Below are 57,671 nucleotides of genomic sequence, written 5' to 3'. Positions count from 1 at the left end.
CTAGCCGAATAAATAGCCTTGACAGATAATTTTTCTAGTTCTTCCAGTTTATTTGCTTGCAACAAAGAGGTCATTGCCATTATGTTATTAACTGGCTCTTTCATTTCTAAGCCAAGGTTAACAAGTAGTCCTGCTTCACTTTTTTGACACTCTTTTACTGATTGGCACATTGAGTTAAGTTGGGACTTGGACCTTTGTAATTTTTTATTCGACTGCCAAAGATGTATATTTTCTTTATTTTTATCTGCAAGCATTTTTTTAAAAATTTGCATTTTAAATATCACTTCCAAGAAAGCACCTATTAATGGGATTACAAATGCCGTTGCAGTCAAAATTTTTGCTATCACATGGTGTTGGTGGTAAGAAACCACACTCCCAAAAGCAATATGTAACTGTGCAGAAAAAATAGGAAAAAGAAATAAAAGTACACTTTGTACAAAAAAGCTTCGCTTACGCTCTCTGACAAAGTTTATTAAAAGAACACCACCTATAACACACATAATAACGGGTGCTAATTCTATAACGATATTGAGTACAGCCGTCCCTGCTTCAGCATCTGCTATCACTCTTGTCGATGTCAAATACCTCTGTTGCAAAATAAAACCAATATAAGTAGCAAATAGAGCATAGAGCAATACAATCAACCATTGTCTTCGAGCATACAACTGCCACTTAATTATAATCGAAGCAACAATGATGATAGATAGCGCATGTATTTTCCCAATAGTCCAAGCAATGTTAAAGAGTTTATCTGTTAGCTGACCATGGAGTAATGATACCTGATAATCAAAAAAAACATCAACAATCGCTACACAAACAACGGCTAAAGCAAGAATAAATATTGTCGTAACATTCTCCAGTGAAGCAAGAAGGCACACAAATGAACACATCAATAGAGCACACAATAAAGCGACCCACGATAATGCAAAATGACCTGAATGTTCCCCAAAGCTGCTCAGCCACTCAAAAAAAGTTAAACTTACTAAATCCGTCGTAAATCCATTCCCTACTGTAAATAATAATAAAAGTGGTAAAAATGAATAACCGATGACACTTATTGAAAACCATAAGCTTATATAACGACTTATTGGCCACTTGGAGGTTAAAATAGAGCGATATTTAACATCATTCATCCACACTGCTTGATCCCTTTTGGTTGAGCTGTCCCAATTTTCAATATTATTATGATTATATTTCATATTATAAAAGCATATGCTCTTTACAGCTTGTCAATATCCAAACAAGCATATTCACTATACAGTAACACAGCTTAAATCCCAAAATGAGGGTTTAACTGTTTGATACTCAGTTTTAAAAATAACTTATGGACACATCTAAAATGCACTTTTTCGTGATAGCTGGGTCAGCACTGCACTCTGATCATCATGTCTTCCTTATACACTGTGACCCTATGTGCAATGCTTCCTTGCTCTTGCAAGAAAGTCACTATTTTTTGAGATACTCTCATATTTAAACCTGAATTCAGCTTAAAGCGTTAGTCTACTTTTACAGTAAATGGCATACCTCAGGTAGAGTATATTATGTATTAAATGGGTGGGAGCTAACTTATGAAAGCTGTGTGGAATGGTGCTACACTGGCAGAAAGTAATGAAACAATCATTGTTGAAGGCAACCATTATTTCCCACCTTCATCCATTAAAACTGGTTTTTTTACTGTAAGTCACACACAAACAGACTGTCCATGGAAAGGAGTAGCCCACTATTTTCACATAAAAGTTGAAGATAAAATAAACGAAGATGCTGCCTGGTCATATCCTGACCCTAAGCCTGCAGCAAAAAAAATTAAACATTATATTGCCTTTTGGCACGGGGTAGTAATCACACGTTAACCACTGAACCTACATAATGCTAATGTAAGTGTCACGTTATTGCGGCAAACTAATAAACCTTATCTATACTGGTCAAGAACCCAGATAGCTGAAACCATGATAATAATGGAGAAAAAAATGAAACCATCCGTAAAAAGCAGGACGCTAGGACTCTTTGTTTTTTTACCTATATTTCTAACTGGCTGTGCAACAAATGGCCCATGGCACGAAGATTGGCGTAATTGTGCATTAGTAGGTGGTGGCCTGGGAGCTGTTGCTGGATCATCTGCAGATGATGGCGAGGCCGCTGCCGTTGGAGCACTAGGTGGTGCATTATTAGGGGGATTTTTCTGCTCAATGATTGAGCATGATACAGACGATGATGGTGTCGTTGACAGTAAAGATAAATGCCCAGCAACACCACGTGGCGTTAAAGTAGACTACAACGGTTGTCCAGTAGATTCAGATAATGATGGTGTTCCAGATTATCGTGACCAGTGTCCAAATACACCTTTAAATACTCAAGTTGACAACAGAGGTTGTACATTAGACTCAGACAATGATGGCGTAGCTAATATGAAAGATCATTGTCCAAATACACCTCCTGGAGTACAAGTTAATGCTATTGGTTGCTCCGAGGCACTAGCACTTAAAGGTGTTCAGTTTGAGTTTAATTCTGCCCGGTTAACTGGCACCTCTCATGAGTATCTATCAAAAGTTGCCGAAAAACTCCGCCTACACAAAAATACTAAACTAGAAGTATCTGGACATACGGATAATGTAGGCAGTAATCGCTACAATATGCGTCTTTCACAGCGCCGCGCTGAAGCTGTTCGTAACTTCCTTGTTTCCCGTGGAGTTAATGGTAACAACCTCAGAGCGGTAGGCTATGGAGAAGAAAAACCAATTACCAGTAATAGTACCGAAGCTGGCCGAGCTATGAATCGCCGTGTAGAACTTAATGTAATAGATCAATAGTCAAGCAAGACAAAAAAAGAACACCCATCATATGATGGGTGTTCTTTTAAAACTTAACCATGTTGTCCAACAATTAATATTTATAGCCATACCGAAAGTTATAAATATCAGCTTTTTGGTGGAGAAGCAGGCAACCGACTCGCTTGTAAACTCTCTTTGATTCGTTTTAAGTGCTTCTGAAAGTCAACACCCCGCTTTAACGTCACGCCTGTTGCTAACACATCCAATACCGTTAAATGAATAATACGAGAAGACATCGGCATATATATATCGGTATCTTCTTGAACAATGACATCAATTGTTAACGAGCATTCCTTAGCCAAATAAGAGTTTGGTGCCGTAATACCAATTACAGTTGCACCACTTTCACGTGCAATTTTAGCAATCTCAACCAGTTCTCGCGTTCTACCTGTATAAGAAATGATAACAATGACATCACCTGTGTTGGCTACTGATGCCATCATTCGCATCATCAATACATCATCATAAGCCATGACGGGAATATTGAAGCGGAAAAACTTATGCTGAGCATCCATCGCAACTGGACCTGACGCACCAAGTCCTAAAAAGCTAATTTGCTTGGCTTGAATCAAAAAATCCACAGCTCGATTTATTACCGACGCATCCATAGACTGACGTGCAGCATCTAGACAAGCCATATTCGTTGTAAAAATTTTCTGGGTATATTCTTCAGCCGTGTCATCAATTTCAACGCTACGGCTAACATAAGGTGTACCGCTAGCCAAACTTTGCGCTAACTGCAATTTGAAATCCGGATAACCTTTAGCATCAAAGCTGCGACAAAAGCGATTAACTGTTGGCTCACTAACGCTTGCCGCTTGTGCGAGTGCAGCAATACTATAACGCGTAGCAGACTGCGGATCTTTCAAAATGACATCAGCCACTTTGCGCTCAGAACGATTCAATTGTTCAAGGTTATCGCGTATCCGCTCTAATAGGTTGGATGACTGACTGGGTAGGGTCATAAGTAAATACAGATTATGTTTAATTTACTAAATACTAGATGCTCCACCACGCAAACGACAGCAAACATAATCACTTATCTATACATATGAGACGCTCAGCAAAATAAGCACGCATTGCTGAACTGCAGCATAATTAAGGATATAACACTATCTACTTTTGCCAGGCAGTGGATATGAATGCAGCTATGATAGCTTGAAGCCTATGCTTAAGCTACTTAACAATCAACACAATAGGGTAATTACACCACAACATGCCAATATGTAGTAAACTTTACAAAAAAAATTGCAAAAACACCACCAAAAAACTAAAATTCAATCAATTCTGTAATTTTATAACAACATATAAATTACAAGTTACCGCAAAGTAGGTTAGGTACATGCCCACAGTAGCCAAAACAAAATGTGATATAGCACTTTTTGGCGCCCAAGGAGACTTGGCCCTGCGGAAACTTTTCCCTGCACTTTATCAACTCGATAAAGCAAATCTCTTAGCCCCACAATTAAGAGTGCTTGGTTTAGCAAGATCCCCAATTGATCAAGAAAATTTTCTGGAAACAGTCCGTATCCATCTCTGCAAATTTATCGCGCCGAATGAAATTGACGAAATTGCTCTCGCTCGCTTTCTTGCAAGGCTTTTTTACATTGAAATCGACTTTACTGATGGCAGTGCTTACCACACATTACATGACAAACTATGCGAAACGAATAACCCTTTAGTTTGCTACTTTGCGACACCTGCTGCTATCTATGGAGAAATTTGCCAAAACCTTTCTAACGCAGGTTGTATCGATAACCAAACACGCATCGTACTGGAAAAACCCATCGGATATGACCTTGCTTCATCTAAAAAAATTAATGATGCAGTAGCGCAGCACTTTGCTGAAGAACAGATTTACCGAATAGACCATTACCTAGGTAAAGAAACGGTTCAAAACCTGATTGCATTACGCTTTGCTAATAGCTTATTTGGCTCTCAATGGGATCATAATCATATTGATCATATTGAAATCACTGTGGCAGAAACCATTGGCATTGAGCACCGATGGGGATACTTTGATCGAGCTGGTCAGTTGCGTGACATGGTACAAAACCACCTACTGCAATTGCTGTGTTTAATTGCAATGGACCCGCCCAATGATTTAAGTGCTGACAGTATTCGTGATGAGAAAGTTAAAGTCCTCAAGGCATTGAAGCCCATTGATACTCACTCCCTCAATCATGATGTCATTAGAGGGCAGTATTGTGCTGGCAGTTTCCAAGGCCAGCTTGCTCCTGGTTATCTAGAAGAGCCTGAAGGTAAAGACTCTCAAAGTTGCACCGAAACATTTGTAGCTATCAAAGCACAAATTTGTAACTGGCGATGGGCAAATGTGCCTTTTTATTTGAGAACAGGAAAGCGAATGACTGAAAAGCTTTCCCAAATCATCATTCACTTTAAAAGGCCGCCTCATTATATTTTTGCCCCTGAACAGCGTGATATAGCAGAAAACAAACTTATTATCAGACTGCAGCCTGATGAAGGTATTTCTCTTCAAGTACTGACCAAAGATCAAGGGCTTGAAAAAGGAATGCGCTTAAAACCAGGCCCACTCAAACTTAACTTTTCAGATACATTCCATACTCAGCGTATTCCAGATGCTTACGAAAGACTCTTCTTGGAAGTAATCCAAGGCAGCCAGTACTTATTTGTGCGTCGCGATGAAATTGAATATGCCTGGGTCTGGTGTGATCAAATAATTAATGGATGGCAGAGCCAAAATACACGCCCGCAAAAATACCCAGCTGGCTCTTGGGGCCCCGTATCTTCAATAGCAATGATTACCCGTGATGGAAAGTCCTGGCATGAAGACTCTGCTTGAACAACTGCTCACTGATGTGAGAGCCAAACTAAAGCACCCCCTGCTTAGCTTTAATGATAGTCAAAAGCTGGTGGCTGCTTTGACCGATACCGTCACAGATACCTTGCAATCAGGTTTAACGCGCCATAGTCAGGCAACACTTGTGGTATCTGGTGGTAGCACCCCCATTCCGCTGTTTAATGCACTTGCTGAGTGCAACCTGAATTGGGCCAACGTGAGTGTTACCTTAGCAGACGAGCGCTGGGTTGATGAGCACCATGCTGATAGTAATGCTCAGCTAGTTAAAAAACACTTATTACAAAAAAAGGCTTTTACTGCCAAATTTTACGGCTTAAAAACACCTCCAGTTGATGCAGATAGCGGTCTAGATTCTTGCTCAAAAATACTGAAGCAACTGCCACAGCCTTTTGATGTGGTTATTTTAGGGATGGGGAATGATGGACATACAGCTTCACTCTTTCCTAATACGCCTACCTTGCAGGAAGGACTCAACTCAACAACGCCAAAACTATGTCTGTCATGCCAACCGATCACAGCACCTCACCAGCGTATTACATTGACATACCCCGTGCTGGCATATGCCAAGCTTGTGATCTTACACATTGTAGGGGAAGACAAGTTACTTACGTTACAGCAAGCGTTAACCACTGAAAATCAAGCGGATATGCCCATTCGTGCCTTTCTGCAGGATCCGTCCATTAATTTTGTTGTTTATTGGAGCCCTTAAGCTCATGCGCTCAGGATCAAACATGTCAAACTTAACACTGGCAACGCAGGCGACACAGCAGATTGATTTAATCTGCCGACAGTCCCCGATTATGCCTGTGATAACCATTAATGATATTTCTGAAGCGCTACCACTAGCGAATGCTCTGCTTGATGGTGGAATTTCAACGCTGGAAGTTACCTTAAGAACACAAACTGGTCTGGATGCAATCAGCATCATTCGCAAAGCGCTGCCTGAAGCGTTTGTTGGTGCAGGCACTGTCACTTCAGTGGCAATGTTAAATGCAGTAGTTGACGCGGGAGCTCAGTTTGCAATAAGTCCAGGTTTAACCCACGAACTACTCCTTGCTGGCATTGATTCAACCATTCCATTACTGCCTGGTATAGCAACGCCATCTGAGCTTATGCAGGGACTACAACTTGGCTATCAGCGCTTTAAGTTTTTCCCAGCAGCCGCTGTAGGCGGAGTGCCTGCTTTAAAAGCTCTGGCAGGCCCTTTTAGTAATGTATGTTTTTGCCCCACAGGTGGGATTAATGCCAACAACGCCAGAGAGTATCTCGCCTTACCGAATGTAATGTGTGTTGGTGGGTCATGGGTCGTACCAAGTGATGCTGTTCGCAATAAAGACTGGCAGCGAATTACTGAGCTTAGCAAGCTAAGTATCCAGGCATTGCTGCAAAGCTAATGAATACCCTTTTTATCATTATTCAGCTGTCCTCTGAATAATGTGTCTCCTTCCCAGCAATGGGAAACTGCTCTAGGACAAGTGTTTTATAACACTACTCTTGGCATTTTAACTCCGCTTTATGCGGAGTTTTTTTTATCTGATAAATTTAAAGTTTTGCTTTTGTATACCCTTCGCAAAAGGAGTAGCTTTTTAACAAAGCCATATCGATACTACTAACCTAATTTTTCAGAAGAAACTAGTCCCTGAGCAGCGCCTAATAAACCAGGATATTCAGCAAGCACTAAATATGAGGGAATAGCATTTAGGTAATCCCGAAATCGGCCTTTATCAATAAACGCATTTCTAAAACCACTCTTCATAAAGTGCGCTTTAAAACGTGGAATGATCCCTCCAGCAATATAAACACCACCTAACGCACCAATGGTAAGCGCAGCATTGCCTGCCACAGCGCCTAAAACCTCCGAAAACATCTCCAGTGTCTGGCAAGCCAATTTATCTGTGCCTTCACAACCTTCAGTTGTAATATATGAGGGGTCTACCACTGAAATTTCTTGACCCGATACTGCCGCAAGCGCTTGATATAAATTAACTAAGCCACTACCCGACAGTATTCGCTCAACAGAAACATGCTCAAAACATCTGTGCAAATAGCGCCAAACCTCAACCTCTAATTCATTACGAGGCGCAAAGTCTACATGCCCTCCTTCCGTGGGGATTGGCAACCAGCCTTGCTGAGTTCTCACCAAACCTGCCATCCCCATGCCTGTTCCAGGCCCCATGACCAGCTTAGGCTTATCTTTGACAGAGTCACCCTCTCCAACCTGGCAAAGATCTTTTTCCGACAGCACCGGCAATGCTAAGGCAAGCGCGGTAAAATCATTAATTATTCGAAGCTGCTTTAACCCTAGGTCAGTCTTCAATGTCTGCTTATCAAAATACCAGTGGTTATTGGTCATACGCACTTGGGCATTATGAACCGGGCAGGCAAAAGCAAGGCAGGCTTGTTCCGGTGAAACACTCTGTTGGTTTAAGTAGTGAGTAATTGCCCGGTCAATATTGGCATAGTCTTTACAAGCTAAAACCTGAATCTGCTGTAACGATTGCGTTGATAAATCAAACAATGCGAAACGGGCATTGGTTCCACCAATATCCCCCACTAATGCAATTTGAGATGACACTACTACCTCCTCACTTCCATTCATTCATCAGTCATGTGCTTAATAATGTAAAGCCAGACCTTTTTATTTTATACCCTTCGCTGTGAGTATCTACTCAAAGTGAAGGCTACAAATTATTTGCCTACATTATCGAAATCAAAGACTGTCGCTCCAAGTTCTGCACCACCAACCACTTGCCGCATTTGAGCAAATAACTCTCGCCCCATGCCTTGATGAAAATCAGATAAATCGGCAACAACTGGTGTACGTTGTTGCCACTCTTCTGCAGGAACTTTAACAGTTAATATTCCCTGTAATGCATCTACACAGACAATATCACCATTTCTCAATTTGGCTAATGGCCCGCCTTGTGCCGCTTCAGGGTACACATGAATTGCCGCGGGCACTTTTCCTGAAGCACCAGACATACGACCATCTGTGACAAGTGCCACTTTAAAACCTTTGTCTTGCAAAACACCAAGAAATGGCGTCAGTTTATGTAATTCAGGCATCCCAGTCGCCTGAGGCCCTTGAAAACGAACAACTACTATACAATCCTTATTTAACTCACCTCGCTGAAAAGCTTCAGCCATTGCTTCCTGACTATGAAAAATAATAGCTGGTGCTTCAATCACTTGATGCGCCTGTGCAACTGCAGACACTTTAATCACACCACGCCCAAGATTACCCTTCAGCAGTCGTAGACCTCCTTCAGCACTAAAAGGCTTACTTACTGGTCTTAACACCTCAAGGTCATGTGATATCTCAGGCCCTGCGCGCCAAATTAGAGCATTATCTTTTAAAACGGGTTCTTGAGTGTAAGCTTCCAACCCTTCACCGACCACAGTGACCACATCATTATGAAGCAGGCCTGCGTGTAACAGCGTACGAATTAAAAATGCCATACCACCTGCCGCTTGGAAATGGTTGATATCAGCCTGTCCATTTGGATAGATTCGCGTCAGTAGTGGTACAGCCGATGATAGTTCAGCAAAGTCATCCCAGGTAATGTGTATACCTGCAGCTCGAGCTATTGCCACTATATGCATAGTGTGGTTTGTTGAACCACCTGTTGCTAACAAGGCAACAACTGCATTAATAACTGATTTTTCTGAAACAACCTTCCATATAGGCGTGTAATTTTCTGTGAGCGCAGTTATTCGTGTGACCTGACGAGCCGCTTCTCGGGTTAGTTCATCACGCAATGACGTCTCAGGGTTTACAAATGATGCACCTGGTAAATGCAAACCCATGATCTCGATCAATAACTGGTTACTATTAGCTGTGCCATAAAATGTGCAAGTACCAGGAGCATGGTAAGATTCAGATTCCGCTTCAAGCAACGCTTCACGACCAACCTTACCTTCTGCGTAAAGTTGTCGCACTCGGGCTTTCTCCTTGTTTGGTAATCCTGATGGCATTGGTCCTGCTGGCACAAAAATGCATGGCAGATGACCAAAGCTTAATGCGCCAATCAAAAGCCCCGGCACAATTTTATCGCAAACACCAAGACAAAGGGTGGCGTCAAACATGTTGTGAGAGAGTGAGATAGCGGTTGCCATGGCAATCACATCTCGACTGAAGAGGCTAAGCTCCATGCCTGGTTGCCCTTGAGTGACACCGTCACACATCGCAGGTACACCACCAGCGAACTGTGCAACGGAACCCAGCTCTCGCATGGTCTCTTTAATAAGAGCCGGGTATTTTTCCAGCGGCTGATGCGCAGATAGCATATCATTATATGCTGAGACTATAGCTACATCAGCTTGAGTGGCGAGCTTAAGAATTTGTTTGTCTTGCGGCTGGCAAGCCGCATAACCATGAGCTAAGTTTCCGCATGAGAGTGTGGATCGGTGAGGTCGCGGCTTTGCGACTTGCTGCATTCGCTCAATGTAGGCTTTACGGCTTGCAGAACTTCGGGCAATGACCCGTTGAGTAACGCTGGCGATTGTAGGGTGCATTACGCTTCCTCATCAGTCGATAGTGAGATAACGTTTTCAAATGGTAATATTACATAATTTAACACGGACTTCTCAGTAGTTTTTATTGTCGAAAGTCCATTTTATTTGTAATATTACCAATAAAATATAGCAGTCTTTGTAGGAGGATTCTTCCATGACCATTCGTGTTGCTATTAACGGTTACGGTCGTATTGGTCGCAACGTACTTCGTGCTCTTTATGAGAACGGCTACCGCGATCGTATTCAGGTTGTTGCTATCAACGATTTGGGTGATGCTGAAATCAACGCTCACTTAACTCGTTATGACACCGTACATGGCCGCTTCCAAGGCGAAGTTCGCACTGAAGGCAGCACAATGGTTGTCAATGGTGACGAAATCCGTATTACTTCAGAGCGTGACCCATCTAAGCTTGACTGGGGTTCTCTAAATGTAGACGTTGTTTACGAATGTACAGGCATCTTCACTAGCCGTGAAAAAGCCAGTGCTCACCTTGCAGCAGGCGCTAAAAAAGTCATCATCTCTGCACCAGGCACTAACGTTGACGCTACTGTTGTATATGGTGTTAACGATGACGTACTACGCCAGTCGCATGAAATCATTTCTAACGCTTCATGTACCACTAACTGTTTAGCACCAGTCGCTAAAGCTCTGAACGATACTGTTGGTATTGACAGCGGCTTGATGACAACGATCCACGCTTACACTAACGATCAGAACCTATCTGACGTATACCACAGCGATATGTATCGTGCTCGTGCAGCAACCATGTCTATGATCCCTACTAAGACTGGTGCAGCTGCTGCAGTAGGCTTAGTACTGCCAGAACTTAATGGCAAGCTGGACGGTATGGCTGTTCGTGTCCCCACTATCAACGTATCTGTTGTAGACCTTAACTTTGTTGCTAAGCGTGAAACTAGCGTTGCAGAAATCAACGAAATTATGAAGAAAGCATCTGATGCTTCTCCAGTTTTAGCCTACAACGTTGAAAAACTGGTTTCTATTGACTTCAACCACAGCATTGTTTCTTCTACATTCGATGCGACTCAAACACGCGTTAACGGTAACCTGGTTAAAGTTATGGCCTGGTACGATAACGAGTGGGGCTTCTCAAATCGTATGCTAGACAACACCATTGCTTTAATTAATGCACCTGCATAAGCGTAGGAGCATAAGCCATGGGAAGCATTCGTAGAACTAAAATCGTAGCCACCTTAGGTCCTGCCTCTAATGACTTAGCAACATTAGAGAAAATGATCAAAGCGGGCGTTAATGTGGTTCGCCTGAATTTCTCACATGGCGAGCCAGAAGACCATCAAAAGCGAGCTGAGCTAGTCCGCGAAGCCGCTAAGCGTCAAAATGCTTTCGTGGCGATTCTTGGGGACCTTCAAGGTCCCAAGATTCGTATTGCACGATTCAAAGAAAGCAAAGTTGAACTGGAAGTTGGCCAGACGTTCATTCTTGATAAGTCTCTAGATAAAAATGCTGGAGATAATGAGCGTGTTGGTATTGACTATGAAGCACTTATTGCTGACTCACGTCCAGGTGATATCTTATTACTTGATGATGGCCGCGTTGAGCTTCGTGTTACGGGTGTTACTGAGCACGAAGTTATTACAGAAGTACTGATTGGTGGTCCTCTCTCCAACAACAAAGGTATCAACCGTCAAGGTGGTGGCTTGTCTGCCAAAGCCCTTACAGAGAAAGATAAAGTCGATATCAAAGTCGCTGCTCAAATTGGCGTGGACTATGTAGCCGTATCTTTCCCTCGTTCAGCTGAAGATATGGATGAAGCCCGTCAACTGTTGCATGAGGCTGGCTCTAAAGCTGGTTTGATTGCAAAAATTGAACGCGCTGAAGCTGTTGCTGATGATGAAGTACTCGACTCTATTATTCGTGCTTCTGAAGGGGTAATGGTCGCTCGTGGTGACTTAGGTGTTGAAATTGGCAATGCAACACTAGTTGCTGTGCAAAAGCACATTATTGATCGTGCCAGAAGTTTGGATCGCGTGGTTATCACTGCGACTCAAATGATGGAGTCAATGATCACTAGCCCAATGCCAACCCGTGCTGAAGTTTCTGACGTCGCTAATGCCGTTTTGGATGGAACAGATGCAGTTATGCTGTCTGCTGAAACAGCTGCTGGTAAATACCCAGTGCAAACTGTTGAAGCAATGGCTAGTGTTTGTGTAGGTGCTGAGTTACACCCTGCAGCACACCGTTCAAAACACCGCCTGGATGAACCCTTCCAGAATATTGATGAGTCCATTGCACTCGCAGCAATGTACACAGCTAACCATCTGCAAGGTGTAAAAGCGATTATTTGTATGACTGAGTCAGGGGCAACGCCACTGTTGATGTCTCGAATTCGCTCATCTATTCCAGTGTTTGCCTTTTCTCGGCATAAAGATACGCAAAACCGTGTTGCCCTTTACCGTGGCGTAATGCCAATTCCATTTGAAACTGACACTATCCCAGGTAAAGAAGTTAACCGTCATGCCATTCAGGCACTCAAAAATGCAGGTCATGTAAGCACTGGTGATTTAATTATCATCACTAAAGGTGACCGCGCCCACTCTCAAGGTGGAACCAATACACTTAAAGTATTGTGTGTTGACTAATGTTATTCACAACCTTGTGAATGACGGCATGACACTTATATCCGTGAGGATATAAAACGTAATTGTTTTTTGAAGTATATGCTTGCCATATTACTTCTGGGATGCTGAGCATCCCATTTCTCCCAAGTGCAAGGCTGTTATTCAGTCCTGTGGACTTTACAGGGACCATTGAGTCCCTGTCCTTTTTAAAAAGCTTCAGACTCGAAAAAGCCTGGACACTTTTAATTCACCATAGCGGCTTTTACTACCGCTACCAACCGATGTGCCGCTGTTTCTGGTGTCATACTGGGGTCTTTGAAAAAAGCTGTTATCACTTCGTATATAGCTCCCCCTGTGTCTGATGTTGTTGCCATATACTGGGTATAACTTGGTAGTAAATTTCCATTTTTAGCCGCAACAGTCAGTGACTGATGTGAAAGTTGCGCACACTCATCAAACTGATCGAGTGGAACATCATTACGAACAGGAATAGAGCCTTTACGCAAATTAAACGCTTTCTGAAAGTCAGGCGTCATAATGATTTTTGCTAACTCTATTTGCGCCTTTTGCTTTTCTGCATTTTGAACATCAAACATCACAAAGCTATCGATATTATAGATAAAGCTATCTTGTGTACCTGGTGCTGGAATACACGCAAAATCCACCCCTGCTACTTTTCCTGCAGCCAAAAATTCACCTTTTGTCCAATCCCCCATTATTTGCATTGCTGCACGGCCTTCAATCACCATCTCAGTGGCAGCATCCCAATCCCTGCCTTGCGCCTCATCATCATAATAAACACTCAAGCGCTTGAACTGTTTTAAAACTTGAATCATTTTCTGGCTTTCAAGTGTATCAATATCATTTTCTACAAATGCTTTACGGTAAAACTCATTACCCCCAATACCCAGCGCAACTATTTCAAAAATAATAGCCTGCTGCCACGCCTGATTACTCAACGCAATGGGTGTAATGCCTTTAGCCTGCAGCTTGGTAGCAACCTCATTCAGCATGGTCCAAGAGGTAGGCACAGGAAGATTATATTTTCGGAACACATCCTTATTTAGCCAAATCCAATTGACTTTGTGAATATTAAAAGGGACTGCTACAAACTTGCCATTATGCTGCATTATTTCAGTGACAAACGCAGGCAGACGCGATGACCAATTTTGTTCCTGGCTTACAGAGGATAAATTAGATAAAAAACCTAGTCTGGCCCATTCTTGAATTTCTTTCCCTTTTATTTGTGCTGCAAGTGGTGGGTTAGCCGCTAACACCCGAGACTTTAAAACGGTCATTGCTGTCTCCCCACCACCTCCTCTCACGCTTGAATCTATCCACTGATAGCCAACACTAGCCATAGCAGCCTTAAGTTCGTTGACAGCACGTACCTCTCCTGCTGAAGTCCACCAGTGCAAAATTTCAACTTCTGTTGTTGCCCAAATCTTTTGAGCAAATAACATTAATAATGAAACTGTGGTGGACTTTAGCCAATAAGTCATAGCTTACATCTCAGTTAATTTTCTTTTATATATTTCTAGGCTATAAAACGTTAATTAAGAGGGGAAGTGAGCATAACCTAAAAAAATATGGACTTTTATTGTCGAGGTAGCGTTAGTTCAGCAATTAACCCACCTTCAGGGTGATTTTTTAAAATAATTTCCCCACCATGCGCACGTGCAATACTGCGAACAATGCCTAGGCCCAACCCTCTAATGCCAGACTTAGAGACATTTCCCTGACTACGATAATAAGGCTCAAACACCTTTTCTAAATCGCCTAGTTGTAATCCTGGCCCGAAGTCACGGATAGTGATGACTAATTTTTGTGGAGAATCAATAATTGACACTTCGGCTCGTTTCCCATAGGCGATAGCATTATCCAATAAATTGGTCAGCGCTCGTTTAATCGCTAAAGGTTTACCGATAAACATCTTACAGTTATTACCGATCAAACTAACCTCATGGCCTGCCATCGAGGCATCATCTTTTAAGCGCCTTAACATCGCCATAATGTCAATAGGTACCTGGTTTTCATGGATATCAGTGTCTTTCACACACTGTAAAGCGCCCTTTACCATCAGGTCTAAATCAGCTAAATCCTGACAAAATCGTTCGCGCTGCATATCATCCGCTAACATTTCTGCTCGCAAGCGCATTCGCGTTATAGGTGTTTTTAAATCATGAGAAATAGTTGCAAATAATCTAGCTCGATCATCAATATATCGCTGTAAACGATACTGCATTGCATTAAAAGCTTTTGCCGCCTTCACCATTTCCTGACTACCCTCTTCAGGTAAAGGTGGCTGTTCAAGATCTCGACCAAGCTCTTCTGCAGCTTTCGACAGTCTCTCTAAAGGTTTAGCCAGCCAAGTCACGACCCAAAACGACACCAGAAGCAAAACAACAAGCATCAAGCCTAAAAAAATCAAACGCTCAGTGGACAAAAATTCTCGCTCAGAGATAAATGAAGGATGAGGTATTAAAGCAGCCACATATAGCCATTCATTTTCTGCGACCTGAATTTGCGTCACCAGAATAGGCGGCGATAAAGGTTTCATAAGCAAGCTATGGTGTGTCCAGCGGGGTGGTAAATCTGTCAGTAAAACATCATTATTAAACACGTGAAGGGTATCTGGATCAGAAAATTTAACGATTATGCGCTGATTTTTACCTAGCTCTTTTCTGAGCACTTTATTGAACTCACTAATCACAATATGGTGTATCCGTTTTTCTGGATAATCATTAATTAAAATGAGTTCTTTATTAATACTTACAAAAAAACGGCTTCCTCCCATATTACGCAACTGATCAAGAACGATATGCCGGTATTTGACTGGAAGAGAATTAAAAAACTTTACTGTCGACGCCATGCTCAATGCCATATGCTCAGCCATTCGGCTGACCTCCTGCTCTTCAGCAAAGCGAGCCTGAGTCATCCAAATGACGCTACTAATAAGTTGCACTGCCGCAATGGCCAGCACAAGCACACTGGCTAAACGCCCAACTAACGATTTTGGCCAAAAACGTCTAATCCAACTCATCCGCAACACTGACTTCTACTGCAAGTACATAACCTGCCCCACGAACGGTTTTGATTATTTGAGGATTTTTACCATCGTCACCAAGCCGATGTCTAAGCCGACTGACATGAACATCGATTGATCGATCAAAAGGACTAGACTCTCTACCTCGGGTCAGGTCAGAGATTTCATCACGCTTAAGAATACGTTGAGGGTGCTCTAGAAACAGCATCAGCAAAGCAAAGTCTGCCCCTGTCAAAGGGTACTGCTGTTCACCTTCTCGCACTAACTGTCTGCTGGTAGTATCCAAAGTCCACCCTGCAAACTTGTAATAACGAGGGTTAGCAGCAGGCCTTACCTCAACGGGCTGTTGATGGGTCTCAACCCTGCGTAAGATAGCCTTGATTCGCGCTAAGAGTTCTCTTGGGTTAAATGGCTTGGCCATGTAATCATCAGCCCCCATTTCCAAGCCAACAATCCGATCCGCATCATCAGAACTTGCCGTTAACATAATTATCGGCACCAGTGACTCCTTGCGAATCTTCTGACACAGCGTAAAACCATCATCACCAGGTAACATAACATCTAACAGAACAATATCGATATCTTCAGCGGGAAACTGCTCGAACAGTGATACGCCATCAGCTGCTTCCAACACAGAAAACCCTGAACGCTCAAGGTATTCTCGTAATAACGTTCTAATTTCGGTATCGTCATCAACAACGAGTATTTTTTTGTTTTTATGCATATTTAGCCAAATAAAACATTACAAACGTTACAAAAGTTCACCCACTCAGGCTATATCTATGGGATAAGTCAATGACAAACCGCGTTTAGGTAAACTTAATTTGTTACTCTCTGCAATTAACTATGATACCCCAGTAAAGGTATGAAACAATCCAGACAGATGTTTTAAATACTATAACAAAATAACCACAGGAACACTTATCTCGTGTTTCGAAGGCGAATAACGTCATATTCCTCCCTCGCCCAACGTTCATCACTCTGCAATTGATACAGCTCATTTTGCAGCTGAAACTCTTTGGCTCGTATGTGGTTAATCGAATTCATAAGCGCTGACCGCTTGTCGATATGATCACCCTGCTCAATAAGTTCTCGTTCTTTAGTAGAAAGCTCAGTTCTTAAAGAGCGTAAGTCCTGCTCTAAGGTTGAAATTTTTTGCGTTATTGACTGCCAGTGCTGCCTGGCTTGATATACTTCATGCCCCCGTTGATAGCCTGATAAAAACCGCGCTTCTAATGCACTGGGGCAAACGCCTTGATAATGTTTTCCTTGTTCACCTTCCGCATAACCTCGGGATGCAGTACAGTAACGCTGAAGACCTCGTTGATAACCTGCTTGATATGCTTTGAAATCAGGAACAACTGAGTAGTCAGAACAATCTTTACGATATATACCCACTCTTGAACTTAAATGACCTTGAGAGCCATCTTCAAAACCTACAGTATGCCAGTTAGCTAGTCGACACTCGCTTTCTGTCATGACACTACAGCCATTGACGAGGAGTAACAGCAGGACAAACACAAAAGAATCTAAAGCGCTTCGCATAAAAACATTTACTCAGGTCTTGTTTATAAAATTAATACCATACACAAAAGAAAAATAACTTTCTTTTTATATTATCTAAAAACCGAGAGCCATAAGCCTGTAAAACATAGTTTCATAATATACGAATGCCGTTGAAACAAAATTAAAATATGGAGAATTGATACTTACAATGTATATAAATACCCAAAATGTAGGCTACAAAACTGCTTCCAGGCACTTCTGAGCACAAGTGGTGTCTACTTATATCTACAGCAAGTATTTCTTCTTTAACTATAATTGTTTGCAATCTGTTTTTTTAAATGGGTGAACACTGTGTTTCAGCGTTGTAAAAAATGCTTATACATTTTCTGTTGTATGACACTAATTGCTGGTTGTGGAAGCCAACCTTTTCGCGTCGAAAACCTCGCTAAATCGGATACTGACTTTGTTGCAGACACAGTACGCGCTGAAATGCGAAAACACCTAGCAACATTGATGGAAAAGCTTTATAAGCGCAATCCACGTGAGTTGTATAAGTCTGGAGCAACGATTAAACAACGTCAAACCCTTCTATTTGATCATTATGGACCTATACGTTTACCTGAGCTAAAACGAAAAGCCAGTACTGATGCGATCCTTCTCGCGTTTGATGACTCTTTTAATGGTGATCGTGTCATGGCGGTGATGGCAGGTTTAACTGACATGATTCGACAAAGCTATGACTATCATGATGAGTTTTTCATTCTTGATGAACTAAACCAACAAAAACTTTATAACAGTGCACGTAACCTGGAAATTCTGGCTTGGCGTTTACAGTCTCGTAAAACCCCCTCAGGAAAACCTTACTTGATTACTAACTCATTACAACAGGATGCGGTCAACCTAAGTTTTGAGCGACTTTTTGGCAAAATGATCATGCTGCAAGATATGATGGCTCAGATTGTTTCCAGTAAAAATGATCGCACAATCAACTTTCTGGTTAGGGGAGTGGCAACAACAACTTTTCTTCCTATCTGACAGCTGCAACCTTTAACAGCTTTAATACTGGTGCCGTATAGCCCTTAAGCTATCTTCATTCACTGCGACAACTCAACCTAAAACTATTCATACTCAACTAGTACTTTATAGTTGGTTGAGCGCAGGTTTCTTGACTACAGTTAACATGTATTCCCTTAGCAGGCACCCTATGGGGGCACGCCATGAATCTGAAACGTATTCGCAATCATCACCTGCCTATTCACCGATTATTAATCTTGTCTTTTGAAGGTGATATCTACATGGCTGAAGTTCAAATTCATGATCGAAAATTCTTGGTTTTAAATGACAAAGATAATAAACCACGAGTTTTCCCAAGCTTAGCCAGCGTAAGAGATGCGTTCGATGGTCTAGCTGTATGTGACACAGAACACGCTCACTACTCAGCTTATGATGAAATGATAGGGCTACGCAGCCATGACAGTGAGAGTATGGGGCAAAAAGACTTTTACCCTATAAACAGTCAAAACCTTCACTGAAGCTTAATTGAAAAGTAATTTACTAAGGGCCTGTTAACACACTACTAGGGTTGATAATCCCAGCGCCATAAAATGCCATGCTTCGCTTTAAGGCGTTCATACGTTCCATCAAGAATAAGCGATCTTAGGCTATCATCAAAATCAGTAACCACGGTTTTCACATGCTCATTATTTTTACTGAATCCGACATAGAGATTATTCTCTGATAAAGGATCAGGTAAAAATGACACCAAGCTTTGAAGTTCTGGTGCTTTGTGTGCAATTTCAAAACGAGCTACAAACTCATCTTCTAGGGTTAAATCTATTCGATGTTTAACCAGCTTGTATAAATTCACTAAGAACGTTCTTTCTGGAGACTTCTTAAGTACTGGACTCATATCAAATTGGGGTTCATAAGCATAATCACGAACAACACCTATCTCATAATGCCTCAAGTCCGCAAAGTCCGTACTCACAATATTGCTGTCCACACGCTTGATAAACTTAATACGGTTTGTCATATATGGCTTAGAAAAGACCATCTTTCTTGCCCGCTCGTCGCTATACCAAACATCAAGTAACGCATCAAATGTACCATCATAAGTACCTTTCAATGCTCTTGACCAAGGGAGTATAACGACATCTACTTCATAGCTCTTTCTTGACATAGCTACAGAAAACAGCTCGGGGGAAAAGCCTTTATTGAGTAACTCTGTACCTGAGTAAGGAGCCCACTCTGTAGCCGCAACCACCAGCTGTCCACTCCCACTCCATGCTGGGCCCACAAATAACACGACAAATAACGAAACCCACTTACCCACCATGCGCTAACATCACTTAATGCTATTTTCACTCTTTAGCATAGAATACGAGCAATATACTTCACGAAAGCTTTTTTCAGAGGGCAGGAACAAATGCTTAGCACCTCATTGCGCAATAAGAATTGATCTCAAAAACTGACTCACAATCCTGTTAAAGAGAGCGGGTTTTTCAGCATGCAGCCAGTGACCTGCATTTTGTATTATTTTTACACCTGCTGCCGGGAACAGAGACAAAATAGCATCCTGATGACGCGGCAAAATATAATCAGAGGAACCACCTTTAATAAACAACACGGGTTTATCATAAGATGACTCGCTACTCTGCCCTGCCATGATATGTTCATAGTGCTTAGCAATGGCAGAAAGGTTCATGCGCCACTGAAAGCCAGAAGCCGAGGTTTTCACTAAGTTTTTTAGCAAAAAACTGCGCACGGAAGCTTCATTTATATAGGCCGCTAATTCTTTATCCGCTTGTACTCGAGAGGTAATAGCAGACAATGCTAGCCCTTGAAGCCCAGCAAAAACCTGATGATGATGAGGAGGGTAACGAATTGGTGCAATATCTGCGACGATTAACCCTGAAACACGATCAGGTGCCCGCAAAGCAACTTCCATAGCAACCTTTCCACCCATTGAGTGCCCCAAAAGCACGGCTTCAGTCAAGTTAAGTGAGTCCATAAAACGAATGACATCATTTGCCATTAACTCATAGTTCATCATTTCATGATGTGGTGAGCGTCCATGGTTACGCAAGTCAATGGAATAAACAGAAAAGTCCTCAGCAAGCACTTTAGCAACAGCACCTAAGTTTTCTAGCGATCCAAATAACCCATGCAGTAAAACTACTGGAGGGTTTCCTTGTATCCCTTGCTGACGATAATACAAATCAAACATGCAACCTCAAAAAGTGTGTGGATATTACTGAAGGTATACCTTATATCTGCTAATACGCTTCAGAGGATAACCTCAAAGCGAATGACATATACCCATAACAAAGGGTATACAACCTTAACATGACATAGTGAGTGATGGGCAGCTTATCTTAGTGATGAAGAAACAGGAAAGCCGCTTTCCAACATCACAAAGATAATATGGGAGCTCACTTTCAACATTACAGAAGTATCTTTCAGGAAATAGTGGAAAATCACATTGACTACGCAAAACTAAGCTGTACTAAGATTTTAACAAGCAAAGCCAATGATTAGAGCACAAAGCATAAAGTAAGTTATCCTTTCTGTTCCAGAAGGCAAGTACGCATTAAACTGCTAAATTATTCACTAAATAAAAAATTATTGTACCTCTCTTGCAACAATACAAAGCTGCGAATGTCAGATCATTATCTCTACAATAATTTTAACTTTTCCTTCAATAAGGGTTTTATAAAATTTAACGATTAAACTAGCTATCATGCTCAAACTACTACATCAAGCCGCTTAGATTCTAGCGCTATACATTGGGCAAAATAGGAGCACTTTCAATGATTACTTATACTTTTTGAAGTAAAGCACTAAAGTTAAAATAAACAGTTTTAAGATCCTGTTTTTTAGCTACGCACCTTCAGACACACATTTCCCTGTTATAACAATTTACTTAGAAAACAAAACAATTATCACTATATTTTAAAATATACGGAAATTACGAACTGAAAAGTACTCATTAATTTGAATAATACAGTACCTTTCATATTGATCATACTTTATACAAAGGATCTGCATTAATGAAGTTATTACTCACAACAGCAGTAAGCATTATTATCTCTTTTTGCATGAACAGTGCTGCCTTGGCTGAAGCGCGCTCAAATCAAAATGCCACAGATGCAGAAATCCGCCAAGAAGCGGCAGAAACCTGTAAGGAATGGGCAAAAGAAGATAAGGTTCCCGCAGAAAAGCATGAAAACTACACACAAAAATGTATCGCCTTTTTAATGGGAGAGACTGACGACTTTAACCCCTAATCAACTTATCCTGACTTGTATCGACTAACGATAAGAGAACATCCTGTTACAAAGTTGATTACACTTTTCTCTCCCTAACTATACGTCGCAGAAAAGCTAAGCAGTATAACTCTTAAACGGCTAAATGACATATCGTCTAGCAACCGCGACGTACTAGTTACTAAAATGAGCGTTTCTTATTAGTGTTTACTTAACACTGAAATGAACGATTATAAGTACCTAAAAACTAGCCTCTACCGGCTACCTAAAATTAGTTTATTTTGTAATTGACATTGGTTGAGTTTTGGCATATTGATTACCTTGAACCAACTCAGAAATACTGGTGGTTTACTCACTGTAGAAATGCTATAGGTTAGTCACATTCGATAGGATATGGCCAATGAGTACTGCTACACTCAGTCAGAGCTTCAACACCGTCAAGCGCTTCTTTGATGATGTTCATTTCCCTTATGGATTTCAACGGTCTGGTTTTTTCTCAATTAGAGAATCCAATACACTGACATCTATAGGCGATGCCTTAAAAGCACTCAGTGAGGGGTCTCGAGAACCTCAGTCAGATGAAGAAGCTAACTTTGTAAGGGTCGTTCGCGGAGAAGCAGCACCTTCAACCTTTGTGGAAAAAACATGGATGAAGTACCTTAATAAAATTAACATGGAAGATGCTTATACCGCTGTTTACTTTGATGAGGATTAAATCCTCTTGGTAGATAAACCATTAGCATTAGCTGTCAGATGTTTCATATTATTAGCGATAGTATAGACAGCTCTATTTATTTAATATGACAAGCTAGCAGTTAGCTATTTTTATACACCCCAACCACTCATTAAATTCAGCAATTGGGGCTTAAAAATATGCCATTACTGCTCTTGTAAAAAACTCAGTAGTTAAACGCTTCTATCAATGAGATCCTGATATAAGCTTACCACTTTATTTAATTCTCTAACTATTGACCCCATTGAGGCTGCAACCAAGTGAGGTACAAACTTTTTTTCGTGGTATTTACTCATACCCTTTTTGGCATATATCCAGTGTGACTTGATTTTTTTAATGGCATTATTTATATCTGCAACATTAGTATTATTCTTACTAAGCAATATCACACCCACATTAAACTCTTTATTAAATTTGGACAGCGCTTCCTCTATTTGCGGCTCTCTAAACCCCCAGGCATAAGCTGTGTAATACAAAACCATCTGTTGCGCTAAAATTCTTTGCTTAGCTGTTGCCATCATCATGTTTTTATAACGTGAGGAGATACCCTGCGCTACAGTTTCAACAAACTGACTACAACTTTTATATAAATCAACATTTCTTGACAGCAACTGTTCACCTCCATATTTAGTTGCTCTTTTAGTTAATAATGGCTTTGTCTTTTTCCAGTCTTGTTCTAGTTTTTCTATAGCACTTTTTAAGGTTTCAGATAATTCTTTACGCTTAAAATCCTTAAGCATGTTATCAAAAGCCTTGATACTTTCTTTCATTTCAACTGATGTTTCAGCGACATCAACTTCAACACCCAACAGCATATAATCCTTTATTACCTGCTGACTCAGCATGCATTGGTACGTTGCCTGATTAAAAAACAATCCCACTTCCTCACTCGCATCTTGTGCTGTTACATTATGAGGCAAGATAATTAAAATAATACTGGTAACAGCAAGCAAACTACGCATTAATTTCCAAGATTTTGTTAACATCAGTCTTATGTTCCTTTAGTAAATAGCAACCTATACCTACTAACATCCATGATCATAGGTATACTTTTAAACAACATCATAAACTTTATGCTTGGACAGCAGTTTATCTCAAAAGGGAATTCATAAAATTTCAGGAGTAGCGATAATATACCTACAGTGAAGGATATAAACTAACAACATGAAAAGTTTAATGAAACGCGACTATTAATCCCAAGAATGCTACATTAAGACGACAGTTGGCATAATTAGTATTGATCTACTATGTGAATAAGTTCAACAAAAAAATGCTTTCTAAAAAAAAGTTGATAACTATACCCACAGCGAGGTATTTTTATACCCCAAGGGCACAAGGGTGCGGCCGTCAAGCGATGAAGCCCCTGGGCAAGTTTACTGCTGTGAAACTTGCGGTAGCCACTTTAATTGATATAACAACGCTGCTGGGCGGTTATATTAATAAGTGACTGAGGTGAAGAGCGAAGGGTATAAGCTACACTGAGTTCAATATGAAAAATAATCGCGGAAAACTGAAAAAGTCAAAGATTAATGTAACCATAAAAAAAGGTGCTTTCTCATTGAGAAAACACCTTTTTCACAAGACATATAATGCCATTAAGCGTTTAGTTACACCGCAATTGGCGCCTTAATATGCGGATGAAATTGATAATTCTCTAACGTAAAGTCATCAAAGGTAAATGCAAATAAGTCTTTAACCTCTGGATTGATTCGCATTGTCGGTAGTGGCAAAGGATTACGTTCCAACTGGGTTTTAGCTTGTTCTAAGTGATTAGCGTATAAGTGTGCATCACCTAGTGTATGGACAAACTCACCCAACTGCAAATCACACACCTGTGCAATCATCATCGTTAAGAGAGCATAAGAGGCAATATTAAAAGGTACCCCAAGAAATATATCCGCACTGCGCTGATAAAGCTGACACGACAACTTTCCATCAGCAACATAAAACTGAAACAAACAATGACAAGGAGGCAATGCTTGCTTGCCAATAACAGCATTTTCTTTTGGCGAGATAGACGTATCAGGTAACACCGTAGGATTCCATGCACTCACGACAAGTCGACGGGAGTTGGGATTCGTTTTTATATCATAGATAAGCTGGCTAAGCTGATCTACTACCTCACCATTAGCGCCTTCCCAGGAGCGCCACTGTTTACCGTAGACGGGACCTAGCTCACCCTCATCAGTTGCCCATTCATTCCAAATGGAAACACCATTTTCCTGTAAATAACCGATATTAGTATCACCTTTTAAAAACCATAACAGCTCATGAATAATTGAGCGTAAATGGCACTTTTTGGTTGTTACCAGAGGAAAGCCTTGTTGCAAGTCAAAGCGCATCTGGTAACCAAAGACACTATAAGCGCCTGTACCCGTCCGGTCATTCCTGAAAACACCATGATCATACACATGCTGCATAAGTGCTAAATATTGTTTCATCTTTATTTCACCTGTTCACTCGCTACGGGTGCATGATGTCGCATATATGTTCGATCATCGGTATTCATACCATCTACCAATGCCCGACAGCGATAAGCATAAACCATAAAGGCAATACCCAAAATAATCATTGGCAATGTGAGCAACTGCCCCATAGTCAGCCAATCAAATGCGATAAAGCCTAAATGACTATCAGGTTCACGGAAAAACTCCACCGTAAAACGAGCAAGACCATAACCCAATAAGAAGAGGCCAGACACAGCCATTCGAGGCCTTGGTTTAGCGGAATACCACCATAATACAATAAACAGCAGAATGCCTTCTAAGACACCTTCATATAACATGGAAGGATGACGAGCTAGTTCACCGCCTTGTGGGAAAACCATTGCCCAGGGGACATCCGTCACTCGTCCATAAAGTTCACCATTAATAAAGTTACCCACTCTTCCTGCAGCTAGACCCAGAGGTACCATAGGTGCAATAAAGTCTGTCATCTGGAAAAATGATTTATTGATTTTTTTCCCATAGAAATACATCGCAATGAGTACACCGAGTAACCCGCCATGAAATGACATTCCGCCATCCCATACTTTAAATAGCTGTAATGGGTTCTCCAACCAAGCATCAAAGTGATAAAACAGCATAGAGCCAATTCGACCACCCAAAATGACCCCAAGCGCAATATAAAACAGTAAATCTGAAACATGTTCTACTTGCCAAAGTCCATTTGAACGTTTGGCTCGATACGACATCAATACCCAGCCCGCCGCAAAACCAACCAAATACATCAAACCATACCAGTACACTTTTAATGGGCCTAACTGGAGTGCAATAGGGTCTATATCATGTACATACACAGTGTAATCCTTCTCCTCGTCATGAAGAATAGTGAGTCATCCAGGCATTATAACGTGCTTAGCAGCCCGCAGCGATGGCTATTATGTGAACAGTAAAAAATCTATACCCACTAAAAACAATACAGCCGCAAATGCCAACTGCAGTTTATCTTCTGGTAATTGATGCGCAAACTTAGCACCGATTTTTGCAAACCAAATACTTGTTGCATTGATACCTAATAGAGCAGGCCAATAGACATAACCTGTTGACCAGTCAGGGAGTCCTTCGTGCCCCCACCCATGCCAACCATAACTTAACGCTCCAACGGTCGCCAGAGGGAAGCTGCACGTTGCAGCAATGGCAACAGCATGCTGCATAGATACATTATGCCAACGAAGTGCAGGAACAGTCAGAGTACCCCCGCCAATTCCAAAGACCGCAGAAATTGAGCCGATTACTCCACCATAAGTAATCTGTCGTGATAAATCCGGCAACTGACCTGTAATATTGTCAGAGACTTTTTTTTTGCTTAACACCATTTGAGCAGCCATAACCATGGCAAAAGCACCAAAGCCCTTTATTAGCCATACTCCGCCAATAAATGTAGCAAGCCATCCTCCCAAAGCACTTCCGACAATGACCCCAAATACTAGTCCCATAAACTTTCGCCAAGGCAGTAAACTATGGCTTAAATGGGCAATCATGGAGCTTGATGCAGTAACAGCTATAGAAGCTAACGATGTACCAATGGCTAGGTGAGTTACTACAGCTGGTGAAATTTGCTGAAGAGTAAAACTGTATAAAAGAACCGGTACAATAATTAAGCCACCGCCAATACCAAACAATCCTGCAAGTAATCCTGCTAGAGCACCTAACGTAAGATAAAAGCCTAGTAGTAACATGTTTTTTTAGAGGTAAGATGAAAGGAATGAAGCATTGGCACTCATATATTTCACTGTATTTTGCCAAGCTTTACTGTTTACTGAGCTTTACTGGGCGTAATTATTTTTCCTAAGCCTTTTTTACGTAAAGCCAGCTCTATGGTACTGCTAATCAAGTGAGGGTTATCCATTTTCAATACAGACTGTAAAAGCTCTTTTGCCCAGCTTACAGAGATTTGCCTCAACAACCACTTAACTTTGGGTAAATTAGTTGCATTCATTGACAACACGTCGAACCCCATAGCAACTAAGAGCAATGACGCAACAGGGTCTCCCGCCATTTCACCACAAATACTCACGGGCTTGCCAACACGATGCGTATCTCTTACCACTGCTTGTAATGCTGTCAAAACTGCTGGGTGAAAAGAATGATAAAGCTCTGCAACACGAGGGTTATTGCGATCAACCGCTAATAAGTACTGAGTGAGGTCATTACTACCAATAGAGACAAAATCAACTCGCCTTGCTAACTCCGACACCTGGTATACCGCAGCAGGCACTTCGATCATCACACCAATTGGCGGTAGTGCAACATTACAGCCCTCAGTCACAACTTCCCCGTAAGCCCGATGAATCAGGTGTAACGCATCATCAACTTCAGACACACTGGATATCATCGGCAACATAATGCGTAAATTATTTAACCCCGCACTTGCCTTAAGCATTGCCCGGATCTGCACCAAGAAAATTTCAGGGTGATCCAGTGTGACTCTGATTCCACGCCACCCTAAGAAAGGGTTATCCTCTTTGATCGGGAAGTAAGACAGTGATTTATCACCCCCAATATCTAACGTACGCATAGTGACGGGGTTAGGCGCAAAGGCTTCAAGTTGACTACGATAAATCTCCTGTTGTTCGTTCTCACTAGGAAAGCGCTCACGGATCATAAACGGCACTTCTGTCCGATACAGTCCAACACCCTCAGCACCTCTATCTAGTGAGCGCATCACATCTGTAATAAGTCCTGTATTAACCCACAAAGGTATACGACAGTTATCTAGTGATACACAAGGCAAATTTTTCAGTGACTCTAAGCCCGCAATAAACAGCTTTTCTTCATCAACAACTTCTTGGTAATAAGCACGTAACTCATCAGAAGGGCTTAGATAAACCCGCCCAACGTTGCCATCGACAATAAGTTGTTTGCCATTTAGCTGAGTATAGGGCAAATCGAGTGCCCCCATAACGGTTGGTATACCCATGGCCCGAGCTAAAATAGCCACATGAGAGTTACCAGATCCTTGTACAGACACAAGTCCAACAAGTTTTTCCTTAGCAACCTCACCCAACATAACGGGTGTTAACTCTTCACTGACTAAAATAGTCTGGTCTGGGTACTGAATATTGACCGTCTGCTGCTCTTGAAGGTAAGCAAGTACACGACGGCCAAGATCCTTAACATCAACGGCACGCTCCCGTAAGTAAGGATCTTCCATCATTTCAAAATTGCGTACATGTTCATCAATTACACGTCGCAAAGCGCCTTGTGCCCACTGACCTTGACGAATAAGGTCACTGACCTCAGCGCCCAGCGCATTATCGTCAAGCATACGTAAATAAACATCAAATAGAGCCTGCTCCTCAGGACGAATATGATCAGCAAGCTTTGAAGATGTTCGACGTAAGTCGTCTCTTACTGATTCAAGGGCATGCTGAAAATGCGCTAGTTCAGCATCAATATCCTCACAGGTTTGATCAGGCACACCATTTAAAAAAGCCGGAGGTAACACTGCAACAGCAACACCAATTGCCACACCAGGAGCTCCTGCAACGCCATTAAAGCGTGCGGCCTGTTTTACTTCACCCAACTGAGAGTAATTATCTTGCTTAATGGCACCTGTCGCTTCAGCATGAGCAATAACACCCGCCAACTGTGCAGACATGGTGACTAAAAAAGACTCTTCACTTTCTTCAAAACACCTGCGCTCTCGCTGCTGAACAACAAGTACGCCTAAAATTTTTCGGTGGTGAATAATAGGAACGCCTAAAAAGGCATGGAAGGGTGCTTCTCCCGTTTCTTCCAGATAACGGTATTTAGGGTGTAAAGGTGCATCATCAAGGTTAATAGGTTCTTCGCGCAAACCCACTTGACCCACAAGCCCTTCAGAACGTCCTAGTCGAATGCCTATCGCTGACTTCTTTAGTCCTTCGGTTGCTCGTAAAGTATATTCACTGGTCTCTTGATCAAACAAATAAACCGAGCAAACTTCCGTATTCATTGCTTTACGGACTTCAGCAACAATAATGGCCAACGCAGACTGTAAGTCATGCGCTGCATTTACATCCTGAACAATCCTCCGCAATGTGTTGAGCATCGTGTGTCAAATCCAGTCATCATCATTTGCGCCATAAACCCAGATGGCACCTATGATCTATATTATATTTACCAAAGCTAAACCTCGTAAAAGGTGGCCCGTATCATTCACTCCTGGTTAACTCGACAAAGGCGTGATGACAGCTCTTTCATCGCGCGCCGATACACTTCACGCTTAAATGTGATCACCTGCCCTAGAGGATACCAGTAACTCACCCAGCGCCAAGCGTCGAACTCAGGGCTTTCTCCTCGTGTAACCGAGACTTTGCTGTCATCAACAAGCAACCGGAGTAAGTACCACTTTTGCTTCTGGCCTACACAAATGGGTATTGTATTATAACGCACCAGACGTTTGGGTAACCGATAACGTAGCCAACCTCGCGTGCAGCCAATAATTTCTACATCCTCTGGTCGCAAGCCAATTTCTTCATGTAGCTCTCGATACATTGCCTGCTCAGGTGCTTCTTCAGGGTTAATCCCACCTTGAGGAAACTGCCAAGCGTCCTGCCCTCTTCGTCGGGCCCATAATACTTGGGCATCATTATTAATGAGGATAATCCCCACATTTGGCCTGAAACCATCAGGATCTATACCGCCTACGCCACATTGATTTTCGGGACGGCTCTCTACCATAGCCTGCATCGCAATATCGTGTTTTTATCATCTGAGTCATTGTTCCACAAACCACTACCCTAGAGCAATTCTAATAAAGGCTTCTGCACCTTTAGTATTCTAGGCTCAAGCATATAAAGCTTACTCACTAAGCATAACAAAAAGTTGCCTCACATATTTAAACAACGCTAATGCATTACAAAACACAACAAACTAACGTGCATATAAAACAACTGTTTAGCTTAAGAATAGTTATCCAGCATTGCTGTTACATTTTCTTAAGCAATTGTTACAGACCATACTGAGACAAGTTGATAAACAGCGTAATTTTAAAAACGCCTCCAACGTCAAGCTACCTCTTAAATAGCAATAACTTCACGCATCATTTTTATGCGTGTTACCCATAGCACACATAGCCTAATGGAACATCAACACTGTACTATCCATTAAAGTCGTTACTAAATTAAAATCGCTACTAGTAAGTTTCACAGCAGTAAACTTGCTCAGTGGCTTTATCGCTTGATAGTCCAGCGAACACATTTAAAACAGTTGTGATTGCTATCGCTAGCCTTAACAGATCAAACTAGCCCCACTAAAAAATCTTGATTTTGGGCTATAACCTTGGCGATTAACAATAAATCTATTAATTAAACAAAAAGAATCAGAAAAGTTAGTCATCCTCAATGATTTCTATTCCTGTTTCTATTCTTATGGTTTTGGGTTACAAAAATCACTGGCAAGTAAATACCCATTAAGAGGTATCATTTATTTTTATAAACCTGTAATGTCATTAATTTTTTAAAGCACAACGATCTATTTAAAAAATTTCTATAAATCTAAAGGCAGCTTCATATTTTCACATGTACTCTTAACTGTATCGTATCTGTACTACCAGTATCAGGCCATTTTTTTATCACACCCAAGGCTTACCACATTAAAATAAAATTTTTTAATCATTGGAGCGACTTATGTCTGACAGTACAAACAAGCAAAAGCATGAAGAGCTCCTACTTTTTTTATTTTTAACCGTTGTTCTTGCACCATTATTATCTATCATTTTTGTCGGCGGTTTTGGTTTTATTGTATGGATAAGCCAGATATTAACAGGACCACCAGGTCCCCCAGGATAGAATTCATTTTATAATGATCGATCAATAAATAATAAAAAACTATACCCGTCAAAATTTAAAACAATGGAATATTTTAATGCCTTCTTGCAACGCTGATTCATTGCCTCACATTAGCAGCATCATTATTTATTGCCTTCCCGACAAGAATAAGCAAGTTATTCCTGCACTTCAATCACAAGCAGGCATCGAAGTCTATAGCACTGATGGAAAAGGTAAAATTATTGCGTTATTAGAGTCTCCTGATTACTCAAGTTTAATGAGCAGTCTAAAAACATTCTCTCATTTACCTTATGTTATTTCCTGCCAATTAGTTTTTCATTACGCAGCTGACAATGAGGTTGCCCATGAGTTTTTCGAGAAGAGCCTTCATTAAAGCACAAGCAGCCTTTGCCGCCGCCACTGCTGCTGGGCTACCTATTAGTGCAGAGACCAGTAATATTATCACCTCTGCAGAAAAAACCGCTTTAAATTGGAATAAAGCACCATGTCGCTTTTGCGGTACAGGGTGCAGTGTCCATGTTGCAACAAAAGAAGGGCGTGTAGTCGCTACACACGGCGATATCAAAAGCGAAGTCAACCGTGGCTTAAATTGTGTTAAAGGCTATTTTCTCTCTAAAATTTTATACGGCGAAGATCGTCTCACACAGCCGCTGCTGCGCATGAATAATGGAAAATACGATAAAAATGGTGAATTCACTCCCGTAACCTGGGAACAAGCATTTACCGTCATGGCAGACAAATTCAAACAGTCACTCAAGAAAAAAGGACCTACATCTGTGGGTATGTTTGGTTCCGGCCAATGGACAGTCTGGGAAGGATATGCCGCAGTCAAGCTCATGAAAGCAGGCTTTCTGTCTAATAATATTGAACCCAATGCCCGTCATTGCATGGCAAGTGCTGTAGCAGGATTTATGCGTACCTTTGGGATAGATGAGCCTATGGGGTGTTATGATGATATTGAGCATGCCGATGCATTTGTCCTTTGGGGATCCAACATGGCTGAAATGCACCCCATCCTTTGGACCCGACTCACTGATCGACGCCTGAGCTATCCCCATGTAAAAGTTTCTGTATTATCAACCTATGAACACCGCTGTTATGAACTGGCGGATATTCCTATAATTTTTTCGCCACAAACAGATTTAGCCATTCTTAATTTTATTGCTCATTACATTATCAGTAACGATAAAATAAACCATACCTTTGTGAATAAGCATGTTAATTTTCGCTTAGGTAATCAGGATATTGGCTACGGACTTCGGCCTGAACATCCCTTAGAAAAAAGTGCAAAATTTGCGAATGACCCTGGTGGTTCAAAACCCATTACCATTGATGAATTTGCAAAATTTGTCAGTAAATATACAGCAGATTATGTTTCCAAGTTATCAGGGGTATCTGTCGAAAAACTTAATCAACTCGCCGAACTATATGCTGATCCTAAAATTAAAGTCACATCATTTTGGACAATGGGTTTTAATCAGCACACACGCGGCGTCTGGTGTAATAATCTTATTTACAATATTCACTTATTAACGGGCAAAATTGCTTCACCCGGTAACAGCCCCTTTTCCTTAACAGGACAACCTTCAGCCTGTGGTACTGCACGTGAGGTGGGTACTTTCTGTCATCGTCTACCCGCAGACATGGTAGTAAAAAATCCAGAGCATCGAGCAATGGCAGAAAAAATATGGCGACTTCCCAGCAATATTATTCCTGAAAAACCAGGGTTTCATGCTGTTCAACATAACAGAATGCTGAAAGATAGCGTTATTAATGCTTATTGGATACAGGTCAATAATAATCTTCAAGCAGCAGCGAACCTTAATCAAGAAGGCTATCCTGGTTATCGTAACCCTGACAACTTTATTGTTGTCTCTGATGCTTATCCTACGGTAACCGCTCAAGCTGCTGATTTAATTTTACCCACAGCCATGTGGATCGAGAAAGAAGGCGCTTATGGCAATGCTGAACGACGTACACAGTTTTGGCATCAGCTCACTAAAGCACCAGGAGAAGCCAAGTCCGATTTATGGCAAGTTGTTGAGTTCTCGAAGTACTTCACGACAGATGAAGTTTGGCCTGCGGATATCCTAGAAAAAAATCCTGACTACAAAAATAAAACGCTTTTTGACGTATTATTCAAAAATGGTCAGGTGGATAAATATTCTTTAAAAGAAATAACCGATGGTTATGATAATGACGAGTCTCAAGCGTTTGGTTTTTATCTGCAAAAAGGGCTTTTTGAAGAGTACGCAACCTTCGGTAGAGGTCATGGTCATGATTTAGCAAGTTTCGAAACTTATCACGAGACTCGTGGCTTAAGGTGGCCCGTCGTTGATGGAAAGGAAACAAAATGGCGTTATCGAGAGGGTTTTGACCCTTATGTAAAATCTGGACAAGATGTACATTTTTACGGAAAACCTGATGGTAGAGCCATCATTTTTGCTCTGCCCTATGAGCCACCCGCTGAGTCCCCTGATAACGAATATGACTTATGGCTTTGTACCGGAAGAGTTCTGGAGCACTGGCATTCAGGCTCCATGACTCAACGTGTCCCTGAACTCTATTTATCATATCCAGATGCTGTCATATACATGCATCCTGAAGATGCACGATCACGAAGTTTAAGGCGGGGAGATGCTGTCAAAGTCATTTCACGCCGTGGAGCCATCCAAACACGGGTAGAAACACGAGGACGAAATAAACCACCCAAAGGCTTGGTTTTTGTACCTTGGTTTGATGCCAGCCAGCTAATTAATAAAGTCACGTTGGATGCTACTGATCCTATTTCCAAACAAACGGATTTCAAAAAGTGTGCTGTTAAAGTTGTCAAAGTATAGGCTAAGGGCGATTAATCATGAATAAAAAAAGACTACTTTTTCCAGCACTCCTATTAATTGCCATCGCAGTATTTGCTGAGGAAAGCATTACTACACTTCGTCCTAATCAGGCTATCACTGAAGAAGCTGAACCACCCTCTATGGCCAATGTCGTCAACACAGATATTCGCCAAGAACGTAATTACCCCATGCAGCCCCCTGTTATTCCGCATAAAATTCGCAATTATCAGGTGGATTTAAATACCAATAAATGTATGTCATGCCATAGTAGAGAACGAACACAAGCATCACAAGCACCCATGGTGAGCGTTACCCACTTTATGGACCGAGACGGTAATTTCAGGGCTGAAATATCACCAAGACGCTATTTTTGTTTGCAATGTCATGTCACACAAACTGACTCACCTCCTATGGGAAAAAATCAGTTTAAAGATATGTATGAAGTAATTGAAACAAATAAAAATTAGGGCATCACTGTGTGGAATAAAATTAAACATTATTGGCAGCTCTTATGGCACCCCAGCATTCATTTTAGTCTGGGTTTTCTCACGATAGGTGGATTCATTGCAGGCATTATTTTTTGGGGGGGCTTTAATACTGCTATGGAATTTACTAATACAGAGACTTTTTGTATTGGCTGCCATGAAATGCGTGACAATGTTTATAACGAATTACAAAATACTATCCACTTTAGCAATCGTTCAGGGGTTCGCGCCAAATGTTCAGACTGCCATGTACCACATGACTGGACAGATAAAATTGCACGAAAAATGCAAGCTTCAAAAGAAGTGTGGGGTAAATTATTTGGCACCATTAATACCCGAGAAAAGTTTTTAAATAAACGAAGAGAACTTGCAGAACATGAATGGGCCAGGTTAAAAGCAAATGATTCGTTAGAGTGTAGAAACTGCCATAACTTTGATTATATGGACTTTACCGCTCAAAGTCAGCGGGCAGCACAGCAACATTCAACTGCACTCGCCAGTGGTGAAAAAACCTGTATCGATTGCCATAAAGGCATCGCTCATGAATTACCCGATATGTCTGGTGTAGAAGGTTGGTAAACAGGGTTTTATTAACCTCAAATGCTGACAAACCGAATCAAATTCTTCAGGCGTATTACAGTTAAAAAAATAGTAATCGTCCAGCTTTGGTAACTGAATACAGTTTAATTCTGCTAACATTGATTTAATTGAAGCAGCATTTTTACCTTCTACAACACCATTTAAATAGCTTACAACATGTTCAGTGACAGGCAATAATAAAGGTAAAGGCTGACCTGAAAATACAACAGGCAAATTATTCGGGTTATTTTCAGCTAACAATGCATTTAAAACTTTAGGTTGAAGCAACGGCATATCAACAGGAATAACTAATAAACGCATTTCTGGATAATGCTGAGTCACAGCAAAAATTCCGCCTAGAGGTCCGCGCTCCGGGTAGAGGTCCGGTACACCTTGCAACCCACTGATCACTATCTCTGCGACAGACACAGACGCCATTAACTTCTGGGCATGAGCTAATAAACTCAACCCATTTGGCAATACAAGTTGCGCTTTGTCCTGTTTCATTCGAGAAGATAAGCCTCCCGCCAAAATAACACCAAGCGTCTCAGGATTACCTTCTGTCATATCAAACATTGACTGACTCCCTCACATTTCTTTAGCAAATGACTATAATGGCCTGCTAAGTTTTTTTCCATAAAGTAGGTGAATATTGTGGCACTAGCACTTTTTGATCTTGACCATACCTTAATCAATGGCGATAGCGACCTTGCCTGGGGCGAGTTTATGGTAGAACAGGGCATTGCAGATGCCAGCTTTTTAGCCGCCCATGAAGCCTACTTTGATCAGTATGTACAAGGAACGCTTAACATTGATGAGTTTCTAAATTTTGCGCTTGAACCATTAGGCAAACATTCTCGCCAAGCATTAGACCACTGGCACCAACTCTTTATGCAACAAAAAATTGAGCCTATGTTCCAAACCAAAGCTCAAGAGCTACTCAACTACCATCGCCAGCAAGGTGATACTTTAGTGGTTATTACAGCGACCAATGCATTTGTCACCACACCTATTGCACAGCGGCTCAGCGTTGATCACTTAATAGCAACCACACCAGAAGAAATCGACAATGAATACACAGGGAAACCATTTGGTACACCGTGTTTTCAAGCTGGAAAAGTTAAGCGCTTAAATGCTTGGCTGGAACAAACTAGCCATAATCTGGCGGGTAGTTTTTTCTACAGTGACTCTCACAATGATTTACCCCTGCTCGAAACAGTAGAGCACCCTGTTGCCGTTGACCCTGACCCACAACTAACCCAAATAGCTGAACAGCGAGGCTGGCCTATTATTTCACTGCGTAGTCAACACGAGGACTAATCATCTCTCCAAAAACCTATAAACCCACTGGCTAGCATACCCTTTGCCAGTGGGCTTAATCCAAAGCTGCTTAGTATACAATACGTGCAATAAAGGCTTTGAGGTAGTCAGTTTCAGGAATAGCAGGCAATATCGGATGGTCAGGCCCCTGATGGCCCTGCTCTAAGATCTGTAAATGACGATCTAAATGGCGGCTACTTTGACGTAGTGTATCCAACAAAGTTTCCCGCTTAAGGTGCATTGAGCATGATGCCGACACCAAAATCCCATCCCGAGTTAGCAAGCGCATGGCAAGCTCATTAATTCTCCTGTAGGCCTGCTCACCTGCCGCTTGATCTTTGCGACGTTTTATAAATGCGGGAGGATCAATAATAATTACATCAAACTTTTCTTCTTCATCTCGTAAGTCCCTTAAGGCATTAAATGCATCCGCCTTAATAGTATTTACGCGAGTATTTACATTATTCAATGCGGCATTTTCTCTGACAAAATGTAATGCATGCTCTGATGCATCAATACACAGGGTTTCACTTGCACCTGCAACCGCAGACTGAATTCCCCAGCCGCCAACATAGCTGAATACATCAAGTACCCGCTTATCTTTGACATAATTAAGCAAACGTTGACGATTCATCCGGTGATCATAAAACCATCCGGTTTTCTGACCATCAATCACTGGCGCCATAAAATAAGCATTATTTTCTATCAGCTTAACCTGATTAGGCACATCACCTGCACCAATTTCAGTGTACTCATCTAAACCTTCAATCTGACGTACTTGAGAATCATTTTTGAACAAAATACCTTTAGGGTTTATGACCTGTTGCAACGCAGCGATAATATCTTCTTTAATAGCTTCCATCCCTGCGGTTGCAATTTGAACAACAGCCACATCATCGAAGCGGTCAATAACCAGCCCTGGAAGGTTATCACTGTCACCAAAGGCCAGCCGATAATAAGGCTTGTCAAACATTCGATCTCGTAAGGACATCGCAACATTCAATCGGTGAACTAACAGTGACTTATCGAGCTTATATTGCACATCTCGACTAATAAGTCTCCCACAAATCAATGTGTTTGGATTGATATAAGCAATTCCTAAGGGTTTTCCTGCTGCATTTTCCACCACGACCTGTTCGCCTGGCTGAAACTGCCCTAAGGGAGTTATTTTTGTATCCACTTCATTGCTGAATATCCATATATGACCGGCGCGTAACCGTCGATCAGCTTTTGCCTTTAAACGAACCAAACCTAGGGACATACAGTTGATCTCTTTTATGTATTAATGCAGTTGGCAACTCTGGTGATAACGTACACCTATTACGTAAACAGCTAACAATCACTATCACCTACCATCTTACGCTTCACAATACACTTCCCGTTACAGAAGCGGCTGTCATCAAACGTCAATGTCAACGACATAAGTGTTATAAAAACACAAACCTAGCGCAAGAATTTTTGTCATTTGCTGAATAATAACCAAAGATAATAACAAAACTGTTGCTGTAATTGAAAAGCTAAGATAAGTTGAGATTAATTAATACTCAAATATATACCCACAGTGAAGGGCATACCCATAACCTAGGGTAGAATAAGGTATAAGTAGATTAGTAACTCATGTTATAGGGAGAAGCACCATGGCTGAAGTGGTTATTACACTGCTTGCCCCTGATCGACCAGGTATTATTGAAACCATTTCTCAAGTAATAGCAGCCCATGAAGGCAACTGGTTAGACAGCAAACTATCACTCTTTAATGGCCAGTTTGCTGGTATTGCACATATTTATGTCCCCAATAAATACCTTTCTTCGCTGACTGAACAGTTCAATCAATTGTCTGCTCAAAAGATTGCTATTCACCAGGCAATAATTGATCAAACGAGTAACTCCACATTAGAAGCTGAGGTAGAACAAGAAAAAGTATACACACTGCATTTGTTGGGTAATGACCGACCTGGTATTGTTCGAGATATCACCAAAATCCTGCTTGGCTTTAAAATTAATATTACCAACTTAGAGACCGAGCATACTTCAGCACCTATGTCTAATGATGCAATATTTAAAGCATCTGCAATTTTACGTATACCTTTAGATGCTAATATTGATCTTATAAAGTCCGGTCTAGAAAAACTTGCGAATGAACTTATTGTTGATATAACGCTGGACAATGAAAATTAGCCATAAATTTTATGATGGTAAGTCAATACTTTAAGCAGGGTAGTGGCATTTAGATTTATCTTTAAAACCATTTTTATATGCAATAGCTCTGCCCTTTTAAAAAGGCTTTAAGCGTATTAATGTCGCTCTACTTGCATCCCCAATGCAGCCAACTCTGCTAAGACACTTTGGTTTCCTACCAAATGCCCACTGCCAATCACAATAAAATAACGTTTTGGTTCTTTTAAAAGTAGACTTATTTTTTTTGCCATTTTTTTATTACGCTGCCAAATAAAACGGTCAAAATAGGGCTTTGCTTTAGGCTCAGTTAATAACGGCTTCTTAATTAATAATAGCTCAAGTTGCTGCTCATCCCCTTTTTTCCAGCTCTTCACTAATGCTGCCAATTCACTATCCATTGTATCGATACTGCGTAACGTCTCATTCACTAAGGCATCTGCATCATCAAGCTCTAAAAAAAGACGTAATTGTTCTACAAGCGATTCTAAACCAATAATTTCCTTTTTCCCTTGAGCACGTTGCATAAAATGCCTATCCAGTCCATCTTTGGCGTTATACCCCAGCTTTTGTATATACCGTGTCATTATTTGCATCATTAACCAACCAGGCTTGGTCTGTTCAACGGATTTAAATGGTACATTCTCTTGCTGAAAGTACTGTTTTAATTTTTTATAGACCTCATCATTAAGATGATCTTTTAAAGTCTCACCTTTTGGTAGTTGTGTTTCCTTCGCCAATATCTTAGCTATTTTTTTACCATCCAATGCTTCAGCATCAAGCTCTCCAATTAATACATCGGACTTTTCAAAAGCGTCAATGATCTCTTTACGTAATGGATAGAATGACTGATCAGCAAAGTGAATGGTACCTAACACGTATGCAGTCCCTGCTGAACTTGTGACATGCCAAAATAATCCCTTATCCTCAGCAGACCAGAGAAAGCCTGAAGTGACTAATAATAATGCAGATAACCCTAACCTCAGAGAGCAGCAAAATTTCATACAACACCTAAACACTACACATCATGACTACTAATATAACCCATCACCCCTTACAAATGTGAACCACTCACTTTGGCAAATACTCAGGCTTAACTTCAACCAATGAAGCTAGCACCTGATCTATTGTCCAGTTATTTGTGACCCAAATAACTAAAGCACTGCTAACAATAGCTTTCTGCCATGCCGGCAGATTTATTAACTCCTGCTGCTGATAATGCTCAATAATTAAAATAACGGGAAGAAAACCCGCATATTTCTGCTCACACTTGCGATTAGAGCCTTCTAACTGTGCAATTGAGCATCCAAAATACAACACGAATTGCCAGGGTCCAACGGCTTTAAGGTTTGGAGCACCAACGCCTCCCACTGCAGACCATACATTCTCAGCCTCAGCTTGCGTTAAAATAGCATGAGCAGGCATGGGCCGACTTTGCCATACTGACATACCATACCAATACAACAAGTACGGTAAGACCAGGATAACTATTAAGAACAGTAACACCAAGCGCTTGAGTAACTTCACTTTACCTCTACCCTTCGCGATTGAAACTTCAGGGTTATTTAAAGTAATTGGATTAGAGCGATATATGCTCATATAAAACCACGAGCAACCAGAATCTCAGCCACTAAATATACACCCACAGCAAAGGGCATCAGTGGTTGCTTTTCTGTATAGACTCCCCCCCAAAACAATCGTTAGGATCAAATTTTTCACCCTGTCATACTGCAAAGTCCTACAGCAATCATGTACATAACTTTACAAAACCAAAGCGATATTTCGTAGTTAACACTTTAAGTTTTAGTGAAATAATCAATGCATTACAAGCCTGCCTCTTGGCCGTCTAGCGCCAAACCGGCTAATCAAATTATTTGATTAGCCGTACTTCTTTTTATTTACCCTACTTTTTAATTTGGAACAGGCCAATAATATATTCCCACAGCGAAGGGTATAACCAGTCATATTTATTATTAAGCAAGCATTCACGTTTTCATGGATAGTTAAGGATACAGCTCACAACATAATAAAAAAAATCACATCCAGTCTTAGTAAGTACTCTAAAAAACAGTAAGTTAAGAACACGCCGACATAGGGAACTTTTAATTTGATTATTTGCCTTACTTCCTAAGCCCGAAACGAGCACCAAGGTTAAATCTGGCTATCCAAAGCCATATAAACAACTTGACTTATACTTATGATAAATGCCTTTTTCTATGATCACCTAAGGAACTGAGTAATTCCCCTTGATTAATTGTTTTTCTGAACGCGATAACGCTTATTAAAACAGACTGAGTAATGACTACTTACTCGAAAAGTCATTTGGAAGAAGTATATGTATATTGATAAACACCAAAAGTCAGTACACTACATGAATAGCAGATATCCTATTCTCAACTATCCTACTAACGCTAATGATGATGTTTTACTTATGCATGAAATCACTGACAGTGAACGTTCTCTGTTAGATGCAATGAATCAAGCTGTCAATTTATTACCTAAGAACGCTTCCCTGCAACAGTGCCATGATGCCGTTACCAGAGTGGGTTATTGTCATGGTCTTTCACGCTCACAAGCCATTGCGTTTTGGACGAGAACCCAATTTTTTATTTTTGAACCGTGATACATATCACAAAAATACATTACACTTATTACGAGAACTGGTTAAAAATTCTGCTACGGCAAAAGTGAAGTGACTTACTCACTCTTTTGATCATTTGCCAGTTAAAAATTCTCTCTTTGAAGGTAAGTGTAATGATAAAAGGCATGTTGGCGATTTTTTTAGCTTTAGCCATGTTGCTACCCATGGGTTATCGTTACGGAAGGAGCCTTTGGTATCCCTTTTATGTCAAAATGGTTGGGCAACGCACTGTTGAAGATGTCATTTATAGATATGGATACAAAGCTGAATCGCGTCTCAAACCATACTTTACTTCAGCTGGCCTTAATTTCCCCCCTCAAGAAGTCAGTCTGCTCACCATCAAAGACCAACTGCAAATGGAGCTCTGGGCCAAACAAGATAATAACTGGCATTATGTCAGGACCTATCCTTTGTTAGCCAACAGTGGCACTAAAGGTCCAAAGCTTAGGCAGGGGGATAAACAAATTCCAGAGGGCTTGTATAAAATAACGTTTTTAAATCCCAATAGCCGTTATCACTTATCCATGAAGCTCAATTACCCCAATGCATTTGATCAACAAAAAGCTGTAACGGATGGCCGAACCCGACTCGGTGGTGATATTTTCATTCATGGCAAAGATGTATCTATTGGCTGTTTAGCTGTGGGAGACCAAGCCATAGAAGAACTGTTCACCTTGGTACATCGCATAGGAAAGCGGCAAGTCAGTGTGGTTATTGCACCAACTGATCCTCGATTACAAGCACTCAAACCACCACTTACCTCTCCCAGATGGACCAACCACCTTTATCAACAAATCGCCCACGCATTCACTCCATACAGCCACCCAGTGGTTTCCGCCAATCACTACCCTTGATATCGACACACAATAAAAAAACCGCCATTAGGCGGTTTTTTGTTTTCTACTAAAACACAAAAATGATTAACGCTGCCATTGCCAGTCATTAATTTCTTCAGGATCAACACCGTGCTTCAGAATATACTCTTTGTGCTCCACTAACCTTCTTAGCATTTCCGTAGTCACTGTGGCGTGCTCATCTTCACTAATCACCCCTTGCTGGAAAGCTTTATAGGCTAGATCGATGACCATATGATAACGAGATGTGCCATTTCTCACACCCATATCGAATGGTGTGGTTGTTGAGCCATTCTCTTCATAGCCTTTAATTCTAAAGCGTTTTACACCAGCATAGTTAAAGACCAATTTCTTAATAGTGTTGGGATAACCATGGAAGTTAAATACGACACCCTTATCCTTAGTAAAAAACTCATCTAATAGATAAGGTTTATCAGCATATTTTAACGAACCCAAACCACCTGAAGTCAGCTCAGTAACGCTGACAAAGCGTACTTTAACTTGTGGTAATCTCTCTCTGATTAACACCAGTGCAGCCAAACACTCTTGCGTTACATAGTCACCACAACCTGCAAGTACTACATCAGGATCTTCATCAGAAGCAAAATCCCAGGTCATAATGCCATCTTGGGCTTGCTGACGCGCCTCTTCAAGTGTTAACCAAACAGGCAACTCTTTTTTACCGGCAACGACAACATTCAATTTATCACGATCAACAAACGCCTTCTCTGTATAAACCAGAGTGGAGTTTGCATCAGCAGGCAAATAGGCTGAAACAATCTTAGGATGTTTCTCCAGCATAGAAGCTAACAATGAAGGGTTTTGATGCGAGTAACCATTATGATCCTGTCTTTCCAATAAAGAAGACAGTACAACATTACAAGAGGGGACAGGCTTACGGAAATGCACGTCTTGTGATGCATGAATATATTTGCAGTACTGATCTGCCATTGAAGCAATCACTTGTGCAAAAGACTCATACGTTGGGAACATACCAAAACGGCCTGTTACGGTATAACCATGTAACATACCAAATAGCAGGTTTTCAGAAAGCAGTTCGATAATGCGACCTTCACGCGCAATATCTTGATCCCAGGGCTTGATTGGCCACTGCCAACTGCGATTAGTAACTTCAAATACCGCTTGAAGCTGGTTTGAATATGTCTCATCCGGACTAAAGACACGCAGATTAGACTGAGCTTCATTCAAACGAATGGCTTCACGTAACCACTCGCCCATTTTTAACATTGAATAACCACGCTCGCCACGCGGTACATCATTACCATAAGCCAATGCAGTTAAGTCAGGTAATACTAAATCCTCAACAACTTCACCACCATAAGACAATTTCTGTCTGCCCATGGTCTGTTCAGGCGCAGGAATTAAGCCTCGAATATCATCATCAAATTCAATACTTTGATCATCGCAAATACGATACAGCTCATGGAAACCATAACTAGCAAGCCACTCGTTTAGCAGCTGTAAATGCTCTGGATTATCAGCACACTGATTCACAATCACTTGGTGAGAATCACAGTTACCTTCCAGCTTTTTACCATCAGCTTCTTTGGTACCCGTCCAGCCTTTTGCTGTTTTCATCGCAATTAATGGCCAACGAGGACACTCAACATCTTCGCCATTACGTGCACGTTGCTGAATATCAGTAATAATGGCATAAGCCTCGTCCATTGCTTTTGCCATTTGCTCATAGATGTCTTCTTCTCGCTCATCATCCACAACCAGAACGTGGTAGCCTAGCCCTGTGAACTCCTGAGTGATTTCTTCATTGGACATACGGCCTAAACGTGTAGGTCCAGAGATTTTATAACCGTTAATATGCAACACTGGCAGTACAGCACCACTCTCTTTGGGTGAAACCAAGCGATTAGCATACCAAGAAGCCGCCAGTGGTCCTGTTTCAGACTCACCATCACCCACTAAACACACAGCAATAAGCTCAGGGTTATCAAGTACCGCACCCCATGCCACAGCAAGCGCATAACCTAACTCACCGCCTTCCAGAATTTGTCCTGGAGCTTCTGGATTAGCATGTGAGGGATAACCATAAGCTTGGGAGAACTTACGACAGATATCCTTCATACCCTCTTCGCTGTAAGGGATAACATCAGGATAATAGTGAGATAACGAGCCTTCGATGAACAGGTTTGCTTGTACCGCTGGAAAACCATGACCAGGACCAATCAAACACATAAAGTCACGCTGGTGCTTAACAATAAGGCGGTTAACGTTCGCATATAAAAAGTTAATACCCGGACAGGTTCCCCAGTGACCTAGTAACCGTGGTTTGATATCCGTGTGTTGCAGGGGACGTTCTAAGAGCAGGTTATCTTTCAGGTAAATCTGGGAGACAGAAAGATAGTTAGCGGCACGCACAAACTTCTTGAGCGCTTTTACTTCATGTTGCAAAGACATAACTAACCTCAGGCTATAACTACTACTTAAAGACTGATGGACTTTCCAAAAGACAAGCAATGCACTGCTATACCCTACATTGTGGGTATAAATCTCTGTATCCAAACCTTGCTCTGCTGCTTATCAGAGCCTTATGGATACAACATTGTTTGCCATGCTTGGGTAACCACACATGCAAAACATGGGTATCCCCTAGCAAGAAAAAAATTTACGGACTGATTTAAAAAAAGGGCGGAGTATTACACGTTGATAAAATAAGTGAATGACCCACGTCAGTGTTTTAGAGCAACACCACAAAATCATACTGACAACACTTACGTTGATACGAAAAGAAATGAATATGTCGGCACGTGTAACCATTGCGTAGCACGTAATATAAGTCTATTTTTCAATAGTGCTATAGACTGTATCTTTGTGAGTAGCTTCCTAAAAAACCATTTAAAGAAATTCACAAAAAATACTATTCACTTACAAGACAGTTACAAAACTAACGTATAAAAACAATTACTCAATTATTTTTTTCTATTCCGAGTAATGTATCAGGTATATATAACGCAGTTTGCTATAATTTAAAGATCAATATACCCAGCACTATGGGTATATCTCATACGCCAATTAATCTACCTCTATCACATGAAAGCTGAGTTCGAATTCGAAAATACCCCCTATGAAATTGTTGTAAAAGGTATTCCTATCACGCCTGGTTTTCAACCACGCTATTTTTCAAATGAACGGGACATAGGCTTATTTGTTGAACGCTTATTTGCTCAGCACCCACAAATCGCAGAACATTTACAACGCTTCCCTCCCTTAAAACACTGTCAAGATCATGAGCAACTAGCAAAGAACCTCACACAAATATTAATTCGAGGTGATCTTTGTATTGCCCGAAAAAGCTCACTTTCTGTGGTTGCCACCTTTCGCTCTGATGAAACACCAGATCCCTCATTATTAACGGGTGGCAGCGAATTTATTGCCGCATCAGATGAAGGTGAAGCAAATCAAAGTCGATATAAACTTGTTATTGAGGTTGCAGGAGTTAAACACTCGAATGTTCAACGTTTACACTTATTTGCTAACCAACAACGTGATTTACCTTCTATTGAGCTCCCTCCCAAAGAAAGCACGTTAGACAGTGATAAATACCGCAGTTTGATTATTTTTAACCATATTCCAAACTATCCCCGCCGTTTTGGCCTGAAAATACCCATGTATAAAGAGCCACCTTTATACTTACCTTTAGCTGAAAATGTACTACCAATACAAAGTAATGTAGAACAAGATGAGTGGGATAACATTATTATACCCGTTAAGCCTTTAGGGTTAATCAGTGCAGCTCAGAGCCGGTCACATGCAGATCTGTTACCTGAAGGTTGGTTATATGTTTTTTGGCAAGGAAAGTTATGGCGGGAATTACAAAGTGTTAAAGGAGGAATGCTAAAAGATGTACGTGTTCACTTTTACCGACAACAATACTTTGCAAAATTTATCAAAACGGTAAACCCAGATCAACGCGAAGCTAGAGGGCGGTGGTTAGACACACTGTGGATACCTTACCGTATAAAAGGAGAGTGCCAAACAGATGAGTCTGGCATTGTATTATGCTTTAGTCACCGACAATGGCCTTGGGAAAAAATTCTGTCTTATGAAAATAACCTTGAAAAACTCTCAGCTGAAGGAGCCTCTTTGAGTGAACTTAAACATTATTCCCAAGTCACCCACTTTGATGCTGTAAAGGGAGTCATAGGTCCCATTTCACAAGCTTTACTCGATCAGGAAAAAACACCTTTAGAAGTTAAACAAGGACTCAATGAAAAATTAATTCCACGCTTCGGCAAGCATCGTCTTATCTTAGATCAGTTTCGGGATAATAAAATTCCTGTTGCCTATATCAATGTTGTTGAACAAAGGTTGGTCCTCCACTTACAAGTTACGGGACTAACGAATAAATATTTTTCAGATCGCTATCAACTGCGCAGTAAAGACCCTCACTGGCAACATACAACGGCCCCAAAACTTGCCAGTTGTCCTAAAGTTCATCACCATCCAGAATGGATTGAACTGGTCTTTGATGATTTACCCATAAAAGGCCTGTTTGATTTAATTCTAATACCAGAGGACACTCAACAAGTGCCCGCTTACATTTTCAGGAATAAACGTTTACAAGACTTACTTGTGTTGAACTTACAGCAAACATCTCCTTTATTAGCCGATACCCGCAACGAACCAATTTAGAGTAAACGTATACTATGGAAGCCATCTACCCACTGGGTACTTGCCATGCATTAAAAGTACAATACTTATGCTCAGCAGAGTATCTAAATGATGAATTAATTGAAGGTTCAATCAAGCCTTTAGCCAATACGCTTATTCTCTCTCAAGAACATCATGGAATTACCGACGAACCTTATCTAACGTTATGGACAACCAACGAACAGGGACAACTATTTCATCTTAACAACGATGGTAGCTTGGGACACCCCATCTATCATTTATCCCAACACAGTCCAATTAAGTTATTGTTTATTCCTCCTTTCCTGTATGGGCAATGGTTTTCGTTATTCAATACATCTCTGTCCTCTGTTTTAATTCAACAGCTCCCCGAAAAATGGTTGGATACCGGGGTCACCGTTAACCTTCACCCATTAAAATTAAACCAGTCACAACCCCATCAAGAGCCATCCAGTGCAAATCACTTAAACTGGAAAAAGCAGTTAGCTACACCTGAAATTGACACATTAATGCTTAATCGAAATAAATTACTGGTTTTATCATTTGCACCCGAGTCCTTTACTACAGAAGACAGTGTATATATACAAGTACGACATCAGGGTGTTGAGGATACCCCTCCCTTTCTTCAAAATATCCCAGTTTGTAAAACTGAAAGTGGTTTTGCGGCCATTATTGTAGAGGATAAACAATCATTTATTTTCAATAATGCTTTACTGATCTTTACTGTTTACACAAAATCTCCCCAGCAAATCCTCTATTCTTTTACTGTACAAGCTGCATTTTTATTAACAACACCCACTGCAGATATTTGCCTACTCAACGCAACACCACTATCATTATCCGATCAATTAATTCAACACTTTCCTTATTGGCCACAGCATACTAATACGATTGGCCTATATAACTATCACCAACATAACCATCACCAACGTATTTATCATTTTCAGACAGCAGCAGTTAATGGTTCACTACCTTGTCAAACCCTCTCCCAATTAATTCCTAATATCACAGAGTTACTAAAACATATCGCTAACCATAAAACTAACATTAATCTGCAGCATACGATTCAGTATTTTGAAGTAGAAACATTGCTATCACAAATACTTAAACGTGAATCAGCAATAACGCATAACGCTTCACAACACAGTGCAGAGGAAAGTTTATTTTCAACATCCCCCCAACAACTATTCGCTGAAAAAAAATTACATACGTTGGTAAAACTGCCTCCCCAGATTAAACTCAATGAAATTTCTGCTCAGTGCATGAAAGAATTGATTAATCATGCTACTCCAGGCATCCCTATACGCTATTTTAATAATTATCCGGAAAACGAAATTAAACAGCGCCAGCTGCATAGTTTTGGTATACCCACTAACGCACATAGTTTAACTGAACTACTTGAATTTACACTCAACTATTACACTGAGCTTCACAGCCGCCGACATCAACAAGCCTTACAACAATTTATTACGCTTGCCAAAAAATATCAGCAATATGGAATTAGTACTTTCACCAATGGTGTGATGTGCAGCTTACGTTTTTCTTTTTATTATCAGCAACCTCAATCAACCTCGTTACCGGTTGCTCAACTTCAGTCTGTTGCACGTTTATGGCAGCAATATTCTCAAGCAAATATCACCTTGCACGGCTTTACTGACACAATTGGCACTTGTGAAAAAAATGACCTGCTTGCCTGGCAAAGAGTACAGGTGGCCGCTTCGCTATTAGTTGAGCAAGGCGTCCCTAAGGATAAAATTCACTGTATTGCTGGAGGAGACCTGAGTCCAGTATCTGGCGCAGCGGGTGAAGAAATTACCGCTAGCCGCCGCTTGGATATTTTTGTTTCTCTGCCAATTCCACTATTTGCACTTACGCTCAATGAAGAAATATTGACCCAGCTACAACACACAGTAACCGAAGAACTTTTACAACGACTTGGATTTACCGCCACGGCTGCACAGTTTTTAAATATACTCGCTCGGCTACGCCAAGGCACAACCAGTGTTACCACAACCCAACATCTAACAAATCAGGTATGGTTTTCCTGCAAGCCAACAGCAAAAACACAAGACAATAACAATCGCTTACCGTTATATCACCATATTGACTGCATTCTAAAAACACAATTTGAAACAGCGCTGACGCAACAAAACAATTTTTTTGCCCTTTGGGAACGTAGCCAAGTTAACCGAAAACAGTTACAACCTCTGCCTTGGCTTAATCAGAATCAGCTTCCATCTCAAGCCTCAACAGTATGGCTCGAAAATCAAATCAGACTGAGATATGAAGTGTTTTGTAGCCTGCAACAGTTACTAATCTTCGCTGCCTGGTATGCCAAACACGAAAAATGCTCCATAGAAAAAAGCGTTAATAGACTTAAACTCTCAGAGTTTATACATCAGTTTCTTACTAAAACATGGTATTGGCCAACCCATTCCGCCATTGATTACAACCTTGCTCAATACTGGCTAGATGAAGTAACACTCATAAATAGTCAAGCTGACGAGGCTAGCAATAACCCAATCGAAAAAGGCCATCTCAACTACAGAGCAAACCCTCGCGCACAATTTTCATTACCACCAGGTGAGCAGTGGCTTGCCACCAATTTGAGGCGCTTGAACCCAACCAGCCTGATTAACTTTTCTGCCAAGGTCTTAGCTGAACATGCTCCTACGTTTCCCACAATTGAGCATCAGCCTTTTGATCGAAAAATATTTAAATATACAGCCATTTACGCTCGTGAAGCTGGCAGTACACAAGATAAGCCATGGCTGCAACTCAGCGAATTTTTAACCCAACAGCAGCGAGAAACCCTAACACCTTTTGATCAGCTTCGGGTACTTGTCGTTATAAAAGATCAAGACACGCTTTCTCAGGAAAACCCACAATGGCAAGAGCAACCTATTACTCACCCCTTACCACTTAAACTGCAGGCAATTGCTGCATACCCCACACACATGCAGCAGGGTTCTCCTTTATTTGAGATGACTTACCAGTTAAATACAACCAACCTATTGCCAGAAGAACATCACTTTCAGGGTAATTTTGGTGCCATATTTTTTCCCCGTTACGCGATCAGTAATAAAATTATTTTAGGTCAGCCACCCTTGCCCTTCATGTCATCTCATATCAGTAACCAGCCTACCGAAGAAGCGAGTCAAACTGAGCATAATGCTATTCCGCAACCGGATACAAATAAGACACTTGCTCGGTTTCAAGCCTATACCTGGTTAACAGGATTAACAATTGAGATACCAATAGCAACGCACCAAACCCGTCGCCTTATTCGTATTCATGGTGAAGATGAGCTACTTGCTCAACATACAACACCCGTCTTAGGTGCAAGTGGTTTGTGGCCTATGTCAATTGAACTATCACGCTTAACACCCTGCCATGATGCTGCAGGTACGCTGATTAAACAGGAATACCAAGAACATACCCTGTTGCCCCATACTAAAGAAGCTCGTTGCCCAGTTATATCCTCATCTGATAGTCCTATTGCGGGAATAGCCCAGGCATCGACTTTATTTAGAGTACAACAACAGGGTCGTTTTACCGCCTCACCATTTTATGCGGCAAAATTTAAAGACAGTCCGTTATTTGCCAACCATGATGTGAGTATTGATGAAGAATTACTGTATGGGTTCGAATGGACACAAGCTTTTGAAATAGCCACCTTAGTCGCCTGTAGTGAGTTAAATGTAGCCAACAGTTCAGTCTCTGACTGGCGCCAATTACCCTTCAATCTCATGATTACAGAAAAAGTAGTTCAGCCACTCTCTTCTGGAGCCGAATGGCCTGTTGCAGGAAGTATTTACTACTTAGGAACCATTCAAATCAATAATGACCAGCCTCAATTTTTGCCATCATTAAGTGAGGCCTTTGCAGAACGGCTTACCCTAAGCTCCTTACTACAAACATTAGCCAGTTATGACAGTCTCGCTATCAAGCAGTTACGCGAGGTTCTGGGTGAGCAGCTCTGGCAAGCTGCACAGCAACACCCAATTCATATCTTTGGTGGAATCGCTGCTCTTCATTATTTTAACCCAGCAGGTCAACGCATTAGTGGCATGCGACCATTAGCCTCATCTGCTTCAGCTGGAGACTATGTTCAGCAACGTATAACCCATGAAGATAAAATCAATATTCATAGTGATCATCCTACTGACTTTTATTATCAAATGGGCGATCTTTGTTTTCCCCAGAACAAAATAAACAGCTACTCTGAACGTCGTTTATCCCTTCGTTTACCTGCTCCTGATAGCTATTTTTCAGCACACATGCCCTGGTCTCAGTTTCCAAATACAGCAGAAGTAAGCATGGCTCGTCAGCATTTACTGCATAATATACAGCGCAGTAACCAACGACAGTTGCAGCTAGATGACCAAGAACTGCCCGTTATACCCAATCAACCATATCCCGTTACAAACCTGATGCGCTGGCTATACTACTGTGAGCTTGATAAAAAATTAAATACCCAATATACGCGTTTACTATTAAAACATTGGTTTGCAACTGATCTGAATCAACTGGGATTATCGAAAATGACAGAAGTACCTGTATCGTAAGATATAATGCTCATGCATATCTTTTTACATACCCCCTTTATAGGAGTAAACATATGTCCCCTAGTCATCAAATGGTTATTGCTGATACGTTCCATGTTGAGTTAAAAATTAACCAGCCAACTTATCATCAAGGCGAGGTGATTACGGGTTCGCTTAACTTCACATACGACGAGCAGTCTCCTGCTGATGACTTGACAATACCTGGAAATTTTGAGCTATCCCTTAGCAATATAGAATTGTCCTTACAAGAGCATATTATTGAGCAGTCGAGTAAAGCCACTTCGCCACAGCTAAGCCAAACGGCTGAAAAAACCTTACTCTGTGACTCACTAAAATTAAATACTGGAGAAAATCACTCACTTGATTTTCAGTTTACCCTACCGCATAACTGCCGAATTACAGATCAAAAACACCAGTGGTCTGTTCGCTGTGCTTTCACCTTGAACCAACAAGTACGTACGATTGAACAGCCCATTTCCATTGAGCCAGCAGAATCGCTTTTAAAGATTGCTGATGCCTGTGTTTCACAAGGAGACTTTACCGAATTTAACTACCATTGGAATCAGCGACAAGGCTATATCAGTATACAACTCAAACCGTCTCCAGAGCTTTATAAAGAGATTGATCACATGAAGCTAAGACTTTCATTAGCTGAGTCAGGAGAGGTTAAAGGTTCATTGTGGGTTAACTTGCAAGAGAAACGTTGGCAGGACTACTTCAATGCCCTTTTTGATAAGGATATAAAGCGTTGTCAGATTGCCTTTGGCCCAAGTCAGCTTAATAGTGCTCCACAGCTTTATGCCAAAGTTAAAGAGAAGCTTACGTACCTATTAAACCAAGTAAAGTCACAAAAATAAGTCATATAGGCATATTATACTCTTCGCGAATGATTTTTAGGCTTTGTTACCACTTTATTTTGACACCTAAAAATGATTCATTATGGGTATAAAAGCACATAAATTAAAAAACGGACATTTAAATGTCCGTTTTTTAATTTTAGCGTTAAGTGCTATTAAATAATTTCCCACGCCCCATCAGCACCTTTACAGGTATCAAAGCTTTCGTTACCTGATTTTCCTTTGTTATTAACCTTTACATCAAGACTACGGCACTGTGTATTGACCGCCATTGAGTCCTCAACAACATCCACCCCTTTCAGCTCAATATCATCAATATTAATACTTTTTGGTTGCTGACTTGAGGCTTCACTGGTTTTAGCAGTTTTGAGTACAGTTTGTTTTTCTTGAGCAGCAACAGGCTTTAATAATGATCCATGAACATAGCCAATGGTAACGCCTTTCTTCGCAATCATAACCCAGTTACTCGGTGTTTTACCCACAGCCGTCACTTGCTCGCCAGAAGCCAAGCTAGTAACTCGGTAACCCTGTTTTTCTGGGGCATTACGTACATTGGCTCGTTGCTTGGCCTGAAAAGGCTTACCTATAACAGTTAAATTCATCACTTTCACAACACGTTTATCACGATAGTAATTCACGCTCCGTGTTTCTTGACGAGTATTCCGTGTTGAAATCGTCGCTTCTGCACCTGTGCGCTGGCTTCGCCACTGAATATCTTCACCATCTTTTGCTGTATTCAATACCGAAATTGACTTTTGTTCTAAAGCAATACGGTCTTGGTCATCCAAGTAAGCGCCCAGTTGATTGCCAATATAACCACCCAATACCGCGCCCGCAGCAATGGCAACTTTCTTACCGTTCCCTTTACCTAAAGCAGACCCGACAACAGCACCCAGTACTGCACCTACAGCGGTACCAATCTGTTGTTTATTACCTTGGGTTGAGCAACCACTCGATACAACCATGGCTACACAAAGAAAACTGCTGATCAAGAATTTTTTCATTGCCACTTCTGTCCTAGAAATACGATGATAGGCATAGTTCCTTGAGGTGGATTGTTATGCCAAGTAAATCATTTGTATAAAACCCTTTATGGGTTACTTATACCCTTCGTTATAGGTATAGATATCTTTCAAGAAAATGGATTTTACTGGGAAATGAGCAAAAACAACTCATATGAACTGTTAATGATTGTTCCTTTTGTTAAGAATGTGAAATACATTAAACAGTATTAATGACGCAGACCATAAAAACAAATTCAAGCCTATAGCTTAGCTAAGGCAATTACCCTAATAGCTAAAACCATTAAATTAAAATAGTGTTAACAGGCCCTGAATAAAGTGGTGCAACCCACTGAACGTTATTTTCAACCTTAATTTAAAGGCAAAAAGTACCGCCGCTCATTCAGCCTTGTGTTTTTTGGCATAAGTCTCACTATTTTTTCTACTATTCAACAAACGAATCCAAGTTTTTAATGTAAGATAGTTAAAAGAGTTTATTTGAAGCTTATTCTAGCTGTTAACAATCTCTAGTTAAGACCTTTAATTGAGACTTATTTAAAGCACATAACCTGATGAAGTTAACGCTATTCTTAATGTTATACCCAATACGAATGGTTTTTAGGTGCGGCCATCGAGTGACGAAGCCCCATGAGCCTATATTAATAGGTGATTGGGGTGAGGAGTGAAGATAACAAAACCTAGAAATCATTCGTGAAGGGTATATATCCTTCACAAAAGGTATATATCCACATAGAAGAGTATCCATAAGAAGAAATGACAATTGCTTTACAATAAACGGCTGATCGTAGGTTCATTTTGTAAGTGATACAGCACTTTGTGTGCATTATTTTAACGATTAAGCAATAACCTCAAATATGACACATAAAGTAGATATAAAATGAATATGAAAAGTACACAGCAATTGGAACTGCAACTCACTTTGTATGAGTAGTGTATAGCCTTATGTATTTATATTTCTCCCTATTACTTGCAGTATTACTTCTACTCGTTCCAGTTTTTATCTGGCATGCACTGCATAAAGAAAAACTAAGCCCAGCCAATAAACAAAGCTACGAGAATTACCCTTTCGAAGTGCTTCAGTCCGTATTGAATCAGCATGATCCAAAGTGGTCATCATCTCACCTTGAAAAGCGGGCAGAAGAGTGTTTGATGGCACTGAGTCGTTTTCAGTCACCCCTTAGCTTACACAGCTTTATTAGCCAACGCTTGCTCAGCAAAATCAAACAGTCACAAAAGCCAGCCTTTATACATCATCTGATAAGAGCGGGTGAGTTTACTATCAAACGCATTGAAGTGATTCAGTTGAATGAGTTTACTGAACCAAGCCGTGATTATTATGCATGTAAAATTCTCACCAGCCATAACCATAAGCTGCTCTGCTCATATCGCTGGTGTGACAAGGAATGGATGATGGATGGCCTGGCACCTTTCGATCCAAGATTAATTGGTACATCACAAAGCCAAACCTATAACCTGGCGTGTTACTACACGTTTGAGCACGACGCCAATACCAAGCTATCTAAATCCTAACGCCTGTTAGGGCCTGTTAACACATGGTATGTCCTGCAGCATTTCATCAGACTAAACCTGACAGAAATACTACAGAACACAAGAGAAATATCTGTTATCAGAATATTGAAAACCTAAAAGCACTGCTCAGCAAATGCTTTCACATGCCGTTCTGCTAATGCCCGATCAGCAGGGATACCGGTTACATTTTGTCGACAACGGTTACTCGCAAACACCGGATAAATGTGCTGCTCATAAATATGAACTGCAGCATCATCTTTGGCCTGTGGGTTTCTAAACAAGCCTGCATAGTCCGATGAGTATAAATACTCTATAGCAGTCCCCTTAACCAGCTCTTGCCAAACAGCTTCAGCTTCTGCTACCCGCGCTAAAGCCTGCTCATGCTCAGCATGTAAACGTGCACCATCATTAATCATTGCCTTAGCAAACGCACGCGTAATGGGATGTTCAAAAGAAGAACCACGAGCACGAATAATCGTATTTAACGTTAATACTGCACCTTTCTGTTCTTGCTCATCAGGGCAAAAGAGTAAGACTAACCCACAGGGTCTAAGTGCAAATGTAATAAATGCTTTGGTTGGACTGATTGCCAAGCAGAAAGGCACACCCTGCTCTACAAATGGCCTGATCTGTAAATCATAACTTTGTGCCATCACAGACTGATAGCCTTTATCCGCTAGCTCTCGTGCAAATTCAAACCCTGAGTATGCACGATCCAATACCACAAACTGCCCTTTATCCGCTGCTACCTTCGCCCGTTGCTTTATAACATCAGCTGAACGCACCATGCCTGTCGTATTCATTGGACCGGCCTGATAAATAGGCAAGGTGTTTTCCTGATCTATAATTCCATCTTGCGCAAACTCAGCAAACTGTACGCGAGCAACCTTAGCAATGGCTTTATAAGCAGGCCAACCTAGCGTTTCAACACCTAACGTATTCAACGCAGAGTTTTGCATTAAGCCTAATTCAACCGCTGTTTTTACCGCACCAGTACCAGCATCTGATACCAAGCCAAGCTTGAATTTTGACCAGTATTCCTTAGGAACTTGCTGCCAACTTAAAACAGCTTCTTTTAAACTTTCCAGCTGCGCATTGGAGTTTTTGTAGTCTCCAATAGTACTTTCCTGAACTTCTTTTGTGGCATACTCGAGTAACGTGGATGATGAAGCCATGGCTCGTCCCTCACCATCTAACACAATGCCTATGCCATAGTTATGACCTTGCTGATCCTTTTCACAAAGAATCTTCGCAATCTGATTAGCATCTCGCCCTTCTTCTTGTAAACGTTGTGCATGTTCAAATACTGATTGTCCAAATTCCAGAGCCATGGTGTGATTTCTCCAAGCCAACACAATAAACAAAGAAGCGTGTTTACGTTTTCTCGGCAGTTATCCTGCCGTAATTTGCCACTACGTACAATAAAAAATACTGGCCATGTTAATATAGCTTGGAACTCCCCCAGTAACTGCTCACTGATGCCTACCCCTTATATAGATCACTTACTAAAAAGCACCACAATGTAAGCATACACTGACTTAACTTGAACCATAGCCAGGGCATTAGGAAAGCGTTCTCTCAATTTCAATTCAATTTCAACATACATATAAAAAAATGGTTGGAGGAAAACCTGCAACCATGTTTAATATATTAATACACAACAAGAAATAGATTAATTTTATTTAAAACGCCCTGTTCCTACTCCCCACACCCATATCAATGCACTAAATAATAATCCCCAAAGCCCCATGCTATACATGGTACGCCAACTCGTTTGCATTGAGTCTAGTATTTTGAAGTCATTTATATAAATAGTTTCACAAGCGCCATTGCCTGTATCATCCCGAGTAATGCTTGTACCACGTGACCCCAGATGATTTCTATACTCAGATAACCAACCTTTTAAATAAATCTGATCACCCACTTTAACATCTGCAATTTTTTCCCGAATAAATTCATCAACTGCAACCAAGTGATTATTAGATAACTGATTATCTTTAAATAATCTGGCTTGTAGTGAGTTCTTAGTTAAATAGTTACAAGTAAACTCTCCATTCCAAAAATCAAACTCATTTAAATCGACCTGTTTAGCATTAACACCCCAAACTACACATAAGTCCGCTACATTTATATGATCTTCAGAACGTTTATGTAATCCAAACTTACCATCATGATGATTTAATGAGACAACTAAACCACTTAGTTCATACTCATAAAGAGGGTTAACCTCATACACTACACCATTACGCATAAGTTTAAATGACTCTTTATTAACTTTATTCTGTAAAGGTTCTTTTGCGACCTGAGGATCAATAATCCTCTCATTGGCAGCAGGAAAGTCATTTCTAAACCAAAAACCTACTGCGCCCATAATTACACTTATATAAAATGTCCATTTAACTAAAGAATATAATGTCGTTTTTTGTTTCACAGGCAACTCCCTATCAACGGCTCATTCATTTGCCCTGCGAATTACCGGTATTCTGCAGCATCTTAGAACGTGACATATTATGTCAAAAAGACATCTACCTGTTCAAGATTCAGCCGACGAACTGCAGTCACACCGATTGACACTTAAAACATTAGATATCAGGGTTAGCAAATACTAACCTTTGTAGGAAAGGATTGGATTTAACTGCAAAAATTTTAATGTAGACATGGGTAAAACTTATTAATAACCTTACAGATCAGCTCCACGAACAAAAAACATGGAACAAATATGCTAAAAAAATCACTACTTTTTATTTTCATATTCATAGCATCCAATCAGGCTAATGCTTTCCCTGGAGAAACTCGACGTTATTTTAAAGACTGGCTAGTGAACTGTTTAAATGACTCTGACAATACCTGTCGTTCAGTAACACATGTTAGAGATAAAAAATTATTTCCTTATGGCGATGGCACTATTTTTCAATTTATTGTTCAACAACAATCAACTGAACAAGGCATAAACACAGAAATTGTCTTTTATCACGTATTAGACGATGCTTATCCAGCCGAAAAAGCAACATTTACCATCGATGATAATCAACCTTTCCAAGTTAAACTACTTCCAAATGAAAGCTTAAACGAACGAAAGCTCTCGCTGACAGATACAGAGTCAATGTTAAGCTTTTTAAAAAAAGGACGCTGGCTTACCATTAATTACATCAGTCAATCAGGTAAACCAGTGAATGTTAAAATATCACTAAAAGGAATTACTGCGGCATTACTTTTTGCAGAAGAATATATCAATAAGTAGTGCTATATTTTTTTGGCATCTCGACTTTGGCCATTTAACTTAAGCAAGCATGCTTAAATAATGAGCAGAATTTGATTTTTTTGGTAGAAAACAAGCAGAATAACTGGAGTTCAAGTGGCAATGACGGCACAATTTTTTTGACAAAAAAATTAAACCATTCCAAGGAAGGGACCGTCATTGCCTGACTCAATTATAACGATTTTATCCGCATTTGCACCTTTAATGAGTTCAGCTACTTGGCTAAAAGCAACGACTTTAATAAAGGGCGCTTTGTTATGCAGGGGACC

Annotated in this window: 49 protein-coding genes (1 of these 49 running past the window's edge); 25 read left to right on the top strand and 24 right to left on the bottom strand. The window is 40.9% G+C overall.

The annotated features are described in order from the left end of the window. A protein-coding gene (locus F607_RS0104750) for a response regulator (protein WP_169719766.1) crosses the window boundary here: on the bottom strand, window positions 1-1,133 show its 5' portion. The gene continues 1,372 nt to the left of window position 1, outside the view; 1,133 of the gene's 2,505 nt are visible here — the first part of the coding sequence; it begins with the start codon at window positions 1,131-1,133; its stop codon lies off the left edge, out of view. A 435-nt stretch (window positions 1,134-1,568) separates the two neighbouring features. Between F607_RS0104750 and F607_RS0104745 the strand changes: the two genes are divergently transcribed. Together F607_RS0104745 and F607_RS0104740 are read left to right on the top strand one after the other, a co-directional pair. Further along, window positions 1,569-1,850, top strand: coding sequence for a DUF427 domain-containing protein (locus F607_RS0104745; protein ID WP_027707150.1), 282 nt, complete (start codon window positions 1,569-1,571; stop codon window positions 1,848-1,850). Window positions 1,851-1,967: 117 nt separating this feature from the next. Further along, window positions 1,968-2,807: an OmpA family protein gene (locus F607_RS0104740; RefSeq protein WP_027707149.1), complete on the top strand. Its 840-nt coding sequence runs from the start codon at window positions 1,968-1,970 to the stop codon at window positions 2,805-2,807. A 107-nt stretch (window positions 2,808-2,914) separates the two neighbouring features. On the opposite strand, the gene F607_RS0104735 is transcribed toward F607_RS0104740, so the two are convergent. After that, on the bottom strand, window positions 2,915-3,793 hold the full coding sequence (locus F607_RS0104735; protein WP_027707148.1) for a MurR/RpiR family transcriptional regulator: 879 nt from the start codon (window positions 3,791-3,793) through the stop codon (window positions 2,915-2,917). Between the two features lie 377 nt (window positions 3,794-4,170). On the opposite strand from F607_RS0104735, the gene zwf reads away from it, so the two are divergent. The 3 genes from zwf to F607_RS0104720 are packed head-to-tail and all read left to right on the top strand — an operon-like array spanning window position 4,171 to window position 7,064. Continuing rightward, entirely contained in the window at window positions 4,171-5,652 is a 1,482-nt protein-coding gene (zwf, locus tag F607_RS0104730; protein WP_027707147.1) for a glucose-6-phosphate dehydrogenase, read from the top strand. Then, the gene (gene pgl, locus F607_RS0104725; protein ID WP_051310900.1) at window positions 5,636-6,379 is read left to right on the top strand and encodes a 6-phosphogluconolactonase; all 744 of its coding nucleotides are present in this window, start codon (window positions 5,636-5,638) and stop codon (window positions 6,377-6,379) included. The genes zwf and pgl overlap by 17 nt, the downstream gene beginning before the upstream one ends. A 22-nt stretch (window positions 6,380-6,401) precedes the next feature. Continuing rightward, the gene (locus tag F607_RS0104720) at window positions 6,402-7,064 is read left to right on the top strand and encodes a bifunctional 4-hydroxy-2-oxoglutarate aldolase/2-dehydro-3-deoxy-phosphogluconate aldolase (RefSeq protein ID WP_084611103.1); all 663 of its coding nucleotides are present in this window, start codon (window positions 6,402-6,404) and stop codon (window positions 7,062-7,064) included. A 215-nt stretch (window positions 7,065-7,279) separates the two neighbouring features. Here F607_RS0104720 and F607_RS0104715 read toward each other — a convergent pair whose 3' ends face one another. After that, on the bottom strand, window positions 7,280-8,245 hold the full coding sequence (locus tag F607_RS0104715) for a glucokinase (protein WP_027707144.1): 966 nt from the start codon (window positions 8,243-8,245) through the stop codon (window positions 7,280-7,282). A gap of 113 nt (window positions 8,246-8,358) precedes the next feature. Continuing rightward, window positions 8,359-10,185, bottom strand: a complete 1,827-nt coding sequence (gene edd, locus F607_RS0104710) for a phosphogluconate dehydratase (RefSeq protein ID WP_027707143.1) — start codon at window positions 10,183-10,185, stop codon at window positions 8,359-8,361. Window positions 10,186-10,339: 154 nt separating this feature from the next. On the opposite strand from edd, the gene gap reads away from it, so the two are divergent. Together gap and pyk are read left to right on the top strand one after the other, a co-directional pair. Continuing rightward, window positions 10,340-11,344: a type I glyceraldehyde-3-phosphate dehydrogenase gene (gene gap / locus F607_RS0104705; protein WP_027707142.1), complete on the top strand. Its 1,005-nt coding sequence runs from the start codon at window positions 10,340-10,342 to the stop codon at window positions 11,342-11,344. Between the two features lie 17 nt (window positions 11,345-11,361). Then, entirely contained in the window at window positions 11,362-12,804 is a 1,443-nt protein-coding gene (gene pyk, locus F607_RS0104700; RefSeq protein WP_027707141.1) for a pyruvate kinase, read from the top strand. Between the two features lie 221 nt (window positions 12,805-13,025). Here pyk and F607_RS0104695 read toward each other — a convergent pair whose 3' ends face one another. The 4 genes from F607_RS0104695 to F607_RS0104680 all read right to left on the bottom strand — a co-directional run bounded on the left by F607_RS0104695 (window position 13,026) and on the right by F607_RS0104680 (window position 17,374). After that, a complete protein-coding gene (locus F607_RS0104695) occupies window positions 13,026-14,285 on the bottom strand; it encodes an ABC transporter substrate-binding protein (protein WP_027707140.1) in 1,260 nt (419 codons plus the stop codon). A gap of 95 nt (window positions 14,286-14,380) precedes the next feature. Further along, a complete protein-coding gene (locus F607_RS0104690) occupies window positions 14,381-15,826 on the bottom strand; it encodes an ATP-binding protein (protein WP_038290091.1) in 1,446 nt (481 codons plus the stop codon). Then, window positions 15,813-16,553, bottom strand: coding sequence for a response regulator (locus F607_RS0104685; protein WP_027707138.1), 741 nt, complete (start codon window positions 16,551-16,553; stop codon window positions 15,813-15,815). Before F607_RS0104685 ends, F607_RS0104690 begins: the two co-directional genes overlap by 14 nt. Before the next feature lie 197 nt (window positions 16,554-16,750). Further along, the gene (locus F607_RS0104680; RefSeq protein WP_027707137.1) at window positions 16,751-17,374 is read right to left on the bottom strand and encodes a DUF2799 domain-containing protein; all 624 of its coding nucleotides are present in this window, start codon (window positions 17,372-17,374) and stop codon (window positions 16,751-16,753) included. A 354-nt stretch (window positions 17,375-17,728) separates the two neighbouring features. Between F607_RS0104680 and F607_RS0104675 the strand changes: the two genes are divergently transcribed. Further along, window positions 17,729-18,370 carry a hypothetical protein gene (locus F607_RS0104675; RefSeq protein WP_051310898.1) on the top strand — a complete coding sequence of 214 codons (642 nt, stop codon included), beginning with the start codon at window positions 17,729-17,731 and terminating at the stop codon, window positions 18,368-18,370. Window positions 18,371-18,552: 182 nt separating this feature from the next. Further along, on the top strand, window positions 18,553-18,867 hold the full coding sequence (locus F607_RS28180) for a DUF6482 family protein (protein WP_038290085.1): 315 nt from the start codon (window positions 18,553-18,555) through the stop codon (window positions 18,865-18,867). Between the two features lie 44 nt (window positions 18,868-18,911). Here F607_RS28180 and F607_RS0104665 read toward each other — a convergent pair whose 3' ends face one another. After that, window positions 18,912-19,670 carry a substrate-binding periplasmic protein gene (locus tag F607_RS0104665; protein WP_027707135.1) on the bottom strand — a complete coding sequence of 253 codons (759 nt, stop codon included), beginning with the start codon at window positions 19,668-19,670 and terminating at the stop codon, window positions 18,912-18,914. A gap of 102 nt (window positions 19,671-19,772) precedes the next feature. Beyond that, window positions 19,773-20,561: an alpha/beta fold hydrolase gene (locus tag F607_RS0104660; RefSeq protein ID WP_027707134.1), complete on the bottom strand. Its 789-nt coding sequence runs from the start codon at window positions 20,559-20,561 to the stop codon at window positions 19,773-19,775. An 823-nt stretch (window positions 20,562-21,384) separates the two neighbouring features. Between F607_RS0104660 and F607_RS28175 the strand changes: the two genes are divergently transcribed. Together F607_RS28175 and F607_RS0104650 are read left to right on the top strand one after the other, a co-directional pair. Then, window positions 21,385-21,621 carry a hypothetical protein gene (locus tag F607_RS28175; protein ID WP_038290082.1) on the top strand — a complete coding sequence of 79 codons (237 nt, stop codon included), beginning with the start codon at window positions 21,385-21,387 and terminating at the stop codon, window positions 21,619-21,621. 379 nt (window positions 21,622-22,000) lie between these two features. Next, the gene (locus tag F607_RS0104650) at window positions 22,001-22,315 is read left to right on the top strand and encodes a MaoP family protein (RefSeq protein WP_038290079.1); all 315 of its coding nucleotides are present in this window, start codon (window positions 22,001-22,003) and stop codon (window positions 22,313-22,315) included. 191 nt (window positions 22,316-22,506) lie between these two features. Here the strand turns inward: F607_RS0104650 and F607_RS0104645 are convergent, their stop codons facing one another. The 6 genes from F607_RS0104645 to rppH form a co-directional block, all read right to left on the bottom strand. Further along, the gene (locus tag F607_RS0104645) at window positions 22,507-23,142 is read right to left on the bottom strand and encodes a hypothetical protein (RefSeq protein WP_420864427.1); all 636 of its coding nucleotides are present in this window, start codon (window positions 23,140-23,142) and stop codon (window positions 22,507-22,509) included. Window positions 23,143-23,940: 798 nt separating this feature from the next. Continuing rightward, entirely contained in the window at window positions 23,941-24,774 is an 834-nt protein-coding gene (locus F607_RS0104635) for a thymidylate synthase (RefSeq protein ID WP_027707131.1), read from the bottom strand. Window positions 24,775-24,776: 2 nt separating this feature from the next. Further along, window positions 24,777-25,631 (bottom strand): prolipoprotein diacylglyceryl transferase, encoded by an 855-nt coding sequence (lgt, locus tag F607_RS28170; protein WP_084611102.1) that lies wholly within the window; start codon window positions 25,629-25,631, stop codon window positions 24,777-24,779. An 81-nt stretch (window positions 25,632-25,712) separates the two neighbouring features. Beyond that, window positions 25,713-26,513: a sulfite exporter TauE/SafE family protein gene (locus tag F607_RS0104625; protein WP_027707130.1), complete on the bottom strand. Its 801-nt coding sequence runs from the start codon at window positions 26,511-26,513 to the stop codon at window positions 25,713-25,715. A 77-nt stretch (window positions 26,514-26,590) separates the two neighbouring features. Beyond that, complete coding sequence (ptsP, locus tag F607_RS0104620) at window positions 26,591-28,867, bottom strand: phosphoenolpyruvate--protein phosphotransferase (RefSeq protein ID WP_027707129.1); 2,277 nt, start codon at window positions 28,865-28,867, stop codon at window positions 26,591-26,593. Between the two features lie 107 nt (window positions 28,868-28,974). Further along, window positions 28,975-29,499, bottom strand: coding sequence for an RNA pyrophosphohydrolase (gene rppH / locus F607_RS0104615; protein WP_051310912.1), 525 nt, complete (start codon window positions 29,497-29,499; stop codon window positions 28,975-28,977). Between the two features lie 947 nt (window positions 29,500-30,446). Between rppH and napE the strand changes: the two genes are divergently transcribed. The 5 genes from napE (at window position 30,447) to F607_RS0104590 (ending at window position 34,512) form a co-directional block, all read left to right on the top strand. Further along, on the top strand, window positions 30,447-30,608 hold the full coding sequence (napE, locus tag F607_RS0104610; protein WP_027707127.1) for a periplasmic nitrate reductase, NapE protein: 162 nt from the start codon (window positions 30,447-30,449) through the stop codon (window positions 30,606-30,608). Between the two features lie 76 nt (window positions 30,609-30,684). After that, a complete protein-coding gene (locus F607_RS0104605; RefSeq protein WP_027707126.1) occupies window positions 30,685-30,981 on the top strand; it encodes a chaperone NapD in 297 nt (98 codons plus the stop codon). Beyond that, window positions 30,953-33,448: a nitrate reductase catalytic subunit NapA gene (napA, locus tag F607_RS0104600; RefSeq protein WP_027707125.1), complete on the top strand. Its 2,496-nt coding sequence runs from the start codon at window positions 30,953-30,955 to the stop codon at window positions 33,446-33,448. Before F607_RS0104605 ends, napA begins: the two co-directional genes overlap by 29 nt. 17 nt (window positions 33,449-33,465) lie before the next feature. Beyond that, the gene (locus F607_RS0104595) at window positions 33,466-33,915 is read left to right on the top strand and encodes a nitrate reductase cytochrome c-type subunit (RefSeq protein WP_027707124.1); all 450 of its coding nucleotides are present in this window, start codon (window positions 33,466-33,468) and stop codon (window positions 33,913-33,915) included. Window positions 33,916-33,924: 9 nt separating this feature from the next. Then, window positions 33,925-34,512 (top strand): cytochrome c3 family protein, encoded by a 588-nt coding sequence (locus F607_RS0104590; protein ID WP_027707123.1) that lies wholly within the window; start codon window positions 33,925-33,927, stop codon window positions 34,510-34,512. On the opposite strand, the gene mobA is transcribed toward F607_RS0104590, so the two are convergent. Next, entirely contained in the window at window positions 34,480-35,088 is a 609-nt protein-coding gene (gene mobA, locus F607_RS28165; protein ID WP_051310896.1) for a molybdenum cofactor guanylyltransferase, read from the bottom strand. The two genes, F607_RS0104590 and mobA, sit on opposite strands and share 33 nt — an antisense overlap. 78 nt (window positions 35,089-35,166) lie before the next feature. Between mobA and F607_RS0104580 the strand changes: the two genes are divergently transcribed. After that, entirely contained in the window at window positions 35,167-35,832 is a 666-nt protein-coding gene (locus F607_RS0104580) for a histidinol-phosphatase (RefSeq protein WP_027707122.1), read from the top strand. Window positions 35,833-35,902: 70 nt separating this feature from the next. Here F607_RS0104580 and F607_RS0104575 read toward each other — a convergent pair whose 3' ends face one another. Further along, a complete protein-coding gene (locus tag F607_RS0104575) occupies window positions 35,903-37,093 on the bottom strand; it encodes a class I SAM-dependent rRNA methyltransferase (RefSeq protein WP_027707121.1) in 1,191 nt (396 codons plus the stop codon). Window positions 37,094-37,469: 376 nt separating this feature from the next. On the opposite strand from F607_RS0104575, the gene F607_RS0104570 reads away from it, so the two are divergent. Then, on the top strand, window positions 37,470-38,009 hold the full coding sequence (locus F607_RS0104570; RefSeq protein WP_027707120.1) for a glycine cleavage system transcriptional repressor: 540 nt from the start codon (window positions 37,470-37,472) through the stop codon (window positions 38,007-38,009). A 116-nt stretch (window positions 38,010-38,125) separates the two neighbouring features. On the opposite strand, the gene F607_RS0104565 is transcribed toward F607_RS0104570, so the two are convergent. Further along, on the bottom strand, window positions 38,126-39,010 hold the full coding sequence (locus F607_RS0104565; RefSeq protein ID WP_027707119.1) for a TraB/GumN family protein: 885 nt from the start codon (window positions 39,008-39,010) through the stop codon (window positions 38,126-38,128). A 67-nt stretch (window positions 39,011-39,077) separates the two neighbouring features. Next, window positions 39,078-39,605, bottom strand: coding sequence for a hypothetical protein (locus F607_RS0104560; protein ID WP_027707118.1), 528 nt, complete (start codon window positions 39,603-39,605; stop codon window positions 39,078-39,080). A gap of 772 nt (window positions 39,606-40,377) precedes the next feature. Here F607_RS0104560 and F607_RS0104555 point away from each other — a divergent pair. After that, window positions 40,378-40,629 (top strand): hypothetical protein, encoded by a 252-nt coding sequence (locus F607_RS0104555; RefSeq protein WP_157365380.1) that lies wholly within the window; start codon window positions 40,378-40,380, stop codon window positions 40,627-40,629. A 131-nt stretch (window positions 40,630-40,760) separates the two neighbouring features. Continuing rightward, window positions 40,761-41,501, top strand: a complete 741-nt coding sequence (locus F607_RS0104550) for a L,D-transpeptidase family protein (protein WP_211233594.1) — start codon at window positions 40,761-40,763, stop codon at window positions 41,499-41,501. A 66-nt stretch (window positions 41,502-41,567) separates the two neighbouring features. Here the strand turns inward: F607_RS0104550 and F607_RS0104545 are convergent, their stop codons facing one another. Beyond that, on the bottom strand, window positions 41,568-43,934 hold the full coding sequence (locus F607_RS0104545) for a phosphoketolase family protein (protein ID WP_027707115.1): 2,367 nt from the start codon (window positions 43,932-43,934) through the stop codon (window positions 41,568-41,570). Between the two features lie 633 nt (window positions 43,935-44,567). On the opposite strand from F607_RS0104545, the gene F607_RS0104540 reads away from it, so the two are divergent. Genes F607_RS0104540 through F607_RS0104530 form a run of 3 tightly spaced genes read left to right on the top strand, consistent with a single transcriptional unit; the run spans window position 44,568 to window position 51,591 of the window. Further along, window positions 44,568-46,169, top strand: coding sequence for a hypothetical protein (locus F607_RS0104540; protein WP_027707114.1), 1,602 nt, complete (start codon window positions 44,568-44,570; stop codon window positions 46,167-46,169). A 14-nt stretch (window positions 46,170-46,183) separates the two neighbouring features. Then, on the top strand, window positions 46,184-50,734 hold the full coding sequence (locus tag F607_RS0104535) for an OmpA family protein (RefSeq protein WP_027707113.1): 4,551 nt from the start codon (window positions 46,184-46,186) through the stop codon (window positions 50,732-50,734). Between the two features lie 53 nt (window positions 50,735-50,787). After that, window positions 50,788-51,591, top strand: a complete 804-nt coding sequence (locus tag F607_RS0104530) for a sporulation protein (protein WP_027707112.1) — start codon at window positions 50,788-50,790, stop codon at window positions 51,589-51,591. 155 nt (window positions 51,592-51,746) lie between these two features. Here the strand turns inward: F607_RS0104530 and F607_RS0104525 are convergent, their stop codons facing one another. Then, window positions 51,747-52,595 (bottom strand): glycine zipper 2TM domain-containing protein, encoded by an 849-nt coding sequence (locus F607_RS0104525; RefSeq protein ID WP_027707111.1) that lies wholly within the window; start codon window positions 52,593-52,595, stop codon window positions 51,747-51,749. Between the two features lie 960 nt (window positions 52,596-53,555). Here F607_RS0104525 and F607_RS0104520 point away from each other — a divergent pair. Further along, entirely contained in the window at window positions 53,556-54,143 is a 588-nt protein-coding gene (locus F607_RS0104520) for a hypothetical protein (RefSeq protein WP_027707110.1), read from the top strand. Window positions 54,144-54,256: 113 nt separating this feature from the next. Here F607_RS0104520 and F607_RS0104515 read toward each other — a convergent pair whose 3' ends face one another. After that, window positions 54,257-55,474: an aminotransferase class I/II-fold pyridoxal phosphate-dependent enzyme gene (locus F607_RS0104515; RefSeq protein WP_027707109.1), complete on the bottom strand. Its 1,218-nt coding sequence runs from the start codon at window positions 55,472-55,474 to the stop codon at window positions 54,257-54,259. Between the two features lie 347 nt (window positions 55,475-55,821). Next, complete coding sequence (locus F607_RS28160; protein ID WP_051310894.1) at window positions 55,822-56,574, bottom strand: hypothetical protein; 753 nt, start codon at window positions 56,572-56,574, stop codon at window positions 55,822-55,824. Between the two features lie 288 nt (window positions 56,575-56,862). Between F607_RS28160 and F607_RS0104500 the strand changes: the two genes are divergently transcribed. Then, entirely contained in the window at window positions 56,863-57,384 is a 522-nt protein-coding gene (locus F607_RS0104500) for an invasion associated locus B family protein (RefSeq protein WP_027707108.1), read from the top strand. Window positions 57,385-57,671: the final 287 nt, after the last annotated feature.

Source organism: Zooshikella ganghwensis DSM 15267 (genome assembly GCF_000428585.1).
GTDB classification, from domain to species: domain Bacteria; phylum Pseudomonadota; class Gammaproteobacteria; order Pseudomonadales; family Zooshikellaceae; genus Zooshikella; species Zooshikella ganghwensis.
The sequence above is the reverse complement of the archived record's forward strand: the minus strand, read 5'-3'. Positions and strand labels throughout refer to the sequence as shown.

What these genes read in the sequence shown, in the direction of transcription:
- F607_RS0104745 (WP_027707150.1), top strand. Translation starts at nt 1,569, where the DNA reads ATGAAAGCTGTGTGGAATGGTGCTACACTGGCAGAAAGTAATGAAACA.
- F607_RS0104740 (WP_027707149.1), top strand. Translation starts at nt 1,968, where the DNA reads ATGAAACCATCCGTAAAAAGCAGGACGCTAGGACTCTTTGTTTTTTTA.
- F607_RS0104735 (WP_027707148.1), bottom strand. Translation starts at nt 3,793, where the DNA reads ATGACCCTACCCAGTCAGTCATCCAACCTATTAGAGCGGATACGCGAT.
- zwf (WP_027707147.1), top strand. Translation starts at nt 4,171, where the DNA reads ATGCCCACAGTAGCCAAAACAAAATGTGATATAGCACTTTTTGGCGCC.
- pgl (WP_051310900.1), top strand. Translation starts at nt 5,636, where the DNA reads ATGAAGACTCTGCTTGAACAACTGCTCACTGATGTGAGAGCCAAACTA.
- F607_RS0104720 (WP_084611103.1), top strand. Translation starts at nt 6,402, where the DNA reads ATGTCAAACTTAACACTGGCAACGCAGGCGACACAGCAGATTGATTTA.
- edd (WP_027707143.1), bottom strand. Translation starts at nt 10,185, where the DNA reads ATGCACCCTACAATCGCCAGCGTTACTCAACGGGTCATTGCCCGAAGT.
- gap (WP_027707142.1), top strand. Translation starts at nt 10,340, where the DNA reads ATGACCATTCGTGTTGCTATTAACGGTTACGGTCGTATTGGTCGCAAC.
- pyk (WP_027707141.1), top strand. Translation starts at nt 11,362, where the DNA reads ATGGGAAGCATTCGTAGAACTAAAATCGTAGCCACCTTAGGTCCTGCC.
- F607_RS0104695 (WP_027707140.1), bottom strand. Translation starts at nt 14,285, where the DNA reads ATGACTTATTGGCTAAAGTCCACCACAGTTTCATTATTAATGTTATTT.
- F607_RS0104690 (WP_038290091.1), bottom strand. Translation starts at nt 15,826, where the DNA reads ATGAGTTGGATTAGACGTTTTTGGCCAAAATCGTTAGTTGGGCGTTTA.
- F607_RS0104685 (WP_027707138.1), bottom strand. Translation starts at nt 16,553, where the DNA reads ATGCATAAAAACAAAAAAATACTCGTTGTTGATGACGATACCGAAATT.
- F607_RS0104680 (WP_027707137.1), bottom strand. Translation starts at nt 17,374, where the DNA reads ATGCGAAGCGCTTTAGATTCTTTTGTGTTTGTCCTGCTGTTACTCCTC.
- F607_RS0104675 (WP_051310898.1), top strand. Translation starts at nt 17,729, where the DNA reads ATGACACTAATTGCTGGTTGTGGAAGCCAACCTTTTCGCGTCGAAAAC.
- F607_RS28180 (WP_038290085.1), top strand. Translation starts at nt 18,553, where the DNA reads ATGAATCTGAAACGTATTCGCAATCATCACCTGCCTATTCACCGATTA.
- F607_RS0104665 (WP_027707135.1), bottom strand. Translation starts at nt 19,670, where the DNA reads ATGGTGGGTAAGTGGGTTTCGTTATTTGTCGTGTTATTTGTGGGCCCA.
- F607_RS0104660 (WP_027707134.1), bottom strand. Translation starts at nt 20,561, where the DNA reads ATGTTTGATTTGTATTATCGTCAGCAAGGGATACAAGGAAACCCTCCA.
- F607_RS28175 (WP_038290082.1), top strand. Translation starts at nt 21,385, where the DNA reads ATGAAGTTATTACTCACAACAGCAGTAAGCATTATTATCTCTTTTTGC.
- F607_RS0104650 (WP_038290079.1), top strand. Translation starts at nt 22,001, where the DNA reads ATGAGTACTGCTACACTCAGTCAGAGCTTCAACACCGTCAAGCGCTTC.
- F607_RS0104635 (WP_027707131.1), bottom strand. Translation starts at nt 24,774, where the DNA reads ATGAAACAATATTTAGCACTTATGCAGCATGTGTATGATCATGGTGTT.
- F607_RS0104625 (WP_027707130.1), bottom strand. Translation starts at nt 26,513, where the DNA reads ATGTTACTACTAGGCTTTTATCTTACGTTAGGTGCTCTAGCAGGATTA.
- ptsP (WP_027707129.1), bottom strand. Translation starts at nt 28,867, where the DNA reads ATGCTCAACACATTGCGGAGGATTGTTCAGGATGTAAATGCAGCGCAT.
- rppH (WP_051310912.1), bottom strand. Translation starts at nt 29,499, where the DNA reads ATGGTAGAGAGCCGTCCCGAAAATCAATGTGGCGTAGGCGGTATAGAT.
- napE (WP_027707127.1), top strand. Translation starts at nt 30,447, where the DNA reads ATGTCTGACAGTACAAACAAGCAAAAGCATGAAGAGCTCCTACTTTTT.
- F607_RS0104605 (WP_027707126.1), top strand. Translation starts at nt 30,685, where the DNA reads ATGCCTTCTTGCAACGCTGATTCATTGCCTCACATTAGCAGCATCATT.
- napA (WP_027707125.1), top strand. Translation starts at nt 30,953, where the DNA reads ATGAGTTTTTCGAGAAGAGCCTTCATTAAAGCACAAGCAGCCTTTGCC.
- F607_RS0104595 (WP_027707124.1), top strand. Translation starts at nt 33,466, where the DNA reads ATGAATAAAAAAAGACTACTTTTTCCAGCACTCCTATTAATTGCCATC.
- mobA (WP_051310896.1), bottom strand. Translation starts at nt 35,088, where the DNA reads ATGTTTGATATGACAGAAGGTAATCCTGAGACGCTTGGTGTTATTTTG.
- F607_RS0104575 (WP_027707121.1), bottom strand. Translation starts at nt 37,093, where the DNA reads ATGTCCCTAGGTTTGGTTCGTTTAAAGGCAAAAGCTGATCGACGGTTA.
- F607_RS0104570 (WP_027707120.1), top strand. Translation starts at nt 37,470, where the DNA reads ATGGCTGAAGTGGTTATTACACTGCTTGCCCCTGATCGACCAGGTATT.
- F607_RS0104565 (WP_027707119.1), bottom strand. Translation starts at nt 39,010, where the DNA reads ATGAAATTTTGCTGCTCTCTGAGGTTAGGGTTATCTGCATTATTATTA.
- F607_RS0104560 (WP_027707118.1), bottom strand. Translation starts at nt 39,605, where the DNA reads ATGAGCATATATCGCTCTAATCCAATTACTTTAAATAACCCTGAAGTT.
- F607_RS0104555 (WP_157365380.1), top strand. Translation starts at nt 40,378, where the DNA reads ATGAATAGCAGATATCCTATTCTCAACTATCCTACTAACGCTAATGAT.
- F607_RS0104550 (WP_211233594.1), top strand. Translation starts at nt 40,761, where the DNA reads ATGATAAAAGGCATGTTGGCGATTTTTTTAGCTTTAGCCATGTTGCTA.
- F607_RS0104545 (WP_027707115.1), bottom strand. Translation starts at nt 43,934, where the DNA reads ATGTCTTTGCAACATGAAGTAAAAGCGCTCAAGAAGTTTGTGCGTGCC.
- F607_RS0104540 (WP_027707114.1), top strand. Translation starts at nt 44,568, where the DNA reads ATGAAAGCTGAGTTCGAATTCGAAAATACCCCCTATGAAATTGTTGTA.
- F607_RS0104535 (WP_027707113.1), top strand. Translation starts at nt 46,184, where the DNA reads ATGGAAGCCATCTACCCACTGGGTACTTGCCATGCATTAAAAGTACAA.
- F607_RS0104530 (WP_027707112.1), top strand. Translation starts at nt 50,788, where the DNA reads ATGTCCCCTAGTCATCAAATGGTTATTGCTGATACGTTCCATGTTGAG.
- F607_RS0104525 (WP_027707111.1), bottom strand. Translation starts at nt 52,595, where the DNA reads ATGAAAAAATTCTTGATCAGCAGTTTTCTTTGTGTAGCCATGGTTGTA.
- F607_RS0104520 (WP_027707110.1), top strand. Translation starts at nt 53,556, where the DNA reads ATGTATTTATATTTCTCCCTATTACTTGCAGTATTACTTCTACTCGTT.
- F607_RS0104515 (WP_027707109.1), bottom strand. Translation starts at nt 55,474, where the DNA reads ATGGCTCTGGAATTTGGACAATCAGTATTTGAACATGCACAACGTTTA.
- F607_RS0104500 (WP_027707108.1), top strand. Translation starts at nt 56,863, where the DNA reads ATGCTAAAAAAATCACTACTTTTTATTTTCATATTCATAGCATCCAAT.